A 57,671-nucleotide genomic window follows, 5' to 3' on the forward strand; every position below is an offset into this window, starting at 1 on the left:
ACCATGGAACTGCCCACCAGTGCGGCACCGCAGGCGACGGTATCAAACCCCGCCATGAACGTTTCCGACCTGTCGGGGACCACCATGGAACTGCCCACCAGTGCGGCACCGCAGGCGACGGTATCAAACCCCGCCATGAACGTTTCCGACCTGTCGGGGACCACCATGGAACTGCCCACCAGTGCGGCACCGCAGGCGACGGTATCAAGCCCCGCCATGAACTTTTCCGGCCTGTCGGGAACCACCATGGCACTGCCCACCAGTGCGGCACCGCAGGCGATGGTATCAAACCCCGTCATGAACTTTTCCGGCCTGTCGGGGGCCACCATGGCACTGCCCATCAGTGCGGCACCGCTGGCGGCTACCCTGAATTCCGGCGCAATAGCCGGCATCGCCCTGGGGGCTGCAGCCTTTGTGGTGGCAGGTGTGGCAGGGGGGTACATCTATCGTCATTATCACCGCAGGTCAGCCCCCGTCGATGCGGATGACCTGCTGGAATTGGTGACAATCAATAATACTGCGGTACAGGAGGCGGTTGATAAACCGATGATAAAAGCCTTCAGGGGAGAGGCAAGAGGGGAGCCTGCCGGTGAACAACGATCCAGAAGACCTCCTCCAGAGCCGCTCGGACTGAAGAAACCACTACTACCGGAAAAACCACCCATACGGACAAGGGACCCGTTCTATGGGGAGCTCCGGGAACAGGTGATTCCCTGGCATGAACACAAAAATGAAGATGTTGGCGAATATGAAGATGTTGACACTTGCAATCCCCGCAGAATGAGTACTGCTATATAGCCTGATGAGTAATGCAGTCAGGACAAGTGCGTTAACACAAGTGTTTGTAGCAACAAATCACTTTCTATTCCAGCAGCCCGTTTTTTCCGGGCTTTTTTGTCAGCGGGTGGACTCGTTCCCACGGTGACCCGTGGGAATGCATACCGTATCTCTCCACAAATCAGAACCCCCATTAAACTTTCATAATTCCGGGGAGAAACAGTTTGTTCCACATCCTGCAGGCTCCGGTATGCATTCCCGGAGCATGGGAACGAGGGGGGGTATGGATATTAGCGGGCTGATTGTGTCATGGATATCAGAGAACAATTACTGTAAATCCAATACTCGTTGGTGTACACCAGGAAGCCCGCCAACTGATTCATTACCCAGTTCAGGATTATCTCCCGGGTTTTTCCTGTTTTATAAGATTCTTGCGCATTACCCGTTGCGCATAATTCAAACGGTTCCTTTCACCGCCTGAGTCTTGTCTATCCTTGCCTCATTTTGCGAGGTGATCACTATGATATCCCAACCTGCTGTTCACTCCACAGGCGCACCCATGGCTTCTGGCTCCGTACCCGATCAGCCAACGGAAAATGACGGGCTATTTGCCGGGTTTTTAAAGGTCGTCGTCTGGGGCGGTCCGATCCTGTTTTTGCGGTCGCTTCATCCCGGTTATATTCCTCCCGGGACGCAGCCGTCGGCACAATCGGATGAAGGTCCGGCCTTCACTTTTGGCAGCCCTGATGGGCAGGACAGCAGCTTTTTCCAGGGGGTTGAGCTGGCGGCCCGGCTGGTGTCGCCTCATACAGTGCTGCCAGCGGAGATCCGCACGATGCTGGAGGGCATTGTCACCTTTTCCGCAGCGACCCGCTTCAGAGATCTTTTGGACGTTTTTGGGGCGACTAAAGGTTCTCCTCCAACGGAAAGTCAGGCAGACATTTCGGTGGACAGCTCCCCAACAAACGACAAAGGCAGGAAAAAAAAGAAACTGCAGCAAACACGACAACGAACCAGCCCTTCAGCCAACGCCTCTATTGGCACTGGCCAGCTACCGAAAACCGCTGTGGCACTGGGTGCCCTGTCCAGCCTGACCGCTGCGGCTGCTGCATCCCCATCCGGCAGTAAAGCCAAAGGGTGTACTTAGGTACCAAATGCCGCAACCTTGGGCAAAATTGGCCGTGACCAGAAGGACTATCCTCTGAATGGTAGTTACTGTCAGACTGCGGATATTAATGTTAACAGCTCGTTCCGCTCCATCGGCAATAATACACGTCCATTTACCGGTGATTACAATGGTAATGATCATGAAATTTCTGGTCTGGAAAGCTGCCTTGTGAAAAATCTGACGGGTAAAGTTCGTCGCCTGCAGTTTAAAAATGCAAATATAACGACAAAAGGTATGAAAGATTCGACCGGGGTAGCCGCTTGTAAAATGTCAGGCAAAGCCAAGATCAGAGACATTGAGGTTAAAAGTTCTGTCCTTACTACCAGCGGTGATCAGGCAAGCGCAGGTATTGCCGTGGGCGAAGTATATGGAGGAAAGGTTATAGGCACAACCGCAGAAAACTGCAGCGTGACAACTTCCGGTTCATCTGCGTATGCCGGTATTGGCGCGGGATATGTGTATAAAAAAGATGGAGAGGTTAGAAACACGATTGCAAAAAACTGCAAGGTGACTACTAGCTCCAGTGATGCCGGTATCGGGGCGGGGCGTGTTAAAAAGGGAGACGTTTTCGAAACCACGGCAACGGACTGCACGGTGGAAACGTCCGGAGGTAATGCCGGTATCGGGGCGGGGCGTGTTGATGTTAAGGAAAAAGTCGATCGGACCAATGCAGTCAAATGCAATGTGACAAACTCCGGTTCTTTCGGTAATGCCGGTATCGGGGTGGGGTTTGGTAAAGCTACCGACACCGAAGCACTTAACTGCACGATAAAAACCTTCGGTGATGAGAGTAATGCCGGTATCGGGGTGGGGTTTGGTGAAGCTACCGACACCAAAGCAATGAACTGCACGATAAAAACCTTCGGTGATAAGAGTAATGCCGGTATCGGGGCGGGACAATATAAAGCTACCAATACTCTGGCAATAAAATGCAAGGTGGAAAACAACGGTACCAATGGGAATATCGGCATTGGGGTGGGTAAAGGATACGCTAAAGGATACGCTAAAGACACCAAAGCAATTAACTGTGAGGTGAAAAACTCCGGTCCCGGCCATTTAACAGCCAGTATTGGAGCGGGGATGGGGGTTGCTTACAACACCATAGCGATAAACTGCACAGTGGATACCTCCGGTGGTTCCGGTTTTAGCGGTATCGGGGCGGGGGGGGGGTGATTCTTATAAAACCTATTTAACCGCCGTTGCTAACACCACCAAGTCATTCAACAGCAAGGTTAAATCCAGTCCTTCTGGTCTTGCCGGTTTCGGGGTCGGAAATGGCAATGTTTACAACACTATGGCGGTAAAAAGCACCGTTGAAGGACGGGCTATTCGACATGATTATTTCGGAGCAGGGCTTAACCCCACTTTCTGTAATGTCAGGGTTAAAGGCGTACAGCAAGACAACAGAACAGCCAGGGGGGCCAGGGCTTGCAGTTGGCAGCTGAATAAATTCTGTAAAGATATTGATGACCCCCACCTTCCCAGCCTGGTGAAGCAGAATTGCCAGCCCACAGACTGTTATTCTTCGGCATTATCAAGTGACACTGTCTCCGGTGCCTTTATTGAGTATTGTCATACTGAAGAACCGAAACCCAGCCCAAGCACAACTCCTACACACACTCCAACTTCCCGCCCAATGTCACCAACAGTAGTACCAGCCACGCCAGCACCGGTAGCGACGGCATCGAACACCACCATGAACTGTTCCGATCTGCCGGCGACCACCACGGCACTGACGCCAGCACCGGTAGCGACGGCATCGAACACCACCATAAACGTTTCCGGCCTGCCGGGGACCACCATGGCTCTGCCCACCAGTGCGGCACCGCTGGCGGCAACCCTGAGTACCGGCGCAATAGCCGGTATCGCCCTGGGGGCTTCGGCCTTAGTGGCGGCAGGGGTGTGCATCTATCGTCATTGTCAGCGCAGTTCATCTCCCGCCGCTGCTGATGATGGCCTGCTGGAGTTGGTGACAGTCGATACTGCGGGGCAGGCAAAGGAGTTGGGGGCTCAACCGACGATAAAAACCGTCAGGAAAGAGGCAAGGGAGGAGCCTGTCGGAGAACAACGCTCCAGCATACAATCGCCAAAGCCGCCCAGACTGAAACAACGGGCACTACCGGCAATACCCATATTGGCAGGGGAGCCGTTCCCTGAGAAACTCGGGGAGCAGGTGATTCCCCAGCATGAAAGCTTATATGGAAACGTGTATGAGGATATTGATACTTGCAATCCCCGCAGAATGAGAACGGCTGTAGAGCCTGATTATTAATGCAGCCAGGAGGCTGACCGAGAATAGACTGCCCTATACTGCAACTGCTCCTGCGTTACTCTAGCTCCTGCATCCATGCAGTCGTGCGGCGTTACAACTCCGGTCACATAGCTAAGGCTATGCTCCCTTTGTTGTGCCTTGCATAGTAACTGCCCACTTAGCCAGAAATATACGATTCCATTTGGCCAACTACTTAGCCTGATTATTAATGCAGCCAGGACAAATGCGATAACTCAAGCTGTTGTAGCAACAAATCACTTTCTACCCCGGCAACCCGATTTTTCCGGGCTTTTTTGTCTCAGCGGGTTATATTTGCATAACTGATTGTATGACCAATTGAAAATGACTGAGGCAGGCCTGCTTTGTCCGGATGATTTTCAAACGGAAAGTAGGCTTTTGGATAGTTATGGTTGAGTTATCAGGTAAAACCGTGTTAAGCGTTTAAGGGTTTCAGCCGTTACTGATTACCATGTAAATATGCAGGTTCGCATAGCTGGTTTGCAGACAAGAGAGATGGGTAAGTCAGGCAGCCTGATTTTGTTACAGGTGTTTGAATGCTGATTTGCCCGACGGAAATGTGGCCAGAATATTCAAGTCGGATAGTGGCTTTAAAGTGCTGGAAATAAGGCTCTGTACCGGATCATACAGGAAAATAACCCACTCCTTTACGGGAACGAGGTTGATGGTTTTCCTTGACCGATTATTGACTTCGCCTTATATATTGAAGCAATTTCTATCCCGGCTTTTCTTGTTCTGGAGAGTAGGCTCTATTTCAGCAGGTCTGATTATTGAGTATGATGGGCGATTTATCTGCTCACAGATCTGACCAGCCAGAACATTGGAACAGATGACAGGACGTGTAAGGCAGCATGGGTAAATCGCTAGTTATTGTGGAGTCGCCTGCCAAGGCGAAAACGATCAACAAATATTTGGGCAAAGACTTTGTTGTCAAATCCAGTGTGGGTCACATTCGGGATTTGCCAACAGCGGGTGGGCCGAAGAAAACCGTGGATGCCAAGGCCAGGGCCAGGGCAGCTGCCGAGACTAAAAAGCTCTCTCCTGAGGAGCGTGAGCGCCGCAAGAAAATCAAGGCCCGTGAGCAGTTGATCGACCGTATGGGGATCAACCCCGATAATGGCTGGGAAGCGCATTACCAGATTTTGCCGGGCAAGGAAAAAGTCGTTGACGAACTTGCCCGTCTGGCAGAAAACGCTGACACCATTTATCTGGCAACGGATTTGGACCGTGAGGGAGAAGCCATTGCCTGGCATTTGCAGCAGGCCATCGGCGGCAGCCCGGATCGATATCGCCGTGTTGTCTTTAACGAAATTACCAAAAAAGCCATCCAGTCTGCGTTCGAATCCCCCGGGCAGTTAAATCAGGATCGGGTTGACGCTCAACAGGCCCGCCGGTTTCTGGATCGGGTGGTTGGTTATATGGTTTCCCCGCTGCTTTGGGCAAAAATTGCCCGTGGGCTCTCTGCAGGGCGGGTGCAATCCGTTGCTGTCAAGCTGGTGGTTGAGCGTGAGCGGGAAATTCGCAGTTTTATTCCTGAAGAATACTGGGAAGTCTATGCTGATCTCCTGGCTGCCGGGAGTGATGCCGTCCGTTTTCAGGTGGTTAAAGAGAACGGGGTAAATTTCAGGCCGACAGGCAAGGCGGAAGCAGATAAAGCCCTGGCTCAGTTACAGCAGGGTCAATACGCCCTGACCAGTCGTGAAGATAAGCCAACCCAGAGCAAGCCTTCGGCACCTTTTATCACATCAACACTGCAGCAGTCGGCCAGCACGCGCCTGGGTTTCAGTGTCAAGAAAACCATGATGTTGGCGCAGCGCCTGTATGAGGCGGGTTACATCACCTACATGCGAACCGACTCCACCAATCTGAGCCAGGATGCGGTTGCCAGTGCCCGGTCATTTATTGCCAAACAGTATGGTGATCAATACTGTCCGGAGCAGCCAAATCTGTACAGCAGCAAGCAAGGCGCCCAGGAAGCTCACGAAGCGATTCGGCCATCCAGTGTTACGTTAAAGCCTGATGATCTGTCTGGCATGGAACGTGATGCGGAGCGTCTGTACGATTTGATCTGGCGTCAGTTCGTTGCCTGTCAGATGACGCCTGCCGAGTATCTCAGTACGTCTCTGGTCGTTGACGTTAACGGCTATCAACTCAAAGCCAGGGGACGGACATTGAAGTTTGATGGCTATACCCGGGTGCAAAAGCCTCTGGCCAGAAAAGGTGAAGATGTGATTCTGCCTGATCTGCAAAAAGGGGTAGAGCTGACACTGGAAAAACTGGACCCTAAACAGCTGTTCACCCGCCCACCGGCCCGTTTCAGCGAAGCGGCACTGGTCAAGGAATTGGAGAAACAGGGTATTGGTCGGCCGTCAACCTATGCGTCGATTATTTCCACCATTCAGGACCGTGGTTATGTTTCAGTGAAGAATCGCCGCTTTTATGCGGAAAAAATGGGCGATATTGTGACTGATCGTCTGAATGAGTCGTTTAATGAGCTCATGGACTTTCACTTCACGGCACGAATGGAAGAGAAGCTCGATGATATTGCTGAAGGTGAAAAAAACTGGAAGCAGGTTCTTGATGATTTTTATGCCGACTTTACCCTTCAGTTAACCCAGGCTGAACAGAGTGACGGAGGGATGCGCGCAAATGAACCCTCCCTGACCGATATTGAGTGTCCTACCTGCCATCGACCCATGATGATTCGCACTGCATCGACCGGGGTGTTTCTCGGTTGTTCCGGTTATTCACTGCCACCGAAGGAGCGCTGTAAAACGACGATTAACCTGGTTCCCGGTGAGGAGGTGGAAGATGTCGATGATGAATACGCCGAGGTTAACGCCCTGCGTGCCATGCGTCGTTGTCCCAAGTGCTCTACCGCGATGGAAAGCTATCTGATTGATGAGCAGAGGAAGTTACACGTCTGTGGCAATAACCCTGATTGTTCCGGCTTTGAGGTGGAGAAGGGGAGTTACAAATTAAAAGGTTATGATGGCCCCGTACTTGACTGCGATAAGTGTGGCAGTGAAATGCAGTTGAAAACCGGGCGCTTCGGCAAGTATTTTGGTTGTACTAACAGTGAATGCAAGAACACCAGAAAGTTGCTGAAAAGTGGTGAGCCTGCTCCACCCAAAATGGAGCCAGTGCCCATGCCTGAGTTAAAGTGCGTCAAAGTTGATGATCATTATGTGCTCAGGGATGGCGCGTCCGGATTGTTCCTTGCGGCCAGTCAATTTCCCAAGAACAGAGAGACCCGTGCTCCGCTGGTGGCGGAGCTATTGCCCCATCAGGCAATGATTGACCCCAAGTACGGTTATCTGATGGATGCTCCCCGTCAGGACCCTGATGGCAACCCGGCAATTATTCGATACAGCCGCAAGACCAAGCAGCAGTATGTTATGTCCGAGCTCGATGGTAAGGCAACGGGTTGGAGTGCAGTATTTGATGATGGTCGCTGGCATGAAAAGCAGTCTAAAAAGCGCCAGTCCGGTTAGATTTATTTCAGCCTCCCGGGTTCATGAGACAGGGCTATTATGCCCTGTTGTATTATGGCAGTTAGTAACTTTTAGGAACTGTCCCGAGATAACTTCCACATTTCGGATATTATCCAGCAAAGAAAAAACTTGCCACAGAGACACGGAGGCACGGAGAAAAGAAAAAAATCTTTTCCTCTGTGACTCTGTGCCTCCGTGGCAAAATGAGGAAGTTTTTAAGCGACAACTCCTTAGCTCGACAAAACACGAGTTGTTCCCGAAAGATTGATGGAGTTGGTTATGACAAACAATTGGCAGGGATATACCAATAAAATGCTCTTTCACGCCCGTTTATTGCTGGATGCCTGGGAAGATGCAGATGATCTTGCCAAGCCGGCATTTCGTGAGGCCTGTCTGAATGCAATGGTTCAGGCTTACCGCTCGTTACTGGCTGAAATTATGACGAATTACCGTTTGCCGGTAAATCAACTACCCTCTCTTGATGAGGCAATGAACAGTGTTCATCATAAGGGAGAGGTGTCTACTGAGTTGCAGTACATTGAACGTCTTGAGCAACATGATTCATGGTTGTCGGCGTTATTAAAAAGTCATCAGGACTGTGCCATGCCTATACAGCGCAAAAGTGTTGAACTGAATGAAATTCCTCTGTTTAATGCCAATAGTGTGCGGTTTGATCAGTCAGAAGGCTTTCTTGCTGTGCTTGAGTCGCTGAAGGAGCTGGTCACTTACAGCCGGAACTTCAGCCTGGAATGGTAGGTTTCTGATGTTTTCAGGTTTGTTCATTGCCAGCCGTATTCAGCTATTGTTGATGGCTGATATCTTGAAAGCCTCTGCTGGCTAATGCACAATGCTTAACCGCTAACCCTAAAATCCCGGTGTCACTATTTATGTCAGCGTCGTTTCTTGAAATTGTTGAACTGCCTTCCGGCGAAATCGTTTTGCGTCGCAGTGATGAGGAGAACGCTGAGCCTCTGGTTACCATGTCATTCTCCCGGGAGTTGCTTGACTTTCTCCAGGGAGATCAGGTGGAGGTAGCCAAGGCTATGCTGGATGCCTGCATAGCGGAAGTGGGGCGTAAAACAGAAGCTGACGCTGGAGAATACATCCCTGAAAACCGGGTTCTTCATTAACTGTCATACAAACCCTCCAGTTATCCTCTGTTCCTGATTGCCAGTCCCTGACATCGACCTGAGCGAGCGGCGGTCTCGAGTTCAGAGAGTGTGATGCTATCGATCTGCTCGATCCAGCTGACCACGGTGTGGCTGGTGCCTGAGGCCAGTGCCTTGCGAGTGAGTTTCAGTGGGTCTGCCTCAGCAGATGGGTTGAGAACCTGAAGGCGCTGTCTGCTGATTCCCGATGACTTCAGCCAGTTTATGGTGTTTTTTGCCTGTTCACTGGACAGTATCAGGGTAAGCCAGCGTTGATCCTGGTCGTTAGCCAACTCATACAGAACAGTCTTCAGAAAGCGTCCTGATTGCCAGGGCGGGCCTGAGAGAATCAGTTCATCAATAAAGCTGACAGGTTCACTGTCAATGCAGGGAGCGTTGCCGTTCTGACTGGATGATGGTGTTAATGCTTGCATGTCAGGTCCTCTACATCAGAGATTGTCTCAGGGTCGGGGAGGCTGTCCGAGAATAGCCTCCTAGTTCCTGATAACCCCCACACTCAGTCCTTCGATAGCAAAGGTATCAACGCTGAGGTCTACTTCGATTGTCTTGAATTCTTTGTTTTCCGGGTGCAGGTAAATTCTGTTTTTAACCTGTTCAAAACGTTTGACCGTTACTTCGTCGTCAATTCTGGCAACGACAATCTGGCCATTGGCTGCCGTTGATGTTTTATGGACCGCCAGAAGGTCCCCGTCAAGAATACCGATATCCTTCATGCTCATTCCTTTTACCCGAAGCATGAAGTCTGCTTTGGGGGAAAAGAAATCAGGGTTGATGGACAGGTGGTCCTCAATATGTTCCTGGGCAAGAATGGGGCTTCCTGCAGCAACCTGTCCTACAATAGGCAGGCCGGAAGATTCGGTGCCGGGGATTCGGATACCCCTTGAGGTGCCGGGGGTGATCTCGATAGCTCCCTTGCGGGCAAGGGCTCTGAGGTGTTCTTCTGCTGCATTGGGTGATCGGAAACCGAAGGTCTGTGCGATTTCTGCACGGGTGGGGGGGAAACCGGTCTCTTCTACATGAGATTTGATCAGTTCAAGGATCTCAGTCTGGCGCTTGGTCAATTTATACATGATTAAATCTGTGTTTTTATACAGTACATGTAATTATATACAGTATTTTGCTGTCTGCAACCACCCCTGCCTTATTAATCTAACTTGATGTTTCAGTTGGCAAACGTTAGTTTTAAACAAATGTTTACATTGGAGGTTTTACAGGCATGTCACAGTCAGCGACAGTAGACAGGATTCTGGACGCTGCAGAGAAGTTATTTGCTGAGCATGGGTTCGCAGAGACCTCGCTGCGTTCAATTACCAGTCAGGCGGGTGTTAACCTGGCCGCTGTTAATTATCATTTCGGCTCCAAAAAATCCCTGATCCAGGCGGTCTTTTCCCGTTTTCTTGACCCTTTTGTCAGCAATCTTTCCGGGGCTCTTGTGCGATATCAGGATAATAATGACGTTATTGATCTGGAAGAAATACTTCATTTACTGGTGGATCAGATCATGGCGGTTAAACCCCGCAGCCCTGAAGATCTCTCTGTTTGTATGAGGATGATTGGCCTGGCCTACACACAGGGCCAGGGGCATCTGAAGAAATATTTGCGCGACGTTTATGGGGAAGTATTCCAGGCTTATCTGGAGCTGCTGGTAAAAGCGTGTCCTGAGTTGCCACTGAATGACCTGTTCTGGCGAGTCTATTTTATTCTGGGTTCCGCTGTGTTTACCCTTTCAGGAGCGGATGCGCTGAGGGCTATTGCGGAAAGCGATTATGGGGTCAGGACTGAACTGGAAGATATCATGAGAAAGATGGTGCCTTTCATGGCGGCAGGTCTCAGATCGCACACCTGACGGATCATTTAACCATACAGAGTTTGATTTACCGATGCATCTTACTGTTCATATTGCCAGTCAGGAAATGGTGCTGCACGAGGAGGACGGCAAGCGCCGTGTTTATTCTGTGTCTACTGCCAGCAAGGGAACCGGGCAGCAGGAAGGGAGCTGGCAAACACCTCTTGGGCAGCATGTTATCCGGGCGAAAATTGGTGCCGGTCTGCCGGCTAATTCAGTATTTGTCGGACGTCGCTTTACCGGTGAGATTTATTCCCCCGGGCTTTGCCAGCAGTACCCTGAAAGAAAGGACTGGATTTTAACCAGAATTTTATGGCTCAGTGGCCTGGAGCCCGGATATAACCGGCTGGGTAATGTTGATACCATGCGTCGCTATATCTATATCCACGGTTCGCCGGATACGGCAGTGATGGGAGAACCCGGCTCGCGGGGATGTATCCGAATGCACGGGGAAGATATTATCGATCTGTTTGACCGTGTAGATACCGGTACCAGGATCGATATACTGCTTAGCTGATACCGTTTTTTTTTAGAGGATATAGTTGTGCCAACAGGCCTGAACCGTGGTGTTCTTTTGATTGATCTTGAGGGAACGCAGCTGACCGCCGAAGAACACCAGCTGCTTTCCCTGCCCGGTGTTGCGGGTATTGTCCTTTTTTCCAGGAACTATCAGAGTCGGGAACAGTTAATTTCCCTGGTTCGTTCTGTCCGGAATGTTCGCCGGGATCTGTTAATTTGTGTGGATCAGGAAGGTGGGCGTGTGCAACGCTTCAAGGACGGGTTTACCCGTCTGCCCCCGGCACAGGCTTATGGGGAATTTGACCCGGATCAACAGTATCAGATGGCTTATGAGTCAGGCTGGCTGATGGCCTCTGAGTTGCTGACCTGTGGGATAGATCTTTGCCTGGGGCCGGTGTTGGATATTGATCATGGTAAAACGCCGATCGTGGGGGACCGGGCTTTTGGGTGTTCGATTGAGCAGGTGAATCACCTGGCCTCATTGTGGATTGATGGGGTTCATGAAGCGGGAATGTCCGTGGTTATCAAGCACTTTCCCGGCCATGGGAATGTAGATTCTGATTCCCATGTGAGCCTTCCCCTGGATGATCGTACTTTTGATGAGATCTGTCAGTCGGACCTGGAGCCTTTCCGGGTAATGATTCAAAAGGGGGTTGAGGCATTAATGCCGGCCCATATCCTGTTTCCCGCTATTGACCGGCATCCGGTGGGTTACTCTTCAGAGTGGCTGAAAGGGGTGTTACGCAACCAGCTGTTATTTGAGGGGCTGGTTATCAGCGATTGCCTGTCGATGGAGGGAGCGGCGAAAACCGGCAGTTATCCTGCCAGGGCCAGGGCAGCCCTGGATGCTGGTTGTGATCTCCTTATAATCTGTAACCGTCAGGGAGTTCGGGAGGTACTGGCTGAGATAGACGGCTCGGGTTTGCAGGGTGTCGGTCCGGATGGTTTGATGCCTGACTCATACACTGACCGGGAGTCTCTTGAACAGTCAGAGCGCTACAGGAAAGCGCGTAAAATGCTGACAGAGGCTTTTGGAACAGGCTGATTTTAATGGTGCCATGGCCATCACTGTCCGGTAATTCAGGGTAACTTTCCTTCTAAGCTGTCGTACTGGTTTATAGTTATAAATCCGGTGCGACTATTACGCTTTCTCTTCAGTCCGTATTAATACCAATGCCACCTTCTAAATATCCGACTGGGCAAGTCATTTTGAACAGCTGGGTAAGGCGGAATTGGTATAACCTGGTTTGGTTAAGCATTGTGGTATAACCATGGACTTTTTATCCTCTACTTCAGCCAATATTCCTGATTGGCTGCCCCTGGCAGTGATAGCTACCTGTCTGACAGCTTTTACCCGATATCTTGTCGGCAAACTCTTCGGCAAGCTCACGACGAAAGTAAAAGCTACCCAGAATTTCTGGGATAACGCTCTGCTTGCGGCGAGCCAGAAGCCGGTTTATCTGTTTATCTGGGTTGCCGGGTTAAGCTGGACAGCAGAAGAAATATGGGAAGGAACCGGAAACACTCTGTTTCAGCGCCTTCTCAGTTTTCGGGATCTACTGGTTATTGTGCTTTTCTGTTGGGTTTTTGTCTCCTTTATCACCGCATTGGAACATCGCTACCTACAGGTTGAGCGCAAGAAGAAACTGGATCAGACCTCAGTTATTGCCCTGGGCCGCCTGATAAGAATTGCCATCATCATTACCGGGATTCTGGTTGCCATGCAGGCCTTGGGGTACAGCCTTTCCGGTATCCTTGCCTTTGGTGGGTTGGGTGGACTGGCTGTGGGTTTTGCCGCCAAAGACATGCTGGCTAATTTCTTTGGGGGCTGGATGATCTATGTGGATAAACCTTTTCGTGTAGGAGACTGGATTAGCTCTCCGGATAAAAAAATAGAAGGCACTGTAGAGTATATTGGCTGGAGACAGACTCGTATTATGACCTTTGCAAAACACCCTCTCTATGTTCCGAACTCTACATTTATGAATATTTCGGTCGAAAATCCCTCCCGGATGCAAAATCGACGTATCAAACAGGTCTTTGGATTAAGGTATCGTGACAGCGATAAAGTCAATGTGATTCTTGAGGATGTTCGCAGTTACCTGAGGCATCATGACGCTATTGATCAGGATAAGATTATCATTGTGAATTTTATTCGCTTCGGTGCATCAAGCCTTGATTGTCAGGTTTACTGTTTTACCAAAACCACTGACTGGGCGGCCTATCTGCAGATTCAGGAGAACGTGCTGCTTGAGATCATCAGCATTATACACAGTCATGAGGCGGATATTGCCTTCCCGACCCGGACGCTGGAATTATCTGATCAGGGGGTAAGTGATATTCAGCAGCGTGCCGGTTCACCGTCCCTTGAGGCTGTGAAAATTTAGTGGTTTCAAATGGTTGGTCAGAGGTGTTGCTGCGGTTTGTGAAGATTGTGGGAATGCTTGAAAGAGAGTAGTAAACAAACTGGCTACAATTTATAAAAATAACCAACTGAAATCCCTGAATGATCCCGATTATGAACCCCGAATTTATATCGTTCTATTCTCATTTGATTATTGCCTTTTTGCTGTCTGGTACCTCATTTTATGGCATAAAGTGGTTGGCCCATTGCGAGCAAAAGGGGCCGGAACGGGTATTCTGGGGCCTGGCTATCAACATATTGCACAGACCCTTGCTGACGCTGCCCTGGGTGTTGTTCATTCTCTATTCGGCGCATTACTGGCCGGGGCTTGAGCGGTCGGGTGTCAATGAAACCCTGCCACTGATTCAAAAACTCATTCTGATCATCTATCCGGCCTGGTTTATCTGGGAAATCAGCCTGAATATGCCAGAGGTACTGGATTCCATGGGAGAGCGGTGGCGCGAGCGCTTATCGCCCTCAGTGATTGCCCGTTCAGTGCAGCTGATTATCGTTATCTCCACACTGTTGAGCCTTGCCCAGGCCTTCGGGTATAGCCTGTCAACCCTTCTGGCCTTTGGTGGTATTGGCGGTATTATTCTGGGTCTTGCTGCCAAGGACTGGCTGGCCAATTTTTTTGGTGGATTAATGCTGATGTTGGATCGTCCTTTTACCGAGGGTGACTGGATTCGCTCTCCGGACCGATCCATTGAAGGGCATATCGAAAAGGTTGGCTGGCGTCTGACCAAAATAAGAACCTTTGATAGACGGCCTATTTATGTTCCAAACTCACTCTTTACCGGCATAGTGGTGGAGAATGCCACTCGAATGAAAAACCGCCGGATGATTGAAAATTTTGCTCTTCGTTATGAGGATATTGAAAAAATACCCCGTATTCTCAGTCGCATAGATGATCTTGTTCAACAGGTTCCCGAGGTTGACAGTCGTGAACCTCATTATGCCGTTTTCATCCGTTATGATGATTCTGCCCTTTTATGTCAGGTTCGGGTGCATATCACAAGAACGGATCGTGTTGGTTTTTTAAAGGCTCAGGAATCTATTTTGCTTCTGATTGCAGCCGTTGTTAACGAGGAAGGGGCGTTGTTCGCTTATCCGACCCGAAGGATTCTTTCCGATGGGTCGATAACACAGTAGTTATATTCAATACGATGAAAATTGATAACAAGGCTAATGGATATACTGATTGTTGAAGATGCCCGTGACCAGAGAATGATTCTGTCTGTGGTTCTGAAAAAGCAGGGGCATCGTGTTTTTGAGGCATCAGATGGCTATGAAGCACTGAATGTTCTGGAAAGCCATCCGGATATCCGGATTGTCATCAGCGACTGGATGATGCCCAATATGGATGGTATAGAGCTTTGTGAAGCGATCCGTAACAGTGATTTTGGGTACTATATCTATTTCATGCTGCTAACGGGTAACTCGGATCGTGAGGCCGTGGTGGAAGGGATTAACCGTGGTGCTGATGATTTTATCAATAAGCCAGTGGATTTTGATGAGCTTGGTGCGCGCCTTAATGCCGGCATTCGAATTATCGAATTAAAAGCGGCGCTTGAACATAAAATACATACCATAGAAAAAGACCTGGAGTCGGCGGCAGAAACACAGGCCCGTCTGCTATCTGAGCCAGCGAAAATTCAGAGTGTGGATTTTAACTGGTATTTCAAACCAAGCCGCATTCTTGGCGGCGATATGTTTGGTTATCAGGCACTTGATGGAGAGACACTGGGCTTCTATCAACTGGATGTGGCCGGACATGGTATTCCTTCAGCACTGTTTTCTTTTTCATTGAACAATACCCTTCGTGAGGACGGGAGTGGATCGCTGGTTAAGGAGTCATTCAGCGAGCCACCTTTCTATCGGATAAAAGAACCCAATGAAGTGCTGGTGAGTCTGAATGAGCAGTTTCAGGCAAAACCTGAGTCGATGCTCTACTTCACCATTGCCTATGGGATAATCAACAGTCGCACCGGTTCTGTTACGTTGTCGCAGGCTGGCCATCCATCATCACTGTGGCTGAAAAGCGGTTCAAAATCTGTCGAAAAAATTACCTGTGGTGGCGTACCGATAGGTATGATGCCAGGCATGACCTATAAAAATGTCACGATTCAGCTTCAACCTGGTGACCGACTTTTTCTCTACTCCGATGGGGTGACGGAGTGTGAAAACAATACTGGTGAGATGTTTGGTGAAGACCGGCTGGTGGCTTCTCTGGAAGATGTTTTTGATCACACCATTGAAGCCATGATCAGCCGGGTTGAGCAGGACATTACTAACTGGACCGGAGCTGATGTTTTTGAGGATGATGTAACTTATCTGGTATTGGAGTGGCAGCCGTAACCAGGCTTATGCTGCCTTATTAATTATGCAACGTTTATGACGCAAGGAGAGCGACATGCCATTTGACTCTAAAAATGATGCCGGGCATACCATCGTATCGATCGACGAAACCCGGCTTGATGCATCTCTATCAGAGCCCCTGAGGATTTATCTGTTTGACCAGATCGACAATGGCTCCGATAACCTGGTGATTGATTTATCCCAGGTGCGTTTTATGGACAGCAGTGGTTTGGGGGCATTGGTGGCAGGTCTGAAGAAAATGGGGGGAGCCGGTTCCATGAAGCTGGCCAGTGCCCAGCCTGCCGTTATGGATCTTTTCAGTCTTACCTCTATGGACAAGCTGTTTACCATTCTCCCTACAGTGACCGAGGCCATTAAGGAGAAGTAATCATGACCGACGAAAAGGGGCAGGCTGTCAGGCTTGAGATTGACAGTGAACTGGCGAATACCACCCTGATTGCCATGGCTGTCCGGGGCCTTTGTGCCATGACAACACTGTCCCCGGTTGAGGTGAATCGTGTGGAGCTGTGTGTGGTTGAGATTGTGAATAATGCCATCGAGCACGCCTATGGTAATGAAAAGGGGCATAAGGTTGAGGTTGGGGTCAGTCTTTTGCAGGCTTGCTTAATGCTGACCATCAGCGATTGGGGTAAGCCAATGGAGCAGGGTAAACTGGGGAGCAGGGATATGTCAGTGGATCCTGACAATCCTGCGGCGTGGCTATGCAGCGGTAGAGGGTTGCCAATCGTCCAGAGTTTGATGGATAGCGTTGAGTATCAGACTGTTGGGAATAAAAACAGTTTTATTATGAGTAAGCAGATCAGGAGTTAGTCTGCTTACCCATTCTTAGCAATATCAGTTGCTTTTTTCTGAAATGATCATCCCTGTTTCCACCAGCGCCTCAGGACGGTCATAAGGCGTAAGTTTGAATAGGACGCCAATCTCCGGACTGTCTATGTATTGAAGCTCCTTTACATTCCGGACTCTTCTTCGCTGCTTTATTTGAAAGTTATCGGTTATGCGCAAAGGCGGAGAGCCATCATCCAGCCTCACCAGATTGTCAGATCCTATATCAGAAGCAGCAAGAACGTCGGAGGTCTTTTGTTCGTAATTGTTCCCGGACAGTGTGGAGTACAGTGATTCCGGACTTAATTTATTCAGCCACAGATCAATATCAACATGCAGAAAGCGCTCTTCACTGACGCTGACTGTACCATTCAGCAACAGGTTGTTCTGCCCACTGATAGCAGCCCGGATTTCAATCGGTCGCTTACCTGATTCAGCGTTGACAGGCATTCGCCAGGCTTTATGGGTAATCACCTGATAGTTGCGATTTCTCTCAAGTGCAGTAACCTGGCTGTTCAGAATCCTTTCATTGGCTGGCAGATCAATGTAGGCATCACGCATAACATCAGGATGGCTTTGCTTTACAGGCTCAATGATGTCAAACAGCGGACTGCTATCATCAGGGTCGGCAGAGTGAGTTTTCAGTTTGATTACATTGACAGGCGCTCGGTAACCGGCAACGGGAGGCCAGGCTTCGCCACTGTCATTGTTAAGGTAACGAAAAACCACAAGATCTACCTGATACCATGGGGTATCAGGTCCTCCATCACTCGCCTTCTGTGCAGCAGAAAGCGGTACATTAACAAGTAGTGCTATCGACAATGCGATAAGCTGAAGTTTTTTCATACAGAATTTCCTTGGATCACCCAATCCGGAATCAGGGGGGCTTTTGTGCAGCAGCTCCTGACTGTCTGAAAACCAGTCAGGTGTGGCTATTGGTAGAGATAAGCTGTTAACCAGCAAGCCTGCCCAGCAACGTTTCTGTTGCCTTAAATCTCTGTTCCGGAGTTTCCATTGCGTCAATGTACTTTAAGATGCTGCTGCCTTCCAGCCTGAACTGCTGAGGGCTTGACTGGATAAGGTTAATAATCAGCATAGGGTCGACACTGGGCTGTTCTTCAAACTCGACCCTTGCTTCTTTGCTGCTGGCATCCAGCTTCTTGATGCCCAGTTTCTGGGCACAGAGTTTTAACTTCATCTGACGGAACAGATTTTTGGCCGGGTCGGGCAAGAGGCCAAACCGGTCGATCAGCTCAACCTGAAGGTTCTTTAACTTTTCCTCATTATCAGCGGCGGCAATTCTCTTATAGAGAATCAAGCGGCTATGGACATCGTGAATATAATCTTCAGGCAACAGGGCCGGAAGCCTTAAGTTCACTTCTGTGCCATGGTTCAAAGGCTGATCTGGATTGGGCGTTTCGCCGTTGCGGATGGCATTAACGGCACGTTCAAGCATCTCGGTGTAGAGTGTAAAGCCAACACTCTGTATCTGGCCACTCTGACCTTCACCCAGCAGTTCACCCGCACCTCTGATCTCCAAGTCGTTCGAGGCCAGCATAAACCCGGCACCAAGGGTTTGTGCTTCCGATATGGCTTCAAGACGTTTCGCGGCATCAGCAGTCATCGATTTCGGGGCCGGTGTTAACAGATAAGCGTAGGCCTGGTGGTGTGAACGACCAACCCTGCCTCTAAGCTGATGCAGTTGTGCCAGACCAAACTTGTCCGCCCTGTTGATGATGATGGTATTGGCATTAGGGATATCGATACCGGTTTCAATAATGGTGGTGCATACCAGAACGTTGTAGCGCTTGTGGTAAAAGTCGGACATCACCTGTTCAAGCTGACGTTCGCGCATCTGGCCATGACCGGTGATGACCCGTGCTTCAGGAATCAGTTCCTGAAGGTCGCTGGCTACTTTTTCGATGGATTCCACCTGATTGTGAAGATAGTACACCTGCCCGCCACGCAGCAGCTCCCTGAGGATCGCTTCTTTCACCAGCGGTTGATCATATTGCCGGACAAAGGTTTTAACCGATAGTCGCCGTGCCGGTGGTGTCGCGATAATGGACAGGTCGCGAATACCCGACATGGCCATATTGAGTGTTCTTGGAATGGGCGTTGCGGTCAGGGTCAGGATATCAACCTCGGACCTCAATGACTTGAGCTTTTCCTTATGGCGGACCCCAAAGCGGTGTTCTTCATCAATAATAAGCAGGCCCAGATCTTTAAAGGTCAGGTCGCCCTGAAGAATCTTGTGGGTACCAATAATGATATCCAGTTTGCCCTCAGTAAGCCGTTCTTTTACCTGATCCACGGCTTTTTGCGACTTGAATCGTGAAATAACATCAATTTCTACGGGCCAGTCCGCAAATCGATCACGAAAACTTTCGTAGTGTTGTTGCGCCAGCAGCGTCGTGGGGACCAGAATGGCCACCTGTTTACCGCTATGGGCCGCAAGGAAAGCGGCCCGCATGGCAACTTCTGTTTTACCAAAGCCCACATCACCACAGACCAGACGATCCATGGGTTTTGGTGCGCACATATCGCCAATAACGGCGGCAATGGTCTGTTGTTGATCCGGCGTTTCTTCAAACGGAAAGGCTGCAGCGAAAGCCAGATAGTTCTGTTCCGGCTCAGTGAAAGGAAACCCTTTTCGTGCTTCTCTGCGGGCATAGATATCCAGCAGTTCAACGGCCACGTCCCTGGCTTTTTCGGCTGCCTTACGCCGCACCTTGCTCCATTGCTCGCTGCCCAGCCGGTGCAGCGGGGCAAGTTCATCATCGGCACCGGTGTATCGGGAAATCAGGTGGAGAGAAGCGACAGGTACATAAAGTTTGGCTTCGCTGGCATATTCCAGGGTCAGAAATTCAGTGGTCTGGCCATCCACTGCCAGTGTTTCCAGCCCTCGGTATCTGCCAACTCCGTGGTCAATATGAACCACAGGGGCACCGATTCTTAACTCGGTCAGGTTGCGAATAACCTGGTCAGCACTCTGTTGGTCTTCCGTCTTCCGCCGTCTGGTCTGTTGTACTCTCTGGCCAAGCAAAAGCGCTTCCGGGATAACAGCAATTTGCTCTTCCGGTAGATACAGTCCGTTGTCCAGTAGCCCGGTACTGACAGCCAAAGCGGGCTTTTCTTTAAGAAATGCGGACCAGCCATCACACAGGTCAGGGGTTATATTATTCTGGCTCAGCAGCTCCAGCAGTACTTCCCGCCGCCCGGCACTTTCGGCGACCAGCAGAACATGATTTATGCCATTTATAAAGGTTTTGAGGTGTGCCAGTGGCTGCTCAAGCCGGGCATTAATGGTCAGTTCCGGCAATTCCTCACGGCTTAAATTAAATCGACCGGCTTTGGGTGCAACAGACTGTTCAAACAGTGTGACTCTGGGGAAGTCGTTCAGTCTGCTGTAAAACTCCTCCGAGGGCATCAGAACCCGGGATGGCGGAAGTATTGGCCTTTGCGGATCAACACGGCGGTTGTCATAACGTGCATGAACATCCGAATAAAAATGATCCAGCGATGAACCCACGGTGTCGTAGATCAGTATTCGGGTGTTTTGTGGCATGTAGTCGAAAAGCGTTGACGTCTCCTCAAAGAAGAGAGGCAGGTAGTATTCAATGCCCGGGCTGGCAATACCTTTGTTGATATCCTGGTAAATTGGGCATTCACGATGGTTAACGTCAAAGGTTTCCTGAAAATTACTGCGAAATAACGCTATCCCTTGCTTATCCAGGGGGAACTCATGCCCTGGTAGCAGTTGTATCTCCTCAACCGTTTCAATGGAGCGTTGCGTTTCAGGATCAAACGTTCTCAGCGACTCTATCTCATCATCAAACAGATCAACCCGATAGGGTGTGTCAGCCCCCATGGGGAAAATATCAACAATAGAGCCACGGATAGCGAACTCGCCATGCTCCATCACTGAGTCAACACAGCGATATCCGGCCTGTTCAAACTGGCCTCGGCGTTCATCAATGATAAACCGGGTGCCCGGTTGCAAGGACAGGCAGCTGCCCAGCAGATAGTTCTTCGGACACAGGCGGTGTAACAGCGTAGTCACGGGCACAATCAGAATTTTTTTTCGGCCACGGTTGTCGGTCAGGGGAAGGTGATAGAGCGTTGACAGTCGCTGGGAAATAATATCCTGATGGGGTGAGAAGGTATCGTAGGGCAGTATTTCCCAGTCCGGCATTTGCTGAACATTGATGTTAGCTTCTTCAGCAAGGAAGAAGGCCAGCTCTTCTTCCAGCCGATTTGCTGATGAACTGTCCGGCGTAATAATCATCAGCGGCTGGTTGTCTGATACCGCAGCACAGGAAATGGTCAGGGCAGGCCCGGCTTTCGCGAGATTTCCCCACTGAAGCTTGTCGCCGGGGTGGGTTGGCAGAGGAATAGTGTGTTGAAACATGAAAATCCTGAAGGCTCTCCTGATTACCCCAAATACAGATATAAGTGGTGGATTGTAGCGTTTGTGATCCTGTTCTCCCAGTACTGTCAGCGGGAAATGGCGGAATTAAGGAGGAAAATCAAAGGCAGAAAGATCATCAATGTTAATGTTTGATAATCTTTGTTGCCTCAAACACCATCAACAAGGATAATACCCACGGAACATAAGTCCCAAATAAGGGATTGTATTTAAAACAGAAATAATAAACGGGAATTTATCGTGGTAGCAGACCGTTTTCAGGACTGGAAAGAGCGTGAAGCACTGGCTGAGTCAATGATCCCACTGATCGGCAAGCTGTATAGGAATCACCATGTTGTCACGTCTGTATTTGGGCATCCCGTCATTAACCGCTCTGTAATTAGCCTGTTAAAAGCGCACAAGTTTGTCCGTCAGATTGAGGACAATGGTCTTTCTGTCCGTGAGACTTACCCTGTGCTGGAAATTCTGGCAGGCCTTGATCTGGGGCCATCCCGTATTGATATTGGCAAGCTGGCCGTTGGCTATCGGGCGGAAGCTGAAGACCGGTCTTTGAAAGAGTATGTGACCGGAAAAGTAGCGTCAGTGACTAATGGCCATAAACAGACTTTGGGCCCTGGTCAGGATGTCGTATTGTATGGCTTTGGACGGATTGGCCGTTTGATGGCCAGAATCCTGATTGAGCGTGCGGGCAGTGGCTCTGGTCTTAACCTGAGGGCCCTGGTTGTCAGACCCGGCGGTGCAGGTAATGATCTTCAGAAACGGGCAAGCCTTTTGCGTCGCGACTCGGTCCATGGCTCTTTCAAGGGCACTATTTCTGTTGATGAAGAGAATAAGGTTATCTACGCCAATGGTGTGGCTATTCAGGTTATTTATTCCAATAGTCCGGATTCCATCGATTACACCCGGTATGGCATTAACAATGCCGTGGTTGTCGACAACACCGGCAAATGGCGTGATAAAGAGGGGCTGGGCCTGCATTTGCAATCAAAGGGAGTATCCAGGGTCCTGCTGACAGCACCGGGTAAAGGGGATATCAAGAATATTGTTTATGGGGTAAACCATAACGATATTGAGCCGGACGATCAGATTCTTTCCGCAGCCTCCTGTACCACTAACGCGATCACGCCGGTGCTGAAGGCCATTAATGATGAGTTTGGTGTTGAACACGGTCATGTTGAAACGGTTCACTCCTACACCAATGATCAGAATCTGATTGATAATTACCACAAAGGTGAGCGTCGGGGACGCAGTGCTGCCCTTAATATGGTCATTACCGAAACCGGGGCGGCGAAAGCCGTTGCCAAGGCGTTGCCTGAACTTGAGGGCAAATTGACGGGTAATGCTATTCGGGTGCCGACCCCTAATGTTTCACTGGCCATCCTTAACCTTTCCCTGGCCGAGGCAACCACCGTTGAAGAGCTTAATCGCTTTATCCGGGAGACCTCACTGTATTCCAGCCTTCAGAAACAGGTGGATTACGTCACCTCTGTTGAAGCGGTTTCCAGTGATTTTGTGGGTAGCCGTCGAGCTGGCGTTGTGGATGGGCAAGCCACTATTGTTGACGGCAAACGCTGTGTGCTTTATGTCTGGTATGACAATGAGTTCGGTTACAGCTGCCAGGTCAACCGGATTCTCCAGTTTATGTCTGGTGCGATGTACCCGTCGGTTCCATAAAACACTCGTTTGTCAGTAGTAATGAACACTTCACAGAGTGACTGATTAGTGGTTCGGCTAATCAGTCACTCTGTAGATCCTGCCGTTTTCATATCTTATCCCGATTTACCCTTACAACCCGCGTACACTGATATCGGTCAATAATGAGTGAGATTGGTCGCCCTCTAAATTGTAACCATTCTCATTTGCGTATATATTCAGATCAATTGACATTTTGTCAGGCAGCAACCATTCCACACTAAAACCCCTAAACAGGTTCTGGCCCTGGCAGATGATTTAGGTGCAAATCTCTTGGTCGTTTTTGCGAGTTATTACCTGCAGTGCAGAAAAAACGCTTACAAAACCGACTGAATGATGCCTGTGGAGAAGATGTACATGAAGGTGACATTGGGTGAACTGAAAACCGGTGAATGTGGCCGGGTAAGCGCTTTTGCGGATGCTGGCAGTGCCTACCGGCGGAAATTGCTGGCAATGGGTCTGACACCCGGAACCCGGTTTACGGTTTGTCGTGTTGCGCCATTGGGGGACCCAATCCAGTTGGAAGTCAGGGGCTTCCAATTATCGATTCGAAAGGATGAAGCCGCTGTTGTCGAGGTTTCCAGAACATGAAAAAACACGTTGTTGCAATTGTCGGAAATCCTAACTGTGGTAAGACAACACTGTTTAATGCGTTGACCGGTGCCCGGCAGCGGGTTGGTAACTGGCCTGGCGTTACTGTGGAAAAACGCAGTGGTTTTTATACCTTTGCAGATAACGCCATAGAAGTCGTTGATCTGCCCGGAACCTACTGTCTTGATGTCGTCGACAGCGACGTTTCTCTTGATGAAAAGGTGGCGCGGGATTATATCCTCAAGCGTGAAGCTGATTTAATCATCAATATTCTTGATGCTTCAAATATCGAAAGAAATCTGTACCTGACCACTCAATTGCTGGATATGGGTGCTCCGGTCATCGTTGTGCTCAATATGATGGACGTTGCCAGGGAAAAGGGCATGGACATTGATATTGACAAGCTGGCTGAGGAACTCGGCTGTCCGGTGCTGCCACTGGTTGCCAGCAAGGCAGGCAATATCAAAGTCTTTTTACAAAATATCAATGATTTTCTGAATAATGGTATTTCTGTAGCCCCACCATTGAACCTTGGTGAACAGCTGGAACAGGCCATTGCCGTTATTGAATCGACCCTTGAAGCGTCTGTGAATCTTGATAGTCCGCTGTCCCGACGCTGGTATGCCCTGAAGTTACTGGAAGGTGACACTGTGCCTCTGCCGGAACTGACCTGGCAGGTGGTCAATGAGGCTACCCGGCAGCGTCATATCATTGAGGCTGCCCTTGAGGAAGATCTGGACATTATTCTGGCCAGTCGACGTTACGATGTGGTTGGTCAGCTTATGGAGTCAGTGATTCGTGAGCGGGGCGTTGTCAGTCACCGGCTGAGTGAATCCATTGATCGTGTGGTACTGAACCGGGTGCTGGGGTTCCCTATCTTCCTGGGCGTCATGTACCTGATGTTCATGTTCACCATTAACTTCGGCAGTGCCTTTATCGACTTTTTCGATATCTTTACCGGGACTCTGCTGGTGGACGGGCTGGGCCATTGGCTGAACTCGGTGGGTGCTCCCGCCTGGGCAGTGACGTTACTGGCGGATGGTGTGGGTGGTGGTATCCAGACAGTGTCGACATTTATCCCGGTGATTGCTTTCCTGTTTCTGTTTCTTTCCATCCTGGAAGATTCGGGATACATGGCCAGGGCTGCTTTTGTCATTGACCGGCTCATGCGCTTTCTGGGGCTTCCGGGCAAAGCCTTTGTTCCCATGCTGGTGGGCTTTGGCTGCAACGTACCTGCGATTATGGCAGCACGGACACTGGACAATGAAAAGGACCGGCTGTTGACCATCTCCATGGCTCCCTTTATGTCCTGCGGTGCCCGATTGCCGGTGTACGCACTGTTTGCCGCTGCCTTTTTCCCGGAGTCCGGCCAGAATGTGGTGTTTATTTTGTATCTGGTGGGTATCCTGGCGGCCATATTTACCGGGTTGATTCTCAAGCAGAGCATCCTTAGCGGCGACAGTTCGCCATTTATTATGGAGTTGCCCAATTACCATTTGCCATCGGTGACTCAGGTCATGTTACGCACCTGGGATCGTCTCAAGGCTTTTATCCTGCGTGCAGGCAAAGCGATTGTGATGGTGGTGGTCGTGCTGAACACCCTGAATGCTATTGGTACCGATGGCTCTTTCGGTCATCAGAACACTCAGAACTCCATGCTCAGCAAGATTGGCCAAACCATTACCCCGGTATTTGCCCCCATGGGCATGACGGAAGAAAACTGGCCAGCGGCTGTAGGACTGTTTACAGGTATTCTGGCGAAAGAAGCCGTTGTGGGTACCCTTGACTCAATGTACGGTGCCATTGCCGCGTCTGAAAACGCTGACACCGAGGGTGAAACGACGTTTGACCTGCTGGCAGGCTTGCAGGAAGCCATTGCCACTATTCCGGCCAATCTGAGTGGTTTAAGTGGCACACTGGCAGACCCTCTGGGCGTCGAAGTTGGCGATCTGACCGATCTGGATGCGGTTGCCGAAGAGCAGGCAGTCAGGGTCAGCACGTTCTCTGTTATGGCAGGCCTGTTCCCCAGTCATGCTGCGGTCATTGCCTACTTATTGATGATCCTTCTTTATACTCCCTGCGTAGCAGCATTGGGTGCTATTTACCGGGAAACCACCCTGGGCTGGACGCTGTTCATTTCCGGATGGACTTTCTTCCTTGGCTATGCGGTTGCCACTATTTATTACCAGCTGTCACTGATATCTGTGCAGCCCGGTGAAACGCTACTTTGGGTGGTATCGATAATGCTGATGATGTTTATTGTGGTTACCTTGATGAAACGAATGGGAGCCTCAGTACTGCAAGGGCGGATGGATGTCAGTCCGCAATGATATCGTAGATGCAAAGCGTGACCAAAAGCACTGTCAGTGCTTTTGGTCATCAACCGGAACCTGAAGTGACAGGCGCTGACCATGCTGATCAAAATCCGCGATTATTTGAAACATCAGAAAGTTTGCTCTCTGGCTGACCTCAGTGTGAAATTCAACACCACACCTGAGGCCATGAGAGGGATGCTCTCACACTGGCTAAGGAAAGGTCAGTTGAGCTGTGAACAGCCGGGTTGCTTTGTGGCCTGCAAAAAGGGGTGTGTTTCCTGTGACCCTGCGGAGTTGGAGATCTATCGCTGGCAGGGGAAGTCTCAACATATTCCATTGAGTCTTATCGGCTGACTGACTTTCACAGCATATTTGCTGCATAAAAAATCTCCGTACCCCTGAGATCCTTTACCATTACATCATCATGATATAGTTGGCGTTTTTTACACAACGCTTGCCTGCTTCTTCGCCATTTTAATAATCAAACAGATTTTTAATTATTATCACCCGGTAACATGATGGAACTTTCGAAACAAACGATAGTCCAAAGAATAAAACCCACAGATTTTTCAGTTCTCTGAAAAGTTTCTTATGGAGTAGGAGATAGACTATGAATATTGACGGTACTACAGGTAATACAGGTACTAAATACACATTCCCCCTGTGTCATTTTGACGAGACGTCTGGGCGTGCATTTGGAATGAAAGTTGAAGAGCAGGATGGAGATGAGGATAAACTTGCTTCTGTTCTTTTTGGAGGAGATACATCTGGTGCAGGTTTTGTTATGGTGATACCAAGACATGAGCTTCTGGGGCTGCAGGATAAATACCCTGAAGTATTTACTGGATTATACAATGCCAGACCCGTTCCTGAACCATCAGAAAGTGTCTTTTCAAGAGTATGTACCCTTGTAACGGGTATTATTTCTGCCTATCTGAACACAGGCAAAGCTTAATTGATTAAGTCTCTGGCTTTTCAGGTTAAGCTGGCTGAACTTGATAAAGAAAAACAGGTGTCTGGTAAAGATCGTTGGCCCTAAGAGTCTTTACCGGCACTCTGTTTGATAAACTGAATGTGTGGGTAAGTAACCAGCAACCAGGTGGCAGTTGAGGAATCAATTCTCTTTCAACACGATCCATCGCTCCGGGATACAAATAGCAAACGATAAGCCCCGCGTTACCAGGGGCTGCCTTGAAGAAATCCGCTCTTATAACATCGATCCCATACCTTGCCTCGGTAAACAGGGCTGGAACCGGAGAACGTTCCCAGACCTCAATTTTTTTGTCAGGGTATTTTTCTCTTAATGTGGGAATCAGGTGTCCCCAGCCACAACCAAGCTCCATAACATGACCGGACACGTTATCTGGAAGGATATCTCTGATCGCCGCCCTGACTTTTCGGGAAGTGGGAGTAGGGCCAATGCCCAGGCGCAGGGTCCAGAAGAGAATAGAGCCAGTGATCAGACCGGCTGCCATCAGAAACGCGGTGGTAATTAATAATGAGTTCAAGGGGTTATGTATTACTCTTCAACACGTTCCCAGGTTTGCGAACGGCCAATCAGCGCGAACCCGATATAACCACGGACTTCCAGTTTACTGCCATTCTCCAGCACTTTCATGTTAGCGCTGTAGACTTTCCCGGATTCAGGATCGACGATTTTTCCATCGTCATATTTGCTGCCTTGCTTTTTCATGCCCCAGAGTATGGTCATGCCCTGAACTTTCTGATCTTTGAGGTCGCCCTGGCACTGGTCACAAATGCTGTCCTGTTTGGCAGGGTCAAGAATCTGTGTCACTTTGCCAGACAGTTTGCCATTTTCCTCGAAGATTGTGACATAACTTTTTGCTTTACCCGTGCTGTCATCAATGGTTTTCCATAGTCCCAGTGGCGAAGCCGCCAGGCTGAAAGAGGACAGGCAGAGGGACAACAATCCAGCGACCAGGGCGCGTTTTCTCGGGAACATGTGAGGGAGTCTCCAAAAACCCCGGAATTTTCCGGCGTTTATTGTAATCATTCCATTGTGGTGTCATTCAGGTAGAACAGTTTGCCCCGGACACTTCTGCGAAATTCAGAAGGCGTGAGCTGGTAGCGACGTTTGAACAATCTGGAAAAATAATCAGCGTCGGCATATCCCACCTGCAGGGCAATTTCGGCAATGCCCAGGTTGGTATTCTTTAATAGATCGCTGGCCTGATCAAGCCTGATTTTGCGGATATACTCCATTGGCGGGGAACCGGTGGCCTGTTGAAAGCGACGATTCAGTGTCCGGGCATTCAAACCCGACAGTTTGCCAAGGGCAGCCAGAGAGATTTCACTGGCGAAATGATGGTGGATAAAGTCCTGCAGGGAGACGATCACTTCATCCTGGTGGGTTGTGGCATGGTCTTCAGCAAAATGGGTGTCTTTGAAGGGTTTTCTGATTTCATGGGAGAACTGCTGTTCAACCTTTTGGGCGATTGACTCGCCAAGGGCCACGCCAATCATGTGCACCATCAGGTCAGCGACCGAATTGACACTGCCAGCGCAATAAATACGACCTGCCCGGGTGATCAGGTGATTGGGTTTGAACTCAATGTCCGGGAAAAAACGTTGCAGTTTTTCCATGTAAAACCAGTGGGTTGTGGCTGGTTTTTGATCCAGAAGCCCGGTTTCTGCCATAAACGCTACCCCAGTACCAGCTGCGGCAAATACGGCACCGGCATCGTGTTGGCGTTTTAACCATTCAATGATTTGGGGGTGTTTCCTGACCACCGGAATCGGGTTGCGCCAGAGCGCAGGCACCAGAATCAGATCACCATAGCCGCTCTGTTTAAAGGTTCTGTCCGGTGTCAGTCTCAGGCCACCAGTGGTGGTGATGGGGGCAGGCGTACTGGCACAGAAATGAACTTCAATACTTTTTTTATTGGCTGACAGTCGGGTATAGGTCATTGCCGCTTCCAGCATCTCAAGCGGCAATGTCACACTGGTACTGATCATATGTTCCACCATAGGGATCAGGACCCGGTTTAACTGGATTGGGGGGGATTGTAGGAACATTGATATAAAAAACTGCTCAGTGGTCTGTCTTTTTTGTCCGTATTTGTGTCTTTTTCATCCGGTTAAGTTTATCACGAAATCATTAAACTAGTGCCAACTTCATTTGATTCTTAATTTGCATTCATAACAACCTGATCGCTCCTCAGACTTTGAGTGGCTGATCATTCAGTTGTTATACAGGAGTGTGGTTTGTCCAGATTACCCGTTATTGTTGCTCAAGGTGGGGTCAGCCCAGCTGGAAGAACCTCTGGTTTTCATGGCTACCGTCGTTTGGTGCTGGAATGCCTGAGTGACCGGTCGCAGCAAGAAACCCTTGCTGCGCTTCGCATGCTGAGAAATCTGCCACAAGACAGCAGTCGGGAAGATATTCTGTCGGGAACATTGATTCGCCAGCTGGAAAACAACCTGTTTAATCCGCAAGCCGTTCCTTTTCATCAGGCCATTCAGGCTGAGTCCGGATCGGAAATTATTCTGAAGGGCCGTCGTTTACCCAATCCACTGCCCGATGGCTGGCAGTTAGAAAAACTGGAAGATGGCCAGATCAAGGTGAGAATCGAAGCCGGCCAGCCGTTAATGATTCCTTCAATCCGTGAATCACTGGTCAATGCTGCGGGTCAGCTGCCCAGCGGGTTTGCCCCGGAAAAGCTGTACCAGTCCCGGAACCACCCCAGGTCACTGACAATGACGGTGTTCGGTGCCTCCGATGCGATTTATTCTTCCGGTATGGACTGGCATGCGGTCAAGCAGAAGCTGAGCCCTGAACAGGTTGCGGTCTATTCCGGCAGTGCCATGAGCCAACTGGATTTTAACGGCAATGGCGGTTTGCTTCAGTCCCGTCTGCTGGGTAAGCGGGTGACTTCCAAGCAGTGTCCACTGGGCTTTGCCGAGATGTCGGCGGATTTTATCAATGCCTATATCCTTGGTTCTCTGGGTGGCACGGGTACCAGTATGGGAGCCTGTGCCACCATGCTTTACAATCTGGAGCAGGCCGCTGCTGACATTCGCAGTGGCCGTCGTCGTCTGGTGATTGTGGGCAACAGTGAAGCGCCAATTACCCCGGAAGTCATGGAAGGTTATTCCACCATGGGGGCTTTGACCACGGATGCGGCACTGCGGAAACTGGATGGTTTGTCGGATTCTGACAATCCGGACTGGCGCAGAGCCTGTCGGCCATTTGCGGACAATGCCGGTTTCACCATTGCCGAATCCAGTCAGTTTCTGGTGTTGATGGATGATGAACTGGCCCTTGAGTGTGGTGCACAGATCCTGGGATCGGTGGCGGATGTCTTTATTAATGCGGATGGTTTCAAGAAGTCTATTTCTGCCCCGGGAGCCGGTAATCATTTGACCGTCGCCCGGGCTGCCGCCCTGGGCAGAGCCATTGCTGGCGAAGACGCCCTTCGTTACCGGAGTTTTGTTCAGGCCCATGGCACAGGAACGCCGCAGAACCGGGTGACCGAGTCTCAGATTCTCAGTGAAACCGCAAAAGTGTTCGGCATGGAGAGCTGGCCGGTGGCTGCGGTTAAAAGTTACGTTGGTCATTCCATCGGCGCAGCGGGTGGTGATCAGATTATGGCGACACTCGGCGTCTGGAAGCATGGATTTATTCCCGGTATCAGAACGATTAATGGCCTGGCTCAAGACGTCTACTCGGAAAAACTCAATATTCTGCTGAATCACCTGGAAACCGGGGCTGATCAGATGGATCTTGCCCTGATTAATGCCAAGGGTTTTGGTGGCAACAATGCCACAGCCCTGCTGCTCAGCCCGGAAATAACCCGAAAAATGCTGAAAGCCCGCCATGGCGATAAGGCCATGACGCAATGGCAACAGAAAAATGAGACAGTCACCCAACAGCAGGATGACTATGAACAGTGCTGCCAGAGCGGTGAGGCAAACCCCATTTATCAGTTTGGTGAAGGTGTGCTGGACGGTTCTGACCTGACATTTACGGAAAAACAGGTAAGTGTTCCTGGCTATGGGAAGGCGTTAGATCTGGAGATGGAAAACCCGTTCTGGCAGTTTAACGGATAGCATCGTGGGGGCTTGTCCCGGGTAGTTCTCTCATTTCTGTGAAGGTGAGAGACAACGCCATCTATTCGTTTTAAAGTGCTTGCAAACCTATCAATTCAGCGGCGTACAGGTGAGCCATTATGTTTAAGCACTCATTACTGATTCTGCTAGTGTCCGGGTTTGTGATAACCCGGGCCTCAGGTGAATCGTTACCGGGCAAATTGAACGTTGAGCAACCACAGTCAACGGTAGTGACGCTCTACAGTGATAAAGCCCTGGTCAGCCAGAGCTTCAATGCCCAACCCGATGGACAGGGCAGCCTGAAGATTGCTGGTCTGCCGATCAATCGGCTTGATGGCAGTCTGAACCTTGAATACATCGATGGTGATACCGTTTACCGGCCTGAGGACGTCTTCTGGTACCAGGGCGGCCTGGATCGGGATAATTACTACCGGCATCTGGTGGGCAAAAACGTTGAACTGTTTGGTGGCGGTCTCAACGTTGCCATTCAGGGAAAACTGGTCAGCTACCAGCAGGGAATCGGGCTGGTGGAAGGCAACAATGGCCGTCAGTATTTGATTGATTATCATGATCCCCAGGGGTTGAGGATACTGTCACAGGCCTTTTCAGAGACTCAGGGTGAAAATCTCAAATATGTGAGGGCGGATTTTGGCCAGCAGTCGGTGAGTGGTCCTCTGAAGCTCTCATATATTACGCCTCAATTAAGCTACGACAGCCACTATCGGTTAACGCTTTTATCCCACAACCAGGGACGTCTGGAATTAAAAACGCTGCTAACCAACAGTGCCAATATCAACTTCGATCAGGCAACCATTCGTCTTGTGGCCGGTGGTGAGGGAGGCGTTGACGAATTTTACCAACAAAGCCGGATGCTTAAAGCCTCGGCTATGGCAGATACTGCTGACTACGGGGAGCGTGTCGGTGAAGTATTGCTGACCACCTTACCAAAGGGCACAGTTCTTCCCGCCAATAGCAGGCAGCTGATGGATCTTTTCTCAGAACCACTGCACTTTGAGAAGCTGTATACCCTTGACGTATATGGCCGTTCCACTGGCGGCAGAACGTCCACGGCTGAGCGCCCCAGATTGACCTGGAAATTTGAGGCACCCCTGGACCTCCCGCCAGCACAGGTTCGTGTGTATGAGCAGGACCCGGATGGTGGCTATATCATCAGTGGTCACTCCTGGTTACCCAAAACCACCGCTGGAGATAACGCCTGGTTGACCATGGGAGAAGCGTTGGCCGTTCGTGTTGAGCGTAACCGTGTTGATGTTGAACAGAAGAGCAGTAAAGAGCTGGTGGTAAAATGGCAGGTAACGGTTTCTAATGATCAACAAGACAGTATTACGCTGTTGTTAAGAGAGCGTGACGCCAATCTGATAAAGCTCGACAGTGTCAGGGGAGCCACGCTGGAAAAGCCGGACCTGCTTCGTGTTGAGGTTGCTGCCGGTACCAGCAAGGCCATACATTATACAGCTAAATACCGTCGTTGATTACAGGAGGTTGGTTTGCGCTATTCATCCATTGTTGTACTGACCGGTGCGGGTATCTCTGCCGAGTCCGGAATCAGAACATTCCGGGCCAGTGACGGGCTCTGGGAGAATCATCCTGTTGACGATGTGGCAACCCCTGAAGGCTACGCCCGAAACCCCGCACTGGTACAACGCTTTTACAACGACCGAAGGCGGCAGCTGAACTCAGTCAAACCAAACCGTGCTCACCAGGCACTTGCCGCGTTTGAACGTCATTTCTCCGGAAGTTTTCTTCTGGTGACGCAAAATGTTGATGATCTCCATGAGCGGGCAGGGAGCAACCGGCTGATTCATATGCATGGTGAGTTATTGAAAGTTCACTGCCAGGAGACAGGGCAGGTTTTTTATTGGGATCAGGATGTTACCGTCGACACTCAATGTGAATGCTGCGGTGTTGCCGGTAATCTTCGCCCACATATTGTCTGGTTTGGTGAGATGCCTTTACAGATGGATGAGATTTATCAGGCACTGTCCGTCTGTGATCTCTTTGTTTCCATTGGTACATCGGGAAACGTCTATCCTGCTGCCGGGTTCTTTCAGGAGGCCGCTGCTGCAGGAGCAAAGACGGTTGAATTGAATCTTGAGCCGGGCAATCACGGTTCCTTGTTTGATGAACAGTATTACGGGGCGGCTACCGAAGTGGTTGATCGTTTCTTCAGTTCGCTGTTGTGATATGGGTTTGGGAAACTTAATGCAGAAAAATTGGTCTGATGCAGAAATATATTTCTGCTTGAGAACCAGAAAATGTTACCTGACAATGTTGCTAATCTCTCTCTTGCTGAACTATCAACATATCGTCATAGACAGGATCCCGGGCTTGTGCAGGAACAAGCCCGTAAGGCGCAAGAAGCGCTTGCCTTTTTTAAATATCAAAGAGTTCTGGAAGCTGAAGATTTAGATACCCTTAAAACTTATATAATCAATTCAGGTGAGTCTGAAATAACCGGAACTGAATCACTGCAAGAATTATCAGCAAGAGTCATCAGAAGGGTATTGCTTGATGTGTCAATGATTTCAATCGACGCCAAGAGCCTGAGACTCACAAAGCCATGTCATCGACAAATACAACCGAGTTTCTTATCCGATCATCATGGTAAGTTAGTTGATGAAAAATTAAAAAGCCTATTACATGTGTCTAGCACGATTCATAAAAAATCACGCATAAATTTATCTTATATTGAATTCCTTTTTTATATTCGTTCACTCAGCCGGGAAATCTATGAAGATGATCGTTTTGATAGATTTTTCAAAGAGGTTGTATTTATGGGCCATACGGAAGCCGCAAAATGGGCGTTGAAGGTAGGTGGACCGAAGGTTGAGAAAATAATTCCGGATGTCCTTACTCAGGCTGTGCATTTTTTTGGGAATTTTGCGGCCGCGCAGACGCTGTTAAAGCTAGGTCTTATCACGTTTACTCAAGAGGAAAAAGATCACTGCCTAAGACAGGCCATGGATAAGTGTATGTGGACTTCTACTTTTTTTGCTGAGAATATCAAAGCCTGGATTAAGTTCGGTGGTCGAATAGATAACAATTTTCTGGATAAAAAGCTAAGAGTCGTTGCAGAACTTGAATGTATCGATGTTTCGGAAGAAGATAAAGTATTGGCGGGGTTTTATCCTCAGGAAAGACTTAACCAAAATTTAATGTCGGCAGTATCTGACGGGGATCTGACCCAGGCAAAACTGTGGCAGCTGTTGGGTGGGAAAGCAGCCACATCAGAAATTGAAGAGCGTATTGAACACCATTACAGGAACAACCCATTACGGAAACTGTCGTACTTGTGTTAATGGTTGTGGCCCTGTAAGTTGTATATCTGAGCTTGGCTGTACTCTTAGGGTAGACATTAAGTGCCTACTCCCAGCTTCGGGAAGTTGAAGACGGAACCACGAAGAACACAAAGAAGAGATTTTTCTTTTCCTTCGTGCTCTTTGTGTACTTCGTGCTTCCATGTTTATTTATTAGGATATTTCGAACAGGTTATTAATAAATTCATTTGAGAACATACTTTTCCTAATACAATGGCGAATCAATGGGGTAATCGGTTCTAAATTATTACAGAATTTTCTTACGATGTCATAACCATCTTTACAATCATAAGCTGTACTTATTGTAGCTACTTCCATGAGAGGCAACACATCTTTGCAGGATTGAAGATTTTCCCCTTTTAAGGCATCCAGAAATGCAAGTGAAATTTTCGTTTGTATCTCATCTGATACAAAATAACCCTTAGGCGTATAAAGTCTTTCTTCCCAGAGATCCCATCTCCAATTATCGGGGTTATCAGGATTTTTTGGAGCGGTACTGATCATCGAGTCTTGCGGTGCTGACAATGAGTAACGCTTTATCAAATAATCACTCAATTGTTGGGCAACTTGTTTGGGTGTGCAACCGAATTCTAAAGCAGCACCTTTAATACCATAATCAGCTGTATTGATAATTTTTCTTACACATTTATTAAATTCCCCCTGATCCTCTTCACTTATTGCAGGAGCATAAGAGGTAAAATCTGGTGATTGTGGCGGGCGATAACTTCCTGATGGGTTCAGCATTGAAAGACCTTCCTCGCTAATTTGAAGTAGATGTTAACATTCGAATGGTGAAGAGTAATGAATAATTCAGAATCTCTTACTGATATACTCTTACCTAATCGGACTGTTTGACACGAAAATCGTTCCCTCTTTAAAAAATTATTTTGTGATCCTGGAAAAAACACATGAGATCAAGTTAGAAGAGTAATCAGTGACTGCCCTGCACAGACGGTTTCTGAAACTTCTCGCTCCCATTGCTGTAAACATTGGAAATCAGCCAGCGCTGGATAAGGACAGACTGTGGGCGCTGTTGTCCGAAGCGATACAGAACAGTAAAATTAATATAAGGTCCTTCCTTATCCAGCAAGATAGCCCATTGCCTCTTCCAGGCCATTAATGGTCAGGGGGAACATCTTGCCTTCCATTTGCTCATCAATCAATCGTGTTGATGAGGTATATTGCCAGGCATGTTGCGGGGAGGGGTTCAGCCATGCGACCCGGTCAAAGTGGGCTTTCAGCCGTGACATCCAGACATGACCGGCCTCTTCATTGAAATGTTCGACACTGCCGCCGGGTGAGGTAATTTCATAGGGAGACATGGCGGCGTCGCCCACAAAAATAACCCGGTAATCCTTGCCGTAGCGGTGAATCACATCCCAGAGGCTGATGCGCTCCTGCTGACGACGACGGTTATCCTGCCAGACACTTTCATAGAGGTAGTTATGGAAGTAATAGAACTCAAGGTGTTTAAACTCGGTTCGGCAGCAGGCAAACAGCTCTTCACACAGGCGAACGTAATCGTCCATTGAGCCGCCAATATCCATGAACAGCAGCACTTTCACGGCATTATGGCGTTCAGGCACCATCTTGATATCCAGCATACCCTTGCTGGCTGTTGAGCGGACGGTATCATCAAGATCCAGCTGGTCTGCTGCCCCCTGGCGGGCAAAGCGGCGTAATCGGCGCAGTGCCATTTTCATATTGCGGCTGCCGAGTTGCTCGTTATCATCCAGGTTTTTAAACTCCCGCTTATCCCAGACTTTGGTGGCTTTACGGTGTCTGGATTGATCCTGACCAATCCGAATGCCGGAAGGGTTATAGCCATAAGCGCCAAACGGTGAGGTTCCGCCAGTGCCAATCCATTTATTACCGCCCTGGTGACGACTTTTCTGTTCCTCCATTCTCTGTCGGAATGTATCGAGCAATTCCCGGAGGTTTTTCATGCCCTGGATGTTTGCCTTGTCATCATCGGACAGCTGTCGGATAAACGCCTGCCTTAACCATTCTTCAGGTATCAGTGCTTCCAGCATGTCATCCATGGAGTCAAGGCCGTTGAAAAAAGCCTGGCAGGCTTTATCAAACTTGTCGTAATGCCTTTCATCCTTGACCAGAATGGTTCTTGATAACTGGTAAAAGCCTTCCTGGTCGGCGTAGATCAGTTTTGCATCCAGTGCCGCCAGCAGGTCGAGATATTCCCGGGTGGTGGCAGGTACACCAAATGCCCGGACGGTTTCAAAAAAATTGGTCAGCATGGTGAGTCCTCAGGCCGGTTAACCGCGTCGACTCATAAAGGCCAGCCGTTCCAGCAGATGGACATCCTGCTCATTTTTCACCAGCGCACCATGCAGCGGGGGAATGGCACTTCTGGTATCACGGTTTTGAAGAATATCTGCCGGGATATCGTCGGAATTGAGCAGTTTCAGCCAGTCGATCAGCTCGGAAGTCGAGGGCTTCTTTTTGAGACCAGGGATCTCCCTGAGTTCAAAAAATACCTGAAGGGCCTCATCGACCAGTTTTTTCTGCAGGTCAGGAAAGTGTACCTGGACAATTTCCCGCATGGTTTCTGCATCAGGAAAGCTGATGTAATGAAAGAAGCAGCGTCTTAAAAACGCATCGGGCAGCTCTTTCTCGTTGTTACTGGTGATAATAACAATAGGGCGTTGTCGGGCTGTTATCTGTTGTTGGGTCTCGTAAACATTGAACTCCATCTTGTCCAGCTCTTGTAGCAAGTCATTGGGGAATTCAATATCTGCCTTGTCTATTTCATCGATCAGCAAAACCGACTGCTGTTCTGACTCAAAGGCTTCCCAGAGTTTGCCTTTGACAATGTAATTGCTGATATCGTGAACCCGCTCATCACCCAGTTGAGAGTCGCGAAGACGGGAGACCGCATCGTATTCGTAGAGCCCCTGCTGGGCCTTGGTGGTGGATTTGATATGCCATTGCAGCAGCTCTTTGCCCAGGGAGCGGGCCACCTGTTCTGCCAGCATGGTCTTGCCGGTGCCGGGTTCTCCTTTAATAAGGAGAGGGCGTTGTAACGTTACGGCAGCATTGACGGCCATTTTCAGGTCATCGGTAGCGATATACTGGTCGGTACTTTCAAAGCTCATAAGGCAGTTATCTTCTTTTTATTCTGAAATACGCAGTACAGCAGACGTGTTTCTCTTATTTATCGTGCGTCAGGTTGTGGGTAAGGGTAACGCAAAAGGGAGGAGGATGGATAGTCGTTGGCTGTTATCAGGGGTGATCTTTTCAGTTGATGACTGCAAACAGTAATACCATCGCAGGTATTGAAAAGTTGGAAGCCCGCCTTCCCTGAAATGTGAAAACGGTTCTTGAGTTATGATGGAAGGGAAGAGGTTACTTTCTTCTATTCCTTTTTCTACTTTTTAGTTTACCCTTTTTCCTTTGTGAGTGTCCTTCGGTAGTTAAGTCACAGTGATCTTGCCATCCTTTATTGGCAGTAACATATCGCTTACCTGCCCCCCGCGTTTGAGTAAGTGATACGGAGCCATGCCGCTGTGGCGGGATGTTCACCCTGATCTTTATTTGATCAATACATCGTTTTATTGAGTCCGGGCTCCAAAGCTGGATAACCGGGATTTCAATGACCTCAAATCCTGCTTTTTGCAGCAGTGCGATTTTCAGCAGAGTCGAACCATTCCTGGTTTTGAAATCACCACCCACGTAATGCGACGGCCCCTGAATTTCAATCACAACGTTGTGATCTGGCAGAAGCAGGTCAACCGGAGGTAATGAGTTCAGACTCTTTTCTTCTTCAATCTTCAAAGATGGAATAGATGATTGGAGTCGATCGCGGAATTCGGCTTGGGTTTTTGAAATGGCTGTCTGGTAATGGCGGACAACCAGACACTGTCTGCCAAGCCAAATGGCGGCCATGATCATGATGGATTGATCCTCTTCATTATCTGGCGAGGCATTTTCCAGGCGAGTCAACAGGTCATCCATGTGCTTTTCAAGTACGTTATTTTTATTGGTATTGGAGAACAGAGCCAACCTGGCACAGCACACCATGACTCCCCAGAGAGACATCGATATATCTTGTTGAGGGAGTTGAGGGTTTTCACTGATTCTGTACACAAGAGATTCGAACGTAGAGGCAACCACGTTCAACTCAACGAGCTCACCCAGTTTCGCCATGGCCCACAGCAGGTTGGCGATATGCTGAAGAATAAACTGGTCTTTCTGTGCGTTCACGAGGGGCAACAGCGCGGCCACAGCCTCTTTGAACTCTGGTGTCTGCTCCTGCCCGTTGTCCACCAGTTTCGCCATGGCCCACAGCAGGTTGACAATGGCCTGGGCATTAAGTTGGTTTTTCTGTGCGTTCACGAGGGGCAAAAGGACGGCCACGGCCTCGTTGAGCCCTGGTGTCCACTCCAGCCCGTGGTCCACCAGTTTCGCTATGGCCCACAGCAGGTTGGGGATACCCCGGGCTTTAAATTGGTCTTTCTGTACGTTCACGCGGTGCAAAAGTGCAGCTACCGTCTTGTTGAACGCAGGTGTCCACTCGTGCCCGTTGTCCACCAGTTTTGCCATGGCCCACAGCAGGTTGGCAATGGCCTGGGCATTAAGTTGGTTTTTCTGTGCGTTCACGAGGGGCAACAGGGCGGCCACGGCCTCGTTGAACGCAGGTGTCCACTCGTGCCCGTTGTCCACCAATTTCGCCATGGCCCACAGCAGGTTGGTGATATGCTGAGGAGTAAATTGGTCTTTCTGTGCGTTCACGAGGGGCAACAGGGCGGCTACGGCTTCGTTGAGCCCGGGTGGCTGCTTCTGCTCATTGTCCACCAGTTTCGCCATGGCCCACAGCAGGTTGGCAATGGCCTGGGCATTAAGTTGGTGTTTCTTTGCGTTCATGTGGGGCAGCAGGGCGGCCACGGCCTCGTTGAGCCCGGGTGTCCGCTCCAGCCCGTTGTCCACCAGTTTCGCCATGGCCCACAACAGGTTGGCGATTCCCTGGGCATTAAGTTGGTTTTTCTGTGCGTTCACGAGGGGCAACAGGGCGGCCACGGCCGCTTTGAACTCTGGTGTCCACTCCTGCCTGTTGTCCACCAGTTTCGTAATGGCCCACAGCAGGTTGGCAATGGCCTGGGCATTAAATTGGTTTTTCTGTGCATTCACGAGGGGCAACAAGGCGACCACAGCCGCGTTGAGCGCCTGTGTCTGCTTCTGCCCGTGGTCCACCAGTTTCGCCATGGCCCACAGCAGGTTGGCGATATGCTGAGGAATAAATTGGTCTTTCTGTGCGTTCACGAGGGGCAACAGGGCGGCCACGGCCTCGTTGAGCCCCCGTGTCCGCTCCAGCCCGTTGTCCACCAGTTTCGCCATGGCCCACAGCAGGTTGACAATGGCCTGGGCATTAAGTTGGTTTTTCTGTGCGTTCACGATGGGCAAAAGGGCGGCCACGGCCTCGTTGAGCCCTGGTGCCCGCTCCAGCCCGTTGTCCACCAGTTTCGCCATGGCCCACAGCAGGTTGGCAATGGCCTGGGCCCAAAATTGGTCTTTCTGTGCCTTCACGAGGGGCAACAGGGCAGCTAAGGCCTCTTTGAGCCCTGGTGTCGGCTCCAGCCCGTTGTCCACCAGCTTCGCCATGGCCCACAGCAGGTTGGCAATGCCCTGGGCCTGAAATTGGTCTTTCTGTGCGTTCACATGGGACAGCAGCGTGACAACGGCCTCGTTGAACTCTGGTGTCCGTTCCTGCCCGTTGTCCAACATTTTTGCCATTGCCCACAGCAGGTTGGCAATACCCTGGGCATCAATATCCCTGGCTTGAGGTGTTTGGTTGCAGTGAAATATTATTGCATCAAATAGTGTTGACAATAAGTTAGCCTGAGTAAGTTTAACTCGCTCATCCATGGGTTTATGTAGGGTAAAAACACCCGCTGAAGTCAATGAGTGAAGTGTTGTCGTCAGGCTTCGCCAATTCCAGCTCCGTGTTGCGGTAAAATTTTGCAGCAAACGTATTAGCTGGCTTTGTTCCGCTCGATTTAACGGTCTTTCAGCAGCTGACGTGTATTTTTTAATTAAACTGGCATATTGCCCGTGATTTCTCCCATCATAGCGATGACCGAAGTGATCCGATTCACTCAACAGATCATCCATTATTTCCTGTTTGATGAGGGCATTAAAATCTTGAGCAGGGTTTACTGAACGGCACTGTAGATGTTGAAAAGAGCGTGTGCCAGAAGAATGGTAACATTCATTGCGACCCGGTGAAGTGCGGGGGGGATTATCCCATGGTCTGACTGTGGCATGCCTATATCGTCCACGCCCTGAAGAAGGGGCATGGTTATTCGGCTGGTTGTAATTATTACCTGATCTTGTGTATTTACCACTGATACCAGCAGATCTTCTATCCATAATTATATTTCATTAATTCATGAGAATATAAAAAGCAGACTGCTGTTCTGTTCAGAAGTTCATTTTGCTGACCGATTTATAAACGCAAGTGGTTGGAGGAGAACAACTGCTCTGAATTGTGAAAACAGTTCCTGAGTCACGATGGCAGGGAGGCGATTACTGGCTGTTTGTTCTCTTCTTTATTTGATCAATAAATGGTTTCATTAAATCCTGTTTACAAAGCCGGTTAACCGGGATTTCAATGACCTCAAATCCTGATTTTTGCAGCAGTGCGATTTTCAGCAGAGTCGAACCGTTCCTGGTGTTGAAATCACCACCCACGTAATGAGACGGTCCCTGAACTTCAATCACCATGTTGTGATCTGGCAGTAGCAGGTCAACCGGAGGCAATGAGTGCAAACTCTTTTCTTCTTCAATCTTCAAAGAGGGCATACATGATTGGAGTTGATTGCGGAAGTCGGATTGACGTTTTGAAACGATTGTCTGGTAATCGGGGTTGAACGGACACGCTCTGCCAAGCCAACTGGCGGCCATGGCAATGGTGGTTTGATCCTCTTCATTATCTGGGAATGTATTTTCCAGGCGAGTCAACAGGAAATCCATGTGCTTATCAAGCACGTTATTTTTATTGGCATTGGAGTCTAGAGACAACCTGGCACAGCATACCATTACGCCCCAGAGAGACATCGATATATCTTGTCTGGAGAGCTGAGGGGTTTCACTGATTCGGTAGACAAGCGATTCGAATGCAGAGGTAACCACATTCAGCTCAACGAGTTCACCCAGCTTCGCCATGGCCCACAGCAGGTTGGCGATACCCTGTGGTGTAAAGTCAGCTTTCCGTGCGCTCACGTGGGGTAACAGCGCCGCCACAGTCGCTTTGAACTCTGGTGTCCACTCCTGCCCGTTATCCACCAGTTTCGCCATGGCCCACAGCAGGTTAACGATGTGCTGAGGAATAAACTGGTCTTTCTGTATTTTCACGCGGGGCAACAGTGCGACCACGGCCTTGTTAAGCGCTGGTGTCTGCTCCTGCCCGTTGTCCACCAGTTTCGCCATGGCCCATAGCATGTTGGCGATCTCTTGTGGTTTAAAGGTAGCTCTCTGTGCATTCACGTGGGGCAACAGTGCGGTCACGGCCTCGTTGAGTTCTGGTGTCGACTCCTGCCCGTTGTCCACCAGTTTCGCCATGGCCCACAGCAGGTTGGCGATACCTTGTGGTTTAAAGGCAGCTCTCTGTGCATTCACGTGGGGCAACAGTGCGGTCACGGCGTCGTTGAGTTCTGATGTCGACTCCTGCCCGTTGTCCACCAGTTTCGCCATGGCCCACAGCAGATTGGCAATACCCTGTGGTGTAAAGTTGGCTTTCTGTGCGCTCACGTGGGGCAACAACGCGGCCATGGCCTCGTTGAGCGCTGGTGTCCGCTCCTGCCCGTTGTCCACCAGTTTCGCCATGGCCCACAGCAGGTTGGTGATTTCCTGTGGTTTAAAGTTAGCTTTCTGTGTGATCACCTGGGGCAATAGCTTGGCCACGACCTCGTTGAGTGCTGGTGTCCGCTCCTGCCCGTTGTCCACCAGTTTCGCCATGGCCCACAGCAGGTTGGCAATAAACTGGGCATGAAATTGGGTTTTCTGTGCGTTCACCCGGGGCAACAGCGCGACCAGGGCTTCGTTGAGCCCTGGTGTCTGCTCCTGACCATTGTCCACCAGTTTCGCCATGGCCCACAGCAGGTTGGCGATATGCTGAGGAATAAATTGGTCTTTCTGTGCGTTCACATTGGGCAACAGGGCAGCCACGGCCTCGTTGAACCCTGGTGTCCGCTCCTGGCCGTTGTCCACCAGTTTTGCCAGGGCCCACAGCAGGTTGGCGATACCCTGTGGTTTAAAGTTATCTTTTTGTACGTTCACGTGGGGTAGCAGCGTGGCTACGGCCTGGTTGAGTTCTGGTATCCGCTTTTGCCTGTTGTCCGACAGTTTCGCGATGGCCCACAGCAGGTTGGCAATATTCTGGGTATTAAGTTGATCTTTCTGTGTGCTCACATGGCGCAACAGCGCGGCTACGGCCTCGTTGAGCTCTGGTGTCCGCTTCTGCCCGTTGTCCGACAGTTTCGCGATGGCCCACAGCAGGTTGACAATATTCTGGGTATTAAATTGATCTTTCTGTGCGATCACATGGGGGAACAGCGCGGCCACAGTTTCTTTGAGCTCCGGTGTCCACTCCCCGTTGTCCACCAGTTTCGTCATGGCCCACAGCAGGTTGGCGATACCCTGAGCATTGAATTGGTCTTTCTGTATGTTCACGTGGGTCAACAGGGCATCCATGGCCTCTTTGAACTCTGGTGTCTGCTCCAGCCCGTTGTCCACCAGTTTCGCCATGGCCCACAGCAGGTTGGCAATGCCCTGGGCCTTAAATTGGTCTTTCCTTGCGCTCACGTGGGGCAACAGCGCGACAACGGCCTCGTTGAACTCCGGTGTCTGCTTCTGCCCGTTGTCCACCAGTTTCGCCATGGCCCAAAGCAGGTTGGCGATACCCCGGGCATCAATATTCCTGGCTTGAGGTTTTTGGCAGCAGTTAAATATTATTGCATCAAGTAGCGTTGACAATAGGTGAGCTTGAGTAATCTTAACACGCTCATCCATGGGGTAATGAGGGGTAAAAACACCCGCTGAAGTTAATGAATGAAGTGTTGTCGTCAGGCTTCGCCAATTCCAACTCCGTGTTGGGGTAAAATTTTGCAGCATACGTATCAGCTGGCTTTGTTCCGCCCGGTTTAACGGTTTTTTAGCAGCTGACGTGTATTCTTTAATTGAACAGGCAAATTGACTGTGATTTTTTCCATTATAGCGATGACCGAAATGATCCGATTTACTCACCAGATCATCCATTATTTCCTGTCTAATGAGGGCATTAAAATCTTGAGCAGGGTTTACTGAACGGTACTGTAGATGTTGAGAAGAGCGTGTGCCAGAAGAATGGTAAAAATCATTGCGACCCAGTGTAGTGCTGGGGGGATTATCCCATGGTCTGACTGTGGCATGCCTATATCGTCCACGCCCTGAAGAAGAGGCATGGTTATTCGGTTGGTTGTAATTATTACCTGATCTTATGTATTTACCACTGATACCAGCAGATCTTCTATCCATAATTATATTTCATTAATTCATGAGAATATAAAAAGCAGACTGCTGTTCTGTTCAGAAGTTCATTTTGCTGAACGGTTTATAAACGCAAGTGGTTGGAGGAGAACAACTGCTCTGAATTGTGAAAACGGTTCCTGAGTCACGATGGCAGGGAGGCGATTAGTGGCTGTTTGTTCTCTTCTTTATTTGATCAATAAATGGTTTCATTAAATCCTGGTTACAAAGCCGGTTAACCGGGATTTCAATGACCTCAAATCCTGATTTTTGCAGAAGTGCGATTTTCAGCAGCGTCGAACCTTTCCTGGTGTTGAAATCACCACCCACGTAATGAGACGGTCCCTGAACTTCAATCACCATGTTGTGATCTGGCAGTAACAGGTCAACCGGAGGTAATGACTTCAAACTCTTTTCTTCTTCAATCTTCAAAGAGGGCATACATGATTGGAGTTGATTGCGGAAGTCGGCCTGGGTTTTTGAAATGGCTGTCTGGTAATGGTGGACGACCAGACACGCTCTGCCAAGCCAACTTGAGGCCATGATCATGTTGGATCGATCCTCTTCATTATCTGGTGAGGTATTTTCCAGGCGCGTCAACAGGTCAGCCATGTGCTTTTCAAGCACATTACTTTTATTGGTTTTGGAGACCAGAGCCAACCTGGCACAGCATACCATGACTCCCCAGAGAGACATCGATATCTCTTCCTGAGAAAACTGAAGGTTCTTACTGATTCGATAGACAAGCGATTCGCACGTAGAGGTGGCCACATTCAGCTCAATGAGTTCACCCAGTTTGGCCGTGGACCACAGCAGGTTGGCAATACCCTGGGCATTAAATTGGTCTTCCTGTGCGTTCACCCGGTGCAACAGCGCGGCCACGGCCTCGTAGAGCCCTGGTGTTTGCTCCTGCCCATTATCCACCAGTTTTGCCATGGCCCACAGCAGGTTGGCGATTTCCTGTGGGTTAAAGTTAGCTTTTTGTACGATCACGCAGGTCAACAGCGCAGCCACGGATTTGTTGAACTCTGGTGTCTGCTCGTACCTGTTGTCTACCAGTTTCGCCATGGCCCACAGCATGTTGGCGATATCCTGTTGTTTAAAGTAAGCTTTCTGTACGTTCACTAGGGGTAACAGGGCGGCCACGGCCTCGTTGAGCCCTGGTGTCTGCTGCTTCGTATTTTCCACCAGTTTCACCATGGCCCACAGCAGGATGGCGACAGCCTGAGGTATAAATTGATCTTTCTGTGCGTTCACGTGGGGCAACAGGGCGGCCACGGCCTTTTTGAACTCTGGTGTCTGCTCCTGCCCATTGTCCACCAGTTTCGCCATGGCCCACAGCATGTTGGCGATATGCTGAGGAATAAATTGGTCTTTCTGTGCGCTCACGAGAGGCAACAGTGCGGCCACGGCCCCGTTGAGCCCCGGTGTCTGCTCCTGCCCATTGTCCACCAGTTTCGCCACGGCCCACAGCAGGTTGGTGATAGCCTGGGGAATAAATTGGTCTTTATGTGCGTTCACGAGGGGCAACAGGGCGGCCACGGCCTCTTTGAACCCCAGTGTCTGCTCCAGCCCGTTGTCCACCAGTTTCGCCATGGCCCACAGCAGGTTGGCAATGCCCTGGGCATTAAGTCGGTTTTTCTGTGCGTCCAGGAGGGGCAGCAGGGCGGCCACGGCCTCTTTGAGCCCTGGTGTCGGCTCCAGTTCGTTGTCCACCAGTTTCGCCATGGCCCACAGCAGGTTGGCAATGCACTGGGCATTAAGTTGATTTCTTTGTGCGTTCACGAGGGGCAACAGGGCGGCTAAGGCCTCTTTGAGCCCCGGTGCCCGCTCCAGCCCGTTGTCCACCAGTTTCGCCATGGCCCACAGCAGGTTGGCAATGGCCTGGGCCCAAAATTGGTCTTTCTGTGCCTTCACGAGGGGCAACAGGGCAGCTAAGGCCTCTTTGAGCCCTGGTGTCGGCTCCAGCCCGTTGTCCACCAGCTTCGCCATGGCCCACAGCAGGTTGGCAATGCCCTGGGCCTGAAATTGGTCTTTCTGTGCGTTCACATGGGACAGCAGCGTGACAACGGCCTCGTTGAACTCTGGTGTCCGTTCCTGCCCGTTGTCCAACATTTTTGCCATTGCCCACAGCAGGTTGGCAATACCCTGGGCATCAATATCCCTGGCTTGAGGTGTTTGGTTGCAGTGAAATATTATTGCATCAAATAGTGTTGACAATAAGTTAGCCTGAGTAAGTTTAACTCGCTCATCCATGGGTTTATGTAGGGTAAAAACACCCGCTGAAGTCAATGAGTGAAGTGTTGTCGTCAGGCTTCGCCAATTCCAGCTCCGTGTTGCGGTAAAATTTTGCAGCAAACGTATCAGCTGGCTTTGTTCCGCTCGATTTAACGGTCTTTCAGCAGCTGACGTGTATTTTTTAATTAAACTGGCATATTGCCCGTGATTTCTCCCATCATAGCGATGACCTAAATGATCCGATTTACTCACCAGATCATCCATTATTTCCTGTTTAATGAGGGCATTAAAATCTTGTGCAGGGTTTACTGAACGGCACTGTAGATTTTGAGAAGAGCGTGTGCCAGAAGAGTGGTAAAATTCATTGCGCCCCGGGGCATTGCGGGGGGGAATATCCCATGGTCTGACTGTGGCATGTCTATATCGTCCACGCCCTGAAGAAGGGGCATGGTTATTCAGTTTGTTGTAATCATTACTTGATCTGGTGTAATTACTACTGATACCAGCAGATCTTCCATCCATAATTATATTTCATTAATTCATGAGAATATAAAAAGCAGACTGCGGTTCTGTTCAGAAGTTCATTTTGCTGAACTGTCTATAAACGCAAATGGCTGGAGAAGAACATCTACTCTGAATTGTGAAAACGGTTCTTGAGTCATGATGGCAGGGAGACGATTACTGGCTGTTTGTTCTCTTCTTTATTTGATCAATAAATGGTTTCATTACATCCTGGTGCCAAAGCCGGTTAACCGGGATTTCAATGACCTCAAATCCTGATTTTTTTAGCAGTGCGATTTTCAGCAGAGTTGAACCTTTCCTGGTTTGGAAATCACCTCCCACGTAATGAGACGGTCCCTGAACTTCAATCACCATGTTGTGATCTGGCAATAACAGGTCAACCGGAGGCAATGAGTTCAAACTCTTTTCTTCTTCAATCTTCAAAGAGGGCATACAGGATTGGAGTTGATTGCGGAAGTCGGCCTGGGTTTTTGAAATTGCTGTCTGGTACTGGCGGACGACCGGACACGCTCTGCCAAGCCAACTTGAGGCCATGATCATGGTGGATTGATCCTCTTCATCATGCGGCGAGTTATTTTTCAGGCGAGTCAACAGGTCATCCATGTGCTTTTCAAGTACGTTATTTTTATTGGCATTGGAGTCTAGAGCCAGCCTGGCACAGCATACCATGACTCCCCAGAGAGACATCGATATCTCTTCCCTGGAAAACTCAAGGTTCTCACTGATTCGATAGACAAGCGATTCGCACGCAGAGGTAGCCAGGTTCAGCTCAATGAGTTCACCCAGTTTGGCCGTGGCCCACAGCAGGTTGGCAACATGCTGGGCAATAAATTGGTCTTCCTGTGCGTTCACCCGGTGTAACAGCTCAGCTACGGCCCCGTAGAGCCCTGGTGTTTGCTCCTGCCCGTTATCCCCCAGTTTTGCCATGGCCCAAAGCAGGTTGGCGATTTCCTGTGGGTTAAAGTTAGCTTTTTGTATGATCACGCAGGTCAACAGCGTAGTCACGGTTTCGTTGAACTCTGGTGTCTGCTTGAACCTGTTGTCTACCAGTTTTGCCATGGCCCACAACAGGTTGGAGATATCCTGTGGTTTAAAGTTAGCTTTCTGTACTTTCACGTGGGGCAGTAGCGTGGCCACGGCCTCGTTGAGCCCGGGTGTCGGCTTCTGCTCGTTGTCCACCAGTTTTGCCATGGCCCACAGCAGGTTGGCGATATCCCGGACATTAAATTGGTCTTTCTGTGTGTTCACCTGGGGCAACAGTGCGACCAGTGCTTCGTTGAGCCCGGGTGTCTGCTCCAGCCCATTGTCCACCAGTTTCGCCATGACCCACAGAAGGTTGGCAACATGCTGGGCATTAAATTGGTCTTTTTGTGCGTTCACGTAGGGCAAAAGTGCAGCCACGGCCTCGTTGAGCTCTGGTGTTTGCTCCTGCCCGATGTCCACCAGTTTCGCCATGGCCCACAACAGTTTGGCGATTCCCACGGCATTAAGTTGGTTTTTCTGTGCGTTCACGAGGGGCAACAGGGCGGCCACGGCCGCATTGAACTCTGGTGTCCACTCCTGCCCGTTGTTCACCAGTTTCATAATGGCCCACAGCAGGTTGGCAATGCCCTGGGCATTAAGTTGGTTTTTCTGTGCGTGCACGAGGGGCAACAGGGCGGCCAAGGCCTCGTTGAGCTCTGGTGTCTGCTCCAGCCCGTTGTCCACCAGTTTCGCCATGGCCCACAACAGGTTGGCGATATGTTGAGGAATAAAATGGTCTCTCTGTGCGTTCACGAGAGGCAACAGGGCGGCCGCGGCCTCGTTGAGCCCTGGTGTCTGTTGCTGCGTATTTTCCACCAGTTTCGCCATGGCCCACAGCAGGTTGGCGATACCCTGAGGAATAAATTGGTTTTTCTGTGCGTTCACGTGGGGCAACAAGGCGGCCACGGCCTCTTTGAACCCTGGTGTCTGCTCCAGCCCGTTGTCCACCAGTTTCGCCATGGCCCACAGCAGGTTGGCAATGTTCTGGGCATTAAGTTGGTTTTTCTGTACGTTCACGAGGGGCAACAGGGCGGCTAAGGCCTCTTTGAGCCCGGGTGTCCGCTCCAGCCCGTTGTCCACCAGTTTCGCCATGGCCCACAGCAGGTTGGCAAGACCCTGGGCCTTAAATTGGTCTTTCTGTGCGTTCACGTGGGGCAACAGGGCGACCACGGCCTCGTTGAGCCCTGGTGTCGGCTCCAGCCCGTTGTCCACCAGTTTCGCCATGGCCCACAGCAGGTTGGCAATGCCCTGGGCCTTAAATTGGTCTTTCATTGCGCTCACGTGGGGCAACAGCGCGACAACGGCCTTGTTAAACTCCGGTGTCTGCTTCTGCCCTTTGTCCACCAGTTTCGCCATGGCCCAAAGCAGGTTGGCAATGCCCTGGGCCTTAAATTGGTCTTTCATTGCGCTCACGTGGGGCAACAGCGCGACAACGGCCTTGTTAAACTCCGGTGTCTGCCTCTGCCCGTTGTCCACCAGTTTCGCCATGGCCCAAAGCAGGTTGGCGATACCCCGGGCATCAATATTCCTGGCTTGAGGTTTTTGGCTGCAGTTAAATATTATTGCATCCATTAGCGTTGACAATAAGTGAGCTTGAGTAAGCTTGACACGCTCATCCATGGGGAAATGAGGGGTAAAAACACCCGCTGAAGTCAATGAATGAAGTGTTGTCGTCAGGCTTCGCCAATTCCAGCTACGTGTTGGGATAAAGTTTTGCAACATACGTATCAGCTGGCTTTGTTCCGCCCGGTTTAACGGTCTTTTAGCAGCTGACGTGTATTCTTTAATTGAATTGGCAAATTGACTGTGATTTTTTCCATTATAGCGATGACCGAAATGATCCGATTTACTCAACAGATCATCCATTATTTCCTGTGTGATGAGGGCATTAAAATCTTGAGCAGGGTTTACTGAACGGCACTGTAGATGTTGAGAAGAGCGTGTGCCAGAAGAATGGTAAAATTCATTGCGATCCGGCACAGTTCGGGGGGGATGATCCCATGGTCTGACTGTGGCATGCCTATATCGTCCACGCCCTGAAGAAGGGGCATGGTTATTCGGTTGGTTGTAATCATTACCTGATCTTGTGTATCGGCCACTGATACCAGAAGATCTTCTATCCATAATTATATTTCATTAATTCATGAGAATATAAAAAGCAGACTGCGGTTCTGTTCAGAAGTTCATTTTGCTGAACGGTTTATAAACGCAAGTGGCTGGAGAAGAACATCTACTCTGAATTGTAAAAACGGTTCCTGAGTCATGATGACAGGGAGACGATTACTGGCTGTTTGTTCTCTTCTTTACTTGATCAATAAATGGTTTCATTAAATCCTGGTTACAAAGCTGGTTAACCGGGATTTCAATGACTTCAAACCCTGCTTTTTGCAACAGTGCGGTTTTCAGCAGAGTCGCACCTTTCCTGGTTTGGAAATCACCATTCACGTAATGAAACGGCCCCTGAACTTCAATAATAATGTTGTGATCTGGCAGTAACAGGTCAACCGGAGGTAATGAGTTCAAACTCTTTTCTTCTTCAATCTTCAAAGAGGGCATACAGGATTGGAGTTGATTGCGGAAGTCGGATTGACGTTTTGAAACGATTGTCTGGTAATGGGGGGTGAACGGACACGCTCTGCCAAGCCAACTGGCGGCCATGGCAATGGTGGTTTGATCCTCTTCATTATCTGGGAATGTATTTTCCAGGCGAGTCAACAGGATATCCATGTGCGTTTCAAGCACACTATTTTTATTGGCATTGCAGTCCAGATACAACCTGCCACAGCATACCATTACTCCCCAGAGAGATATCAATATCGCTTGCTGAGAGAGCTGAGGGTTTTCACTGATTCGGTAGACAAACGATTCGAACGTGGATGTAACCACGTTCAGCTCAACGAGCTCACCCAGTTTCGCCGTGGCCCACAACAGGTTGGCGATACCCTGGGCTTTAAATTGGTCTTTCTGTGCGTTCACTTGGGGCAACAGCGCGGCCACGGCCTCTGTGAAATCTGGTGTCCACTCCTGGCTGTTGTCCACCAGTTTCGCCATGGCCCACAGCAGGTTAGCGATAGCCTGGGCATTAAATTCGTCTTTTTGTGCGTTCACGTGGGGCACCAGCGCGGCTACGGTCTCTTTAAGCTCTGGCGTCTGCTCCTGGCCGTTGTCCACCAGTTTCGCCATGGTCCACAGCAGGTTAGCGATAGCCTGGGCATTAAATTGGTCTTTCTGTGCGTTCACGTGGGGTAACAGCGCGGCCACGGCCTCGTTGAGCCCTGGTATCCGCTCCTGCCCGTTGTCAGCCAGTTTCGCCATGGCCCACAGCAGGTTGGCGGTAGCCTGGGCATTAAATTGGTCTTTCTGTGCGTTCACGTGGGGCAACAGCGCGGCCACGGCCTCGTTGAGCCCTGGTGTCCGCTCCTGCCTGTTGCCCACCAGTTTCGCCATGGCCCACAGCAGGTTGGCGATAGCCTGGGCATTAAATTGGTCTTTCTGTGCGTTCACGTGGGGCAACAGCGCGGCCACGGCCTCGTTGAGCCCTGGTGTCCGCTCCTGGCTGTTGTCCACCAGTTTCGCCATAGCCCACAGCAGGTTGGCGGTAGCCTGGGCATTAAATTGGTCTTTCTGTGCGTTTACGTGGGTTAACAGCGCGGCCACGGCCTCGTTAAGCCCTGGTGTCCGCTCCTGCCCGTTGTCCACCAGTTTCGCCATAGCCCACAGCAGGTTGGCGATAGCCTGGGCATTAAATTGGTCTTTCTGTGCGTTCACGTGGGGCAACAGTGCGGCTACGGTCTCTTTAAGCTCTGGCGTCTGCTCCTGCCCGTTGTCCACCAGTTTCGCCATGGCCCACAGCAGGTTGCCGATATCCTGGGCATTAAATTGGTCTTTCCATGTGTTCACGTGGGGCAATAACGCGGCCACGGCCTCTTTGAGCTCTGGTGTCTGTTCGTGCCCGTGGTTCACCAGTTTCGCCATGGCCCACAGCAGGTTAGCGATACCCTGAGGAATAAATTGATCTTTTTGTGCGTTCACTTGGAGCAACAGCGCGGTCACGGCCTCTTTGAGCTCTGGTGTCCACTCCTGCAAGTTGTCCACCAGTTTCGCCATGGCCCACAGCAGGTTGGCGATACACTGGGCATTAAATTGGTCTTTCTGTGCGTTCACGTGGGGCAACAGCGCGGCCACGGCCACGTTGAGCCCTGGTGTCCGCTCCTGCCCGTTGTCCACCAGTTTCGCCATAGCCCACAGCAGGTTGGCGATACACTGGGCATTAAATTGGTCTTTCTGTGCGTTCACGTGGGGCAACAGCGCGGCTACGGTCTCTTTAAGCTTTGGCGTCTGCTCCTGGCCGTTATCCACCAGTTTCGCCATGGCCCACAGCAGGTTGCCGATATCCTGGGCATTAAATTGGTCTTTCCATGTGTTTACGTGGGGCAATAACGCGGCCACGGCCTCTTTGAGCCCTGGTGTCTGTTCGTGCCCGTGGTTCACCAGTTTCGCCATGGCCCACAGCAGGTTAGCGATACCCTGAGGAATAAATTGATCTTTTTGTGCGTTCACTTGGAGCAACAGCGCGGCCACTGCCTCTTTGAGCCCTGGTGTCCGCTCCAGCCCGTTGTTCACCAGTTTCGTAATGGCCCATAGCAGGTTGGCAATGTCCCGGGCGTTAAGTTGGTTTTTCTGTGTGTTCACTAGGGGCAAGAGTGTGGCCACAGCCTCTTTGAGCCCTGGTGTCCACTCCTGCAAGTTGTCCACCAGTTTCGCCATGGCCCACAGCAGGTTGGTGATATGCAGAGGAATAAATTGGTCTTTCTTTGCGTTTACGTGGGGCAACAACGCGACCACGGCCTCTTTGAGCCCTGGTGTCTGCTCCTGCCCGTTGTCCACCAGTTTCGCCATGGCCCACAGCTGGTTGGCGATTCCCCGGGCATCAATGTCCCTGGCTTGAGGTTTTTGGTTGCACTTGAATATTATTGCGTCAAGCAGAGTGGACAATAAGGATGCTTGAGTTAGCTTGACACGCTCATCCATGGGGTTATGAGGGGTAAAAAAACCCGCTGAAGTCAATGAATGTAGTGTTGTCGTAAGGCTTCGCCAGTCCCAACGCCGTGTTACGGTAAAATTTTGCAGCAAACGTATCAGCTGGCTTTGTTCAGCTTGATTTAACGGTCTTTTAGCAGCTGATGTGTATCTTTTAATTGAATCAGTATACAGACCGTGATGTCTCCCATCATAGCGATCACCGAAACGATAAGATTTACTCACCAGATCATCCATTATTTCCTGTTTGATGAGCGCATTAAAATCTTGAGCAGGGTTTACTGAGCGGCGCTGTAGATGTTGAGAAGAGCGTGCGCCAGAAGAATGGTAAAATTCATTACGCCCCGGGGTAGTGCGGGGGGTACTATGCCGCTGTCTGACTGTAGTCTGTCTATATCGCCCATGCCTTGAAGAAGTGGCATGGTTATCCGGTTGGTTGTAATCATTACCAGGTCTTGCGTATTTGCCACTGAAACCAACAGAGGTTCTATCCATAATTATATTTCATTAATTCATGAGAATATAAAAAGCAGACTGCGGTTCTGTTCAGAAGTTCATTTTGCTGAACGGCTTATAAACGCCAATGGTTGGAGAAGAACATCTACTCTGAATTGAGAAAACGGTTCTTGAGTCTTGATGGCAGGGAGACGATTACTGGCTGTTTGTTCTCCTCTTTATTTGATCAATAAATGGTTTCATTAAATCCAGGTTCCAAAGCCTGTTAACCGGGATTTCAATGACCTCAAATCCTGATTTCTGCAGCAGTGCGATTTTAAGCAGCGTCGAACCCTTCCTGGTTTTGAAATCACCATTGACGTAATGAGACGATCCCTGAACTTCAATCACCATGTTGTGATCTGGCAGTAGCAGGTCAACCGGAGGTAATGAGTTAAGACTCTTTTCTTCTTCAATCTTCAAAGAGGGTATGCATGATTGGAGTTGATTGCGGAAGTTGGCCTGATGTTTTGAAATGGTTGTCTGGTAATGGGGGTTGAACGGACACGCTCTGCCAAGCCAACTGGCGGCCATGGCCATGGTGGTTTGATCCTCTTCATTATCCGGTGATGTATTTTCCAGGCGAGTCAATAGGTCATCCATGTGCTTTTCAAGCACGTTATTTTTATTGGCATTGGAGTCTGGAGACAACCTGGCACAGCATACCATTACGCCCCATAGAGACATCGATATAACTTGCCTGGAGAGCTGAGGGTTTTCACTGATTCGGTAGACAAGCGATTCGAATGTAGAGGTAACCACATTCAGCTCAACGAGTTCACCCAGTTTCGCCATGGCCCACAGCAGGTTGGCGATACCCTGTGGTTTAAAGTTAGCTTTCTGTGCCCTCACGTGGGGTAACAACGCAGCCACGGCCGCTTGGAACTCTGGTGTCCACTCCTGCCCGTTATCCACCAGTTTCGCCATGGCCCACAGCAGGCTGGCGATGTGCTGAGGAATAAATTGGTCTTTCTGTGCGTTCACGTGAGGCAACAGCGTGGCCACAGCCTCGTTGAGCGCTGGTGTCTGTTCCTGCCCGTTGTCCACCAGTTTCGCCATGGCCCATAGCAGGTTGGCGATCTCTTGTGGTTTAAAGGTAGCTTTCTGTGCATTCACGTGGGGCAACAGTGCGGTCACGGCCTCGTTGAGTTCTGGTGTCGACTCCTGCCCGTTGTCCACCAGTTTCGCCATGGCCCACAGCAGGTTGGCAATGGCCTGGGCATTAAGTTGGTTTTTCTGTGAGTTTACGAGGGGCAACAGCGCAGCTACGGCCTTGTTGAGTTCTGGTGACCTCTCATGCCCGTTGTCCACCAGTTTCGCCATGGCCCACAGCAGGTTGGTGATACCCTGTGGTTTAAAGTGAGCCTTTTGTGCGTTCACGTGGGGCAACAGGGCGGCCAAAGCCTCTTTGAGCACTGGTGTCTGCTTCTGCCCGCTGTCCACCAGTTTCGCCATGGCCCACAGCAGGTTGGCGATATCCCGGGCTTTAAATTGGTCTTTCTGTACGTTCACGTGGGTCAACAGTGCGGCCACGGCCTCGTTGAGCTCTGGTGTCCGATCCTGCCCGTTGTCCACCAGTTTCGCCATGGCCCACAGCAGGTTGGCGATTCCCTGGGCATTAAATTTATTTTTCTGTACGTTCACGTGGGGCAACAGCGCGGCCACGGCCTCTTTGAGTCCTGGTGTCCACTCCTGCTCGTTGTCCACCAGTTTCGCCATAGCCCACAGCAGGTTGGCGATACCTTGTGGTTTAAAGGTAGCTCTCAGTGCATTCACGTGGGGCAACAGGGCGGCTACGGCCTCGTTGAGTTCTGGTGTCGACTCCTGCCTGTTGTCAATCAGTTTCGCCATGGCCCACAGCAGGTTGGCGATTTGCTGAGGAATAAATTGGTCATTCTGCGCGTTCACGAGAGGCAACAGGGCGGCCACGGCCTCGTTGAGCCCTGGTGTCCGCTTCAGCCCGTTTTCCACCAGTTTCGTAATGGCCCACAGCAGGTTGGTAATGTCCCGGGCATTAAGTTGGTTTTTCTGTGCGTTCACGAGGGGCAACAGGGCGGCCACGGCCTCGTTGAGCCCTGGTGTCCGCTCCAGCCCGTTGTCCACCAGTTTCGTAATGGCCCACAGCAGGTTGGTAATGCCCTGGGCATTAAGTTGGTCTTTCTGTGCGTTCACGAGGGGCAACAGTGCGGCCACGGCCTCGTTGAACCCTGGTGTCCGCTCCAGCCCGTTGTTCACCAGTTTCGTAATGGCCCACAGCAGGTTGGCAATGTCCCGGGCATTAAGTTGGTTTTTCTGTGCGTTCACGAGGGGCAACAGTGCGGCCACGGCCCCGTTGAGCCCTGGTGTTCGCTCCAGCCCGTTGTCCACCAGTTTCGTGATGGCCCACAGCAGGTTGGTAATGCCCTGGGCATTAAGTCGGTCTTTGTGTGCGTTCACGAGGGGCAACAGGGCGGCCACGGCCTCGTTGAGCCCTGATGTCAGCTCCAGCCCGTTGTCCACCAGTTTCGCAATGGCCCACAGCAGGTTGGCGATACCCTGAGGATTGAATTGGTCTTTCTGTACGTTCACGTGGGGCAGCACGGCGGCCAAGGCCTCGTTGAATTCTGGTGTCTGCTTCTGGCCGTTGTCCACCAGTTTCGCCAGGGCCCACAGCAGATTGGCGATACCCCAGGCATCAATATCCCGGGCTTCAGGTTTTTGATTGCAGTTAAATATTATTGCATCAAGCAAAGTTGACAATAAGGCAGCTTGAGTCAGCTGAACACGTTCATGCATGGGTTTATAAGGGGTAAAAACACCCGCTGAAGTCAATGAATGAAGTGTTGTCGTCAGGCTTCGCCAATCCCAGCGCCGTGTTGGGGTGAAATTTTGCAGCATACGTATCAGCTGGGTTTGTTCCGCCCGGTTTAACGGTCTTTTAGCAGCTGACGTGTATTTTTTAATTGAAATGGCATATTGACTGTGATTTTTCCCATTATAGCGATGACCGAAACGATCCGCTTTACTCAACAGATCATCCATTATTTCCTGTTTGATGAGGGCATTAAAATCCTGAGCAGGGTTTACTGAACGCCCCTGTAGATGTTGAGAAGAGCGTGTGCCTGAAGAATGGTAAAATTCATTGCGATCCGGTGCAGTACGGGGGGGATTATCCCATGGTCTGACTGTGGCATGTCTATATCGCCCACGCCCTGAAGAAGGGGGATGGTTATTCGGTTGGGTGTAATTATTACCTGATCTTGTGTATTTACCACTGATACCAGCAGATCTTCTATCCATAATTATATTTCATTAATTCATGAGAATATAAAAAGCAGACTACGGTTCTGTTCAGAAGTTCATTTTGCTGAACGGTTTATAAACGCAAGTGGTTGGAGGAGAGCATCTACTCTGAATTGTGAAAACGGCTCCTGAGTCACGATGACAGGGAGGCGATTACTGGCTTTTTGTTCTCTTCTTTATTTGATCAATAAATGGTTTCATTAAATTCTGGTTCCAACGCTGTTTAACCGGAATTTCAATGACCTCAAACCCTGCTTTTTGCAACAGTGCAATTTTCAGCAGAGTCGAACCATTCCTGGTTTTGAAATCACCATTCACGTAATGAAATGGTCCCTGAATTTCAATCACCATGTTGTGCTCTGGCAGAAACAGGTCAACCGGAGGTAGTAAGTTCAAACTCTTTTCTTCTTCAATCTTCAAAGAGGGAAGGCGTGATTGGAGTTGATCACGGAAGAAAGTTTGAGGTTCTGAAATAGTTGCCCGGTAATGGGGGACGATCGGAAACGGTCTGCCAAGCCAACTGGCGGCCATGGCAATGACGCGTTGATCCTTTTCATTGTCCGGGGGGGGATTTTCCAGGCGAGTAAGCAGGTCATCCAGGTGCTTTTCAAGCACGTTATTTTTATTGGCTTTGGAGACCAGAGACAACCTGGCACAGCATACCATTACGCCCCAGAGAGACATAAGTATATTTTGCTGAGAGGACTGAGGGTTTTCACTGATTTTGTGGACAAGCGATTTGAAGATAGAGGTAACCACGTCCAGCTCAACGAGCTCACCCAGTTTCGCGGTGGCCCAAAGCAGGTTGGCGATTTCCTGTGGTTTAAAGTTAGCTTTCTGTGCGTACACCCGGGGCAACAACGCGGCCACGGCCTCGTTGAGACCCGGTATCTGCTCTTGCACGTTGTTCACCAGTTTTGCCATGCTCCACAGCAGGTTGGCGATATGCTGAGGAATAAATTGGTCTTTTTGTGCGTTCACGCAGGGCAACAACGCTGCCACGACCTCGTTGAGCTCTGGTGTCTGCTCCTGCCCGTTGTCCACCAGTTTCGCCATGGCCCACAGCAGGTTGGCGATCTGCTGAGGAATAAATTGGTCTTTCTGTGCGCTTACCCGGGGCAACAGCGCGGCCACGGCCTCGTTGAACTCTGGTGTCCGCTCCTGCCCGTAGTCCGCAAGTTTCGCCATGGCCCACAGCAGGTTGGCGATATTCTGAAGAATAAATTGGTCTTTCTGTGCGCTTACC

Annotated in this window: 42 protein-coding genes (1 of these 42 running past the window's edge); 24 read left to right on the top strand and 18 right to left on the bottom strand. The window is 50.1% G+C overall.

Features of this window, described 5'->3' with window-relative positions:
- The coding region (locus tag J7438_RS18320) for a hypothetical protein (RefSeq protein ID WP_209277685.1) at positions 1–299 on the bottom strand (299 nt) is incomplete at its 3' end.
- On the opposite strand from J7438_RS18320, the gene J7438_RS18325 reads away from it, so the two are divergent.
- The 7 genes from J7438_RS18325 (at position 298) to J7438_RS18355 (ending at position 8,859) form a co-directional block, all read left to right on the top strand.
- On the top strand, positions 298–798 hold the full coding sequence (locus tag J7438_RS18325) for a hypothetical protein (protein WP_209277686.1): 501 nt from the start codon (positions 298–300) through the stop codon (positions 796–798). The genes J7438_RS18320 and J7438_RS18325 overlap by 2 nt on opposite strands.
- A gap of 538 nt (positions 799–1,336) precedes the next feature.
- The gene (locus tag J7438_RS18330) at positions 1,337–1,924 is read left to right on the top strand and encodes a hypothetical protein (protein WP_209277687.1); all 588 of its coding nucleotides are present in this window, start codon (positions 1,337–1,339) and stop codon (positions 1,922–1,924) included.
- Positions 1,925–1,942: 18 nt separating this feature from the next.
- On the top strand, positions 1,943–3,118 hold the full coding sequence (locus tag J7438_RS18335) for a hypothetical protein (protein ID WP_209277688.1): 1,176 nt from the start codon (positions 1,943–1,945) through the stop codon (positions 3,116–3,118).
- Positions 3,078–4,217: a RodZ family helix-turn-helix domain-containing protein gene (locus J7438_RS18340; protein WP_209277689.1), complete on the top strand. Its 1,140-nt coding sequence runs from the start codon at positions 3,078–3,080 to the stop codon at positions 4,215–4,217. The genes J7438_RS18335 and J7438_RS18340 overlap by 41 nt, the downstream gene beginning before the upstream one ends.
- Before the next feature lie 869 nt (positions 4,218–5,086).
- On the top strand, positions 5,087–7,729 hold the full coding sequence (gene topA, locus J7438_RS18345; protein ID WP_209277690.1) for a type I DNA topoisomerase: 2,643 nt from the start codon (positions 5,087–5,089) through the stop codon (positions 7,727–7,729).
- Between the two features lie 279 nt (positions 7,730–8,008).
- Positions 8,009–8,485 (top strand): DUF6586 family protein, encoded by a 477-nt coding sequence (locus J7438_RS18350; protein WP_209201433.1) that lies wholly within the window; start codon positions 8,009–8,011, stop codon positions 8,483–8,485.
- Between the two features lie 131 nt (positions 8,486–8,616).
- Positions 8,617–8,859, top strand: a complete 243-nt coding sequence (locus J7438_RS18355) for a hypothetical protein (protein WP_209277691.1) — start codon at positions 8,617–8,619, stop codon at positions 8,857–8,859.
- Positions 8,860–8,879: 20 nt separating this feature from the next.
- On the opposite strand, the gene J7438_RS18360 is transcribed toward J7438_RS18355, so the two are convergent.
- Positions 8,880–9,311, bottom strand: a complete 432-nt coding sequence (locus J7438_RS18360; RefSeq protein WP_209277692.1) for a SulA-like leucine-rich domain-containing protein — start codon at positions 9,309–9,311, stop codon at positions 8,880–8,882.
- Between the two features lie 60 nt (positions 9,312–9,371).
- Positions 9,372–9,968 carry a transcriptional repressor LexA gene (lexA, locus tag J7438_RS18365; protein WP_209277693.1) on the bottom strand — a complete coding sequence of 199 codons (597 nt, stop codon included), beginning with the start codon at positions 9,966–9,968 and terminating at the stop codon, positions 9,372–9,374.
- 146 nt (positions 9,969–10,114) lie between these two features.
- Here lexA and J7438_RS18370 point away from each other — a divergent pair, with 146 nt between their 5' ends.
- From J7438_RS18370 to J7438_RS18405, 8 genes are all read left to right on the top strand, one after another.
- On the top strand, positions 10,115–10,744 hold the full coding sequence (locus J7438_RS18370; RefSeq protein WP_209277694.1) for a TetR/AcrR family transcriptional regulator: 630 nt from the start codon (positions 10,115–10,117) through the stop codon (positions 10,742–10,744).
- Between the two features lie 34 nt (positions 10,745–10,778).
- Positions 10,779–11,261 (top strand): L,D-transpeptidase, encoded by a 483-nt coding sequence (locus J7438_RS18375; RefSeq protein ID WP_209277695.1) that lies wholly within the window; start codon positions 10,779–10,781, stop codon positions 11,259–11,261.
- A gap of 27 nt (positions 11,262–11,288) precedes the next feature.
- Positions 11,289–12,308, top strand: a complete 1,020-nt coding sequence (gene nagZ / locus J7438_RS18380; RefSeq protein WP_209277696.1) for a beta-N-acetylhexosaminidase — start codon at positions 11,289–11,291, stop codon at positions 12,306–12,308.
- Positions 12,309–12,534: 226 nt separating this feature from the next.
- Positions 12,535–13,650: a mechanosensitive ion channel family protein gene (locus tag J7438_RS18385; RefSeq protein WP_209277697.1), complete on the top strand. Its 1,116-nt coding sequence runs from the start codon at positions 12,535–12,537 to the stop codon at positions 13,648–13,650.
- Positions 13,651–13,769: 119 nt separating this feature from the next.
- On the top strand, positions 13,770–14,819 hold the full coding sequence (locus tag J7438_RS18390; RefSeq protein ID WP_209277698.1) for a mechanosensitive ion channel family protein: 1,050 nt from the start codon (positions 13,770–13,772) through the stop codon (positions 14,817–14,819).
- Between the two features lie 36 nt (positions 14,820–14,855).
- Positions 14,856–16,025, top strand: a complete 1,170-nt coding sequence (locus J7438_RS18395; protein ID WP_209201424.1) for a PP2C family protein-serine/threonine phosphatase — start codon at positions 14,856–14,858, stop codon at positions 16,023–16,025.
- Between the two features lie 55 nt (positions 16,026–16,080).
- Positions 16,081–16,413 carry an STAS domain-containing protein gene (locus J7438_RS18400; protein ID WP_101747520.1) on the top strand — a complete coding sequence of 111 codons (333 nt, stop codon included), beginning with the start codon at positions 16,081–16,083 and terminating at the stop codon, positions 16,411–16,413.
- A gap of 2 nt (positions 16,414–16,415) precedes the next feature.
- Complete coding sequence (locus tag J7438_RS18405) at positions 16,416–16,856, top strand: ATP-binding protein (RefSeq protein ID WP_209277699.1); 441 nt, start codon at positions 16,416–16,418, stop codon at positions 16,854–16,856.
- A 24-nt stretch (positions 16,857–16,880) separates the two neighbouring features.
- On the opposite strand, the gene J7438_RS18410 is transcribed toward J7438_RS18405, so the two are convergent.
- Complete coding sequence (locus J7438_RS18410) at positions 16,881–17,717, bottom strand: CsiV family protein (RefSeq protein ID WP_209277700.1); 837 nt, start codon at positions 17,715–17,717, stop codon at positions 16,881–16,883.
- Between the two features lie 106 nt (positions 17,718–17,823).
- Complete coding sequence (mfd, locus tag J7438_RS18415) at positions 17,824–21,282, bottom strand: transcription-repair coupling factor (RefSeq protein WP_209277701.1); 3,459 nt, start codon at positions 21,280–21,282, stop codon at positions 17,824–17,826.
- A 258-nt stretch (positions 21,283–21,540) separates the two neighbouring features.
- On the opposite strand from mfd, the gene J7438_RS18420 reads away from it, so the two are divergent.
- From J7438_RS18420 to J7438_RS18440, 5 genes are all read left to right on the top strand, one after another.
- Positions 21,541–22,974, top strand: coding sequence for a glyceraldehyde-3-phosphate dehydrogenase (locus J7438_RS18420; protein WP_353620158.1), 1,434 nt, complete (start codon positions 21,541–21,543; stop codon positions 22,972–22,974).
- Between the two features lie 369 nt (positions 22,975–23,343).
- On the top strand, positions 23,344–23,583 hold the full coding sequence (locus J7438_RS18425; protein ID WP_286196701.1) for a FeoA family protein: 240 nt from the start codon (positions 23,344–23,346) through the stop codon (positions 23,581–23,583).
- Positions 23,580–25,913 (top strand): Fe(2+) transporter permease subunit FeoB, encoded by a 2,334-nt coding sequence (feoB, locus tag J7438_RS18430; protein ID WP_209277702.1) that lies wholly within the window; start codon positions 23,580–23,582, stop codon positions 25,911–25,913. Before J7438_RS18425 ends, feoB begins: the two co-directional genes overlap by 4 nt.
- A gap of 81 nt (positions 25,914–25,994) precedes the next feature.
- Positions 25,995–26,252: a FeoC-like transcriptional regulator gene (locus tag J7438_RS18435; protein WP_209277703.1), complete on the top strand. Its 258-nt coding sequence runs from the start codon at positions 25,995–25,997 to the stop codon at positions 26,250–26,252.
- A 256-nt stretch (positions 26,253–26,508) separates the two neighbouring features.
- Entirely contained in the window at positions 26,509–26,853 is a 345-nt protein-coding gene (locus J7438_RS18440; protein ID WP_209277704.1) for a hypothetical protein, read from the top strand.
- Positions 26,854–26,878: 25 nt separating this feature from the next.
- Here the strand turns inward: J7438_RS18440 and J7438_RS18445 are convergent, their stop codons facing one another.
- Genes J7438_RS18445 through J7438_RS18455 form a run of 3 tightly spaced genes read right to left on the bottom strand, consistent with a single transcriptional unit; the run spans position 26,879 to position 28,934 of the window.
- Complete coding sequence (locus J7438_RS18445) at positions 26,879–27,406, bottom strand: class I SAM-dependent methyltransferase (RefSeq protein WP_209277705.1); 528 nt, start codon at positions 27,404–27,406, stop codon at positions 26,879–26,881.
- An 11-nt stretch (positions 27,407–27,417) separates the two neighbouring features.
- A complete protein-coding gene (locus J7438_RS18450) occupies positions 27,418–27,912 on the bottom strand; it encodes a DUF2147 domain-containing protein (protein WP_286196696.1) in 495 nt (164 codons plus the stop codon).
- Positions 27,909–28,934, bottom strand: a complete 1,026-nt coding sequence (locus J7438_RS18455) for a GlxA family transcriptional regulator (RefSeq protein ID WP_286196697.1) — start codon at positions 28,932–28,934, stop codon at positions 27,909–27,911. The genes J7438_RS18450 and J7438_RS18455 overlap by 4 nt, the downstream gene beginning before the upstream one ends.
- Before the next feature lie 189 nt (positions 28,935–29,123).
- Here J7438_RS18455 and J7438_RS18460 point away from each other — a divergent pair, with 189 nt between their 5' ends.
- The 4 genes from J7438_RS18460 (at position 29,124) to J7438_RS18475 (ending at position 34,288) form a co-directional block, all read left to right on the top strand.
- On the top strand, positions 29,124–30,968 hold the full coding sequence (locus J7438_RS18460) for a beta-ketoacyl synthase (protein WP_286196698.1): 1,845 nt from the start codon (positions 29,124–29,126) through the stop codon (positions 30,966–30,968).
- 119 nt (positions 30,969–31,087) lie between these two features.
- Positions 31,088–32,461, top strand: coding sequence for a hypothetical protein (locus J7438_RS18465; protein WP_209277707.1), 1,374 nt, complete (start codon positions 31,088–31,090; stop codon positions 32,459–32,461).
- Positions 32,462–32,476: 15 nt separating this feature from the next.
- Positions 32,477–33,172 carry a Sir2 family NAD+-dependent deacetylase gene (cobB, locus tag J7438_RS18470; RefSeq protein WP_209277708.1) on the top strand — a complete coding sequence of 232 codons (696 nt, stop codon included), beginning with the start codon at positions 32,477–32,479 and terminating at the stop codon, positions 33,170–33,172.
- Between the two features lie 72 nt (positions 33,173–33,244).
- Complete coding sequence (locus J7438_RS18475; RefSeq protein ID WP_209277709.1) at positions 33,245–34,288, top strand: hypothetical protein; 1,044 nt, start codon at positions 33,245–33,247, stop codon at positions 34,286–34,288.
- Positions 34,289–34,459: 171 nt separating this feature from the next.
- Here the strand turns inward: J7438_RS18475 and J7438_RS18480 are convergent, their stop codons facing one another.
- The 10 genes from J7438_RS18480 to J7438_RS18525 all read right to left on the bottom strand — a co-directional run.
- Entirely contained in the window at positions 34,460–35,050 is a 591-nt protein-coding gene (locus J7438_RS18480) for a hypothetical protein (protein WP_209277710.1), read from the bottom strand.
- Between the two features lie 335 nt (positions 35,051–35,385).
- A complete protein-coding gene (locus tag J7438_RS18485) occupies positions 35,386–36,561 on the bottom strand; it encodes a vWA domain-containing protein (RefSeq protein ID WP_209201410.1) in 1,176 nt (391 codons plus the stop codon).
- Between the two features lie 18 nt (positions 36,562–36,579).
- On the bottom strand, positions 36,580–37,419 hold the full coding sequence (locus tag J7438_RS18490; RefSeq protein ID WP_209277711.1) for an AAA family ATPase: 840 nt from the start codon (positions 37,417–37,419) through the stop codon (positions 36,580–36,582).
- 250 nt (positions 37,420–37,669) lie between these two features.
- Positions 37,670–40,690 (bottom strand): RAP domain-containing protein, encoded by a 3,021-nt coding sequence (locus J7438_RS18495; RefSeq protein WP_209277712.1) that lies wholly within the window; start codon positions 40,688–40,690, stop codon positions 37,670–37,672.
- A 156-nt stretch (positions 40,691–40,846) separates the two neighbouring features.
- On the bottom strand, positions 40,847–43,834 hold the full coding sequence (locus J7438_RS18500; RefSeq protein ID WP_209277713.1) for a DUF1601 domain-containing protein: 2,988 nt from the start codon (positions 43,832–43,834) through the stop codon (positions 40,847–40,849).
- Between the two features lie 156 nt (positions 43,835–43,990).
- Entirely contained in the window at positions 43,991–46,585 is a 2,595-nt protein-coding gene (locus tag J7438_RS18505) for an RAP domain-containing protein (protein WP_209277714.1), read from the bottom strand.
- Positions 46,586–46,741: 156 nt separating this feature from the next.
- Positions 46,742–49,732: a DUF1601 domain-containing protein gene (locus J7438_RS18510; protein WP_209277715.1), complete on the bottom strand. Its 2,991-nt coding sequence runs from the start codon at positions 49,730–49,732 to the stop codon at positions 46,742–46,744.
- A 156-nt stretch (positions 49,733–49,888) separates the two neighbouring features.
- Positions 49,889–53,143 (bottom strand): DUF1601 domain-containing protein, encoded by a 3,255-nt coding sequence (locus J7438_RS18515; protein WP_209277716.1) that lies wholly within the window; start codon positions 53,141–53,143, stop codon positions 49,889–49,891.
- Positions 53,144–53,299: 156 nt separating this feature from the next.
- Positions 53,300–56,422: an RAP domain-containing protein gene (locus J7438_RS18520; protein WP_209277717.1), complete on the bottom strand. Its 3,123-nt coding sequence runs from the start codon at positions 56,420–56,422 to the stop codon at positions 53,300–53,302.
- Between the two features lie 156 nt (positions 56,423–56,578).
- Positions 56,579–57,671 carry the 3' end of an RAP domain-containing protein gene (locus tag J7438_RS18525; protein WP_209277718.1) on the bottom strand. 2,159 nt of this gene lie beyond the right edge of the window, so 1,093 of the gene's 3,252 nt are visible here — the last part of the coding sequence; the start codon falls outside the window, past its right edge; the stop codon is at positions 56,579–56,581.

Origin of the sequence: Thalassotalea sp. G20_0, from assembly GCF_017744175.1 — a bacterium.
Taxonomy (GTDB): Bacteria; Pseudomonadota; Gammaproteobacteria; order Pseudomonadales; family Endozoicomonadaceae; genus Endozoicomonas.

Coding starts and splice junctions, on each gene's coding strand:
- J7438_RS18325 (WP_209277686.1), top strand. CDS start 298: ATGAACTTTTCCGGCCTGTCGGGGGCCACCATGGCACTGCCCATCAGT.
- J7438_RS18330 (WP_209277687.1), top strand. CDS start 1,337: ATGGCTTCTGGCTCCGTACCCGATCAGCCAACGGAAAATGACGGGCTA.
- topA (WP_209277690.1), top strand. CDS start 5,087: ATGGGTAAATCGCTAGTTATTGTGGAGTCGCCTGCCAAGGCGAAAACG.
- J7438_RS18350 (WP_209201433.1), top strand. CDS start 8,009: ATGACAAACAATTGGCAGGGATATACCAATAAAATGCTCTTTCACGCC.
- J7438_RS18355 (WP_209277691.1), top strand. CDS start 8,617: ATGTCAGCGTCGTTTCTTGAAATTGTTGAACTGCCTTCCGGCGAAATC.
- J7438_RS18360 (WP_209277692.1), bottom strand. CDS start 9,311: ATGCAAGCATTAACACCATCATCCAGTCAGAACGGCAACGCTCCCTGC.
- lexA (WP_209277693.1), bottom strand. CDS start 9,968: ATGTATAAATTGACCAAGCGCCAGACTGAGATCCTTGAACTGATCAAA.
- J7438_RS18370 (WP_209277694.1), top strand. CDS start 10,115: ATGTCACAGTCAGCGACAGTAGACAGGATTCTGGACGCTGCAGAGAAG.
- J7438_RS18375 (WP_209277695.1), top strand. CDS start 10,779: ATGCATCTTACTGTTCATATTGCCAGTCAGGAAATGGTGCTGCACGAG.
- J7438_RS18385 (WP_209277697.1), top strand. CDS start 12,535: ATGGACTTTTTATCCTCTACTTCAGCCAATATTCCTGATTGGCTGCCC.
- J7438_RS18390 (WP_209277698.1), top strand. CDS start 13,770: ATGATCCCGATTATGAACCCCGAATTTATATCGTTCTATTCTCATTTG.
- J7438_RS18395 (WP_209201424.1), top strand. CDS start 14,856: ATGGATATACTGATTGTTGAAGATGCCCGTGACCAGAGAATGATTCTG.
- J7438_RS18400 (WP_101747520.1), top strand. CDS start 16,081: ATGCCATTTGACTCTAAAAATGATGCCGGGCATACCATCGTATCGATC.
- J7438_RS18405 (WP_209277699.1), top strand. CDS start 16,416: ATGACCGACGAAAAGGGGCAGGCTGTCAGGCTTGAGATTGACAGTGAA.
- J7438_RS18410 (WP_209277700.1), bottom strand. CDS start 17,717: ATGAAAAAACTTCAGCTTATCGCATTGTCGATAGCACTACTTGTTAAT.
- mfd (WP_209277701.1), bottom strand. CDS start 21,282: ATGTTTCAACACACTATTCCTCTGCCAACCCACCCCGGCGACAAGCTT.
- J7438_RS18425 (WP_286196701.1), top strand. CDS start 23,344: ATGTACATGAAGGTGACATTGGGTGAACTGAAAACCGGTGAATGTGGC.
- feoB (WP_209277702.1), top strand. CDS start 23,580: ATGAAAAAACACGTTGTTGCAATTGTCGGAAATCCTAACTGTGGTAAG.
- J7438_RS18435 (WP_209277703.1), top strand. CDS start 25,995: ATGCTGATCAAAATCCGCGATTATTTGAAACATCAGAAAGTTTGCTCT.
- J7438_RS18440 (WP_209277704.1), top strand. CDS start 26,509: ATGAATATTGACGGTACTACAGGTAATACAGGTACTAAATACACATTC.
- J7438_RS18450 (WP_286196696.1), bottom strand. CDS start 27,912: ATGATTACAATAAACGCCGGAAAATTCCGGGGTTTTTGGAGACTCCCT.
- J7438_RS18455 (WP_286196697.1), bottom strand. CDS start 28,934: ATGTTCCTACAATCCCCCCCAATCCAGTTAAACCGGGTCCTGATCCCT.
- J7438_RS18465 (WP_209277707.1), top strand. CDS start 31,088: ATGTTTAAGCACTCATTACTGATTCTGCTAGTGTCCGGGTTTGTGATA.
- J7438_RS18475 (WP_209277709.1), top strand. CDS start 33,245: ATGTTACCTGACAATGTTGCTAATCTCTCTCTTGCTGAACTATCAACA.
- J7438_RS18480 (WP_209277710.1), bottom strand. CDS start 35,050: ATGCTGAACCCATCAGGAAGTTATCGCCCGCCACAATCACCAGATTTT.
- J7438_RS18485 (WP_209201410.1), bottom strand. CDS start 36,561: ATGCTGACCAATTTTTTTGAAACCGTCCGGGCATTTGGTGTACCTGCC.
- J7438_RS18490 (WP_209277711.1), bottom strand. CDS start 37,419: ATGAGCTTTGAAAGTACCGACCAGTATATCGCTACCGATGACCTGAAA.
- J7438_RS18495 (WP_209277712.1), bottom strand. CDS start 40,690: ATGGATAGAAGATCTGCTGGTATCAGTGGTAAATACACAAGATCAGGT.
- J7438_RS18500 (WP_209277713.1), bottom strand. CDS start 43,834: ATGGATAGAAGATCTGCTGGTATCAGTGGTAAATACATAAGATCAGGT.
- J7438_RS18505 (WP_209277714.1), bottom strand. CDS start 46,585: ATGGATGGAAGATCTGCTGGTATCAGTAGTAATTACACCAGATCAAGT.
- J7438_RS18510 (WP_209277715.1), bottom strand. CDS start 49,732: ATGGATAGAAGATCTTCTGGTATCAGTGGCCGATACACAAGATCAGGT.
- J7438_RS18515 (WP_209277716.1), bottom strand. CDS start 53,143: ATGGATAGAACCTCTGTTGGTTTCAGTGGCAAATACGCAAGACCTGGT.
- J7438_RS18520 (WP_209277717.1), bottom strand. CDS start 56,422: ATGGATAGAAGATCTGCTGGTATCAGTGGTAAATACACAAGATCAGGT.